General features: G+C 72.9%; 48 protein-coding genes and 1 pseudogene. 35 read left to right on the plus strand and 14 right to left on the minus strand.

The features are described 5' to 3' along the window. The first annotated feature begins 195 nt into the window (after positions 1 to 195). The 14 genes and pseudogenes from ACFWZ5_RS09220 to ACFWZ5_RS09285 all read left to right on the plus strand — a co-directional run bounded on the left by ACFWZ5_RS09220 (position 196) and on the right by ACFWZ5_RS09285 (position 16,971). The gene (locus ACFWZ5_RS09220) at positions 196 to 1,527 is read left to right on the plus strand and encodes an ABC transporter substrate-binding protein (protein ID WP_384787528.1); all 1,332 of its coding nucleotides are present in this window, start codon (positions 196 to 198) and stop codon (positions 1,525 to 1,527) included. Next, complete coding sequence (locus ACFWZ5_RS09225; protein ID WP_384787531.1) at positions 1,527 to 2,492, plus strand: carbohydrate ABC transporter permease; 966 nt, start codon at positions 1,527 to 1,529, stop codon at positions 2,490 to 2,492. Before ACFWZ5_RS09220 ends, ACFWZ5_RS09225 begins: the two co-directional genes overlap by 1 nt. Beyond that, positions 2,489 to 3,376, plus strand: a complete 888-nt coding sequence (locus ACFWZ5_RS09230) for a carbohydrate ABC transporter permease (protein ID WP_384787534.1) — start codon at positions 2,489 to 2,491, stop codon at positions 3,374 to 3,376. The genes ACFWZ5_RS09225 and ACFWZ5_RS09230 overlap by 4 nt, the downstream gene beginning before the upstream one ends. Before the next feature lie 107 nt (positions 3,377 to 3,483). Next, positions 3,484 to 4,212, plus strand: coding sequence for an alpha/beta fold hydrolase (locus ACFWZ5_RS09235; RefSeq protein WP_384787537.1), 729 nt, complete (start codon positions 3,484 to 3,486; stop codon positions 4,210 to 4,212). 71 nt (positions 4,213 to 4,283) lie between these two features. Beyond that, positions 4,284 to 7,007, plus strand: coding sequence for an AAA family ATPase (locus ACFWZ5_RS09240; RefSeq protein WP_384787540.1), 2,724 nt, complete (start codon positions 4,284 to 4,286; stop codon positions 7,005 to 7,007). Positions 7,008 to 7,155: 148 nt separating this feature from the next. After that, positions 7,156 to 7,992, plus strand: coding sequence for an alpha/beta fold hydrolase (locus tag ACFWZ5_RS09245; protein ID WP_384787543.1), 837 nt, complete (start codon positions 7,156 to 7,158; stop codon positions 7,990 to 7,992). Positions 7,993 to 8,084: 92 nt separating this feature from the next. After that, the gene (locus ACFWZ5_RS09250; protein WP_384787546.1) at positions 8,085 to 9,176 is read left to right on the plus strand and encodes an LLM class flavin-dependent oxidoreductase; all 1,092 of its coding nucleotides are present in this window, start codon (positions 8,085 to 8,087) and stop codon (positions 9,174 to 9,176) included. Beyond that, positions 9,173 to 9,787 (plus strand): FMN reductase, encoded by a 615-nt coding sequence (locus ACFWZ5_RS09255; protein WP_384787549.1) that lies wholly within the window; start codon positions 9,173 to 9,175, stop codon positions 9,785 to 9,787. The genes ACFWZ5_RS09250 and ACFWZ5_RS09255 overlap by 4 nt, the downstream gene beginning before the upstream one ends. A gap of 93 nt (positions 9,788 to 9,880) precedes the next feature. Further along, positions 9,881 to 12,847, plus strand: coding sequence for an AAA family ATPase (locus ACFWZ5_RS09260; RefSeq protein WP_384787552.1), 2,967 nt, complete (start codon positions 9,881 to 9,883; stop codon positions 12,845 to 12,847). Between the two features lie 140 nt (positions 12,848 to 12,987). Then, positions 12,988 to 14,235 carry a PucR family transcriptional regulator gene (locus ACFWZ5_RS09265; RefSeq protein ID WP_384787555.1) on the plus strand — a complete coding sequence of 416 codons (1,248 nt, stop codon included), beginning with the start codon at positions 12,988 to 12,990 and terminating at the stop codon, positions 14,233 to 14,235. Positions 14,236 to 14,427: 192 nt separating this feature from the next. Then, a complete protein-coding gene (locus ACFWZ5_RS09270) occupies positions 14,428 to 15,279 on the plus strand; it encodes an alpha/beta fold hydrolase (protein ID WP_384787558.1) in 852 nt (283 codons plus the stop codon). Positions 15,280 to 15,358: 79 nt separating this feature from the next. Beyond that, a complete protein-coding gene (locus tag ACFWZ5_RS09275; protein WP_384787561.1) occupies positions 15,359 to 16,261 on the plus strand; it encodes a helix-turn-helix domain-containing protein in 903 nt (300 codons plus the stop codon). Continuing rightward, positions 16,258 to 16,446: pseudogene (locus ACFWZ5_RS09280) on the plus strand (alpha/beta hydrolase); the annotation flags it as partial. The gene ACFWZ5_RS09275 and the pseudogene ACFWZ5_RS09280, both read left to right, overlap by 4 nt. A 96-nt stretch (positions 16,447 to 16,542) precedes the next feature. Then, complete coding sequence (locus ACFWZ5_RS09285; protein WP_384787564.1) at positions 16,543 to 16,971, plus strand: SsgA family sporulation/cell division regulator; 429 nt, start codon at positions 16,543 to 16,545, stop codon at positions 16,969 to 16,971. Here the strand turns inward: ACFWZ5_RS09285 and ACFWZ5_RS09290 are convergent. From ACFWZ5_RS09290 to ACFWZ5_RS09325, 8 genes are all read right to left on the minus strand, one after another. Next, complete coding sequence (locus ACFWZ5_RS09290; protein ID WP_384787566.1) at positions 16,952 to 17,368, minus strand: hypothetical protein; 417 nt, start codon at positions 17,366 to 17,368, stop codon at positions 16,952 to 16,954. The two genes, ACFWZ5_RS09285 and ACFWZ5_RS09290, sit on opposite strands and share 20 nt — an antisense overlap. A gap of 52 nt (positions 17,369 to 17,420) precedes the next feature. Continuing rightward, entirely contained in the window at positions 17,421 to 18,221 is an 801-nt protein-coding gene (locus ACFWZ5_RS09295) for a helix-turn-helix domain-containing protein (protein ID WP_384787638.1), read from the minus strand. Positions 18,222 to 18,328: 107 nt separating this feature from the next. After that, complete coding sequence (locus tag ACFWZ5_RS09300) at positions 18,329 to 19,156, minus strand: alpha/beta fold hydrolase (protein ID WP_384787569.1); 828 nt, start codon at positions 19,154 to 19,156, stop codon at positions 18,329 to 18,331. 22 nt (positions 19,157 to 19,178) lie between these two features. Next, entirely contained in the window at positions 19,179 to 20,414 is a 1,236-nt protein-coding gene (locus ACFWZ5_RS09305) for an NUDIX domain-containing protein (protein ID WP_384787572.1), read from the minus strand. 31 nt (positions 20,415 to 20,445) lie between these two features. Continuing rightward, positions 20,446 to 20,715: a hypothetical protein gene (locus ACFWZ5_RS09310; protein WP_384787575.1), complete on the minus strand. Its 270-nt coding sequence runs from the start codon at positions 20,713 to 20,715 to the stop codon at positions 20,446 to 20,448. Next, positions 20,712 to 22,892 (minus strand): methyltransferase, FxLD system, encoded by a 2,181-nt coding sequence (gene fxlM, locus ACFWZ5_RS09315; protein WP_384787578.1) that lies wholly within the window; start codon positions 22,890 to 22,892, stop codon positions 20,712 to 20,714. The genes ACFWZ5_RS09310 and fxlM overlap by 4 nt, the downstream gene beginning before the upstream one ends. 30 nt (positions 22,893 to 22,922) lie before the next feature. After that, a complete protein-coding gene (locus ACFWZ5_RS09320; protein ID WP_384787581.1) occupies positions 22,923 to 24,911 on the minus strand; it encodes an ATP-binding cassette domain-containing protein in 1,989 nt (662 codons plus the stop codon). Between the two features lie 23 nt (positions 24,912 to 24,934). Further along, positions 24,935 to 25,096 carry a hypothetical protein gene (locus ACFWZ5_RS09325; RefSeq protein WP_384787584.1) on the minus strand — a complete coding sequence of 54 codons (162 nt, stop codon included), beginning with the start codon at positions 25,094 to 25,096 and terminating at the stop codon, positions 24,935 to 24,937. 281 nt (positions 25,097 to 25,377) lie between these two features. Between ACFWZ5_RS09325 and ACFWZ5_RS09330 the strand changes: the two genes are divergently transcribed. The 7 genes from ACFWZ5_RS09330 (at position 25,378) to ACFWZ5_RS09360 (ending at position 31,033) form a co-directional block, all read left to right on the plus strand. Further along, the gene (locus ACFWZ5_RS09330) at positions 25,378 to 25,929 is read left to right on the plus strand and encodes a sigma-70 family RNA polymerase sigma factor (RefSeq protein WP_384787587.1); all 552 of its coding nucleotides are present in this window, start codon (positions 25,378 to 25,380) and stop codon (positions 25,927 to 25,929) included. After that, positions 25,914 to 26,561 carry a hypothetical protein gene (locus ACFWZ5_RS09335; RefSeq protein ID WP_384787590.1) on the plus strand — a complete coding sequence of 216 codons (648 nt, stop codon included), beginning with the start codon at positions 25,914 to 25,916 and terminating at the stop codon, positions 26,559 to 26,561. The genes ACFWZ5_RS09330 and ACFWZ5_RS09335 overlap by 16 nt, the downstream gene beginning before the upstream one ends. 108 nt (positions 26,562 to 26,669) lie before the next feature. Further along, positions 26,670 to 28,253 (plus strand): beta-propeller fold lactonase family protein, encoded by a 1,584-nt coding sequence (locus ACFWZ5_RS09340; protein WP_384787593.1) that lies wholly within the window; start codon positions 26,670 to 26,672, stop codon positions 28,251 to 28,253. A 16-nt stretch (positions 28,254 to 28,269) separates the two neighbouring features. Then, a complete protein-coding gene (locus ACFWZ5_RS09345; RefSeq protein ID WP_384787595.1) occupies positions 28,270 to 29,013 on the plus strand; it encodes a DUF1775 domain-containing protein in 744 nt (247 codons plus the stop codon). Positions 29,014 to 29,131: 118 nt separating this feature from the next. Continuing rightward, positions 29,132 to 29,686, plus strand: a complete 555-nt coding sequence (locus tag ACFWZ5_RS09350) for a hypothetical protein (RefSeq protein WP_384787598.1) — start codon at positions 29,132 to 29,134, stop codon at positions 29,684 to 29,686. Positions 29,687 to 29,965: 279 nt separating this feature from the next. Then, positions 29,966 to 30,481: a hypothetical protein gene (locus tag ACFWZ5_RS09355; protein WP_384787601.1), complete on the plus strand. Its 516-nt coding sequence runs from the start codon at positions 29,966 to 29,968 to the stop codon at positions 30,479 to 30,481. Positions 30,482 to 30,523: 42 nt separating this feature from the next. Then, positions 30,524 to 31,033, plus strand: coding sequence for an EF-hand domain-containing protein (locus tag ACFWZ5_RS09360; RefSeq protein WP_384787604.1), 510 nt, complete (start codon positions 30,524 to 30,526; stop codon positions 31,031 to 31,033). Positions 31,034 to 31,142: 109 nt separating this feature from the next. Here ACFWZ5_RS09360 and fes read toward each other — a convergent pair whose 3' ends face one another. Together fes and fhuB are read right to left on the minus strand one after the other, a co-directional pair. After that, entirely contained in the window at positions 31,143 to 32,357 is a 1,215-nt protein-coding gene (gene fes / locus ACFWZ5_RS09365; RefSeq protein WP_384787607.1) for an enterochelin esterase, read from the minus strand. 43 nt (positions 32,358 to 32,400) lie between these two features. Then, entirely contained in the window at positions 32,401 to 34,722 is a 2,322-nt protein-coding gene (gene fhuB, locus ACFWZ5_RS09370) for a Fe(3+)-hydroxamate ABC transporter permease FhuB (RefSeq protein ID WP_384787610.1), read from the minus strand. Between the two features lie 109 nt (positions 34,723 to 34,831). Between fhuB and ACFWZ5_RS09375 the strand changes: the two genes are divergently transcribed. The 7 genes from ACFWZ5_RS09375 to ACFWZ5_RS09405 all read left to right on the plus strand — a co-directional run bounded on the left by ACFWZ5_RS09375 (position 34,832) and on the right by ACFWZ5_RS09405 (position 42,141). Continuing rightward, a complete protein-coding gene (locus ACFWZ5_RS09375) occupies positions 34,832 to 35,656 on the plus strand; it encodes a 2,3-dihydro-2,3-dihydroxybenzoate dehydrogenase (RefSeq protein WP_384787614.1) in 825 nt (274 codons plus the stop codon). Between the two features lie 186 nt (positions 35,657 to 35,842). Then, positions 35,843 to 37,051 (plus strand): isochorismate synthase DhbC, encoded by a 1,209-nt coding sequence (gene dhbC, locus ACFWZ5_RS09380; RefSeq protein WP_384787617.1) that lies wholly within the window; start codon positions 35,843 to 35,845, stop codon positions 37,049 to 37,051. Then, positions 37,048 to 38,682: a (2,3-dihydroxybenzoyl)adenylate synthase gene (locus tag ACFWZ5_RS09385; protein ID WP_384890575.1), complete on the plus strand. Its 1,635-nt coding sequence runs from the start codon at positions 37,048 to 37,050 to the stop codon at positions 38,680 to 38,682. Before dhbC ends, ACFWZ5_RS09385 begins: the two co-directional genes overlap by 4 nt. Before the next feature lie 27 nt (positions 38,683 to 38,709). Then, a complete protein-coding gene (locus tag ACFWZ5_RS09390) occupies positions 38,710 to 39,342 on the plus strand; it encodes an isochorismatase family protein (RefSeq protein WP_384793132.1) in 633 nt (210 codons plus the stop codon). A 6-nt stretch (positions 39,343 to 39,348) separates the two neighbouring features. Next, positions 39,349 to 39,591, plus strand: coding sequence for a phosphopantetheine-binding protein (locus ACFWZ5_RS09395; RefSeq protein WP_384793129.1), 243 nt, complete (start codon positions 39,349 to 39,351; stop codon positions 39,589 to 39,591). A gap of 246 nt (positions 39,592 to 39,837) precedes the next feature. Beyond that, positions 39,838 to 40,752: a glycoside hydrolase family 19 protein gene (locus tag ACFWZ5_RS09400; RefSeq protein ID WP_384793137.1), complete on the plus strand. Its 915-nt coding sequence runs from the start codon at positions 39,838 to 39,840 to the stop codon at positions 40,750 to 40,752. Between the two features lie 183 nt (positions 40,753 to 40,935). Next, on the plus strand, positions 40,936 to 42,141 hold the full coding sequence (locus ACFWZ5_RS09405) for an FAD-dependent monooxygenase (RefSeq protein ID WP_384793126.1): 1,206 nt from the start codon (positions 40,936 to 40,938) through the stop codon (positions 42,139 to 42,141). Here the strand turns inward: ACFWZ5_RS09405 and ACFWZ5_RS09410 are convergent. Further along, complete coding sequence (locus ACFWZ5_RS09410; protein ID WP_384793123.1) at positions 42,083 to 42,718, minus strand: TetR/AcrR family transcriptional regulator; 636 nt, start codon at positions 42,716 to 42,718, stop codon at positions 42,083 to 42,085. The genes ACFWZ5_RS09405 and ACFWZ5_RS09410 overlap by 59 nt on opposite strands. 73 nt (positions 42,719 to 42,791) lie before the next feature. On the opposite strand from ACFWZ5_RS09410, the gene ACFWZ5_RS09415 reads away from it, so the two are divergent. Both ACFWZ5_RS09415 and ACFWZ5_RS09420 read left to right on the plus strand, forming a co-directional pair. Then, entirely contained in the window at positions 42,792 to 43,616 is an 825-nt protein-coding gene (locus ACFWZ5_RS09415; RefSeq protein ID WP_384793120.1) for a class I SAM-dependent methyltransferase, read from the plus strand. A 39-nt stretch (positions 43,617 to 43,655) separates the two neighbouring features. Further along, a complete protein-coding gene (locus ACFWZ5_RS09420; protein WP_384793117.1) occupies positions 43,656 to 44,252 on the plus strand; it encodes a 2'-5' RNA ligase family protein in 597 nt (198 codons plus the stop codon). Here the strand turns inward: ACFWZ5_RS09420 and ACFWZ5_RS09425 are convergent. Then, positions 44,249 to 47,074, minus strand: coding sequence for a BTAD domain-containing putative transcriptional regulator (locus tag ACFWZ5_RS09425; protein WP_384793114.1), 2,826 nt, complete (start codon positions 47,072 to 47,074; stop codon positions 44,249 to 44,251). The two genes, ACFWZ5_RS09420 and ACFWZ5_RS09425, sit on opposite strands and share 4 nt — an antisense overlap. Positions 47,075 to 47,281: 207 nt before the next feature. Between ACFWZ5_RS09425 and lanKC the strand changes: the two genes are divergently transcribed. The 5 genes from lanKC (at position 47,282) to ACFWZ5_RS09450 (ending at position 53,568) form a co-directional block, all read left to right on the plus strand. Continuing rightward, positions 47,282 to 49,960 (plus strand): class III lanthionine synthetase LanKC, encoded by a 2,679-nt coding sequence (gene lanKC / locus ACFWZ5_RS09430; RefSeq protein ID WP_384793111.1) that lies wholly within the window; start codon positions 47,282 to 47,284, stop codon positions 49,958 to 49,960. A gap of 6 nt (positions 49,961 to 49,966) precedes the next feature. Then, the gene (locus tag ACFWZ5_RS09435) at positions 49,967 to 50,110 is read left to right on the plus strand and encodes a SapB/AmfS family lanthipeptide (RefSeq protein ID WP_384793108.1); all 144 of its coding nucleotides are present in this window, start codon (positions 49,967 to 49,969) and stop codon (positions 50,108 to 50,110) included. A gap of 102 nt (positions 50,111 to 50,212) precedes the next feature. Further along, positions 50,213 to 52,108 (plus strand): ABC transporter ATP-binding protein, encoded by a 1,896-nt coding sequence (locus tag ACFWZ5_RS09440; protein ID WP_384793105.1) that lies wholly within the window; start codon positions 50,213 to 50,215, stop codon positions 52,106 to 52,108. A 117-nt stretch (positions 52,109 to 52,225) separates the two neighbouring features. Further along, entirely contained in the window at positions 52,226 to 52,798 is a 573-nt protein-coding gene (locus ACFWZ5_RS09445) for an RNA polymerase sigma factor (protein ID WP_384793102.1), read from the plus strand. Further along, a complete protein-coding gene (locus ACFWZ5_RS09450; RefSeq protein WP_384793099.1) occupies positions 52,795 to 53,568 on the plus strand; it encodes a hypothetical protein in 774 nt (257 codons plus the stop codon). The genes ACFWZ5_RS09445 and ACFWZ5_RS09450 overlap by 4 nt, the downstream gene beginning before the upstream one ends. An 8-nt stretch (positions 53,569 to 53,576) precedes the next feature. Here the strand turns inward: ACFWZ5_RS09450 and ACFWZ5_RS09455 are convergent, their stop codons facing one another. Both ACFWZ5_RS09455 and ACFWZ5_RS09460 read right to left on the minus strand, forming a co-directional pair. Then, on the minus strand, positions 53,577 to 53,969 hold the full coding sequence (locus ACFWZ5_RS09455; RefSeq protein ID WP_384793096.1) for a VOC family protein: 393 nt from the start codon (positions 53,967 to 53,969) through the stop codon (positions 53,577 to 53,579). 131 nt (positions 53,970 to 54,100) lie between these two features. Then, the gene (locus tag ACFWZ5_RS09460; RefSeq protein WP_384793093.1) at positions 54,101 to 54,928 is read right to left on the minus strand and encodes a pentapeptide repeat-containing protein; all 828 of its coding nucleotides are present in this window, start codon (positions 54,926 to 54,928) and stop codon (positions 54,101 to 54,103) included. Between the last annotated feature and the right edge of the window lie 4 nt (positions 54,929 to 54,932).

Below are 54,932 nucleotides of genomic sequence, written 5' to 3' on the forward strand. Positions count from 1 at the left end.
CCGGGCGGGGGCCCCCCCCCGCGCCGGGCCCCGGCCGGCGGGGGGGGCGGGCCGCCCCCCCCCCCCGGGGGGGGGGGGGCCCCCCACCGCCGCGCGAGCCCCACGCATCGAACGATTGGTCGATGATGTTCGAGCGCTGATAGCTTCGGCTCGCCCCCGGGAACGCTCTGGGGTGCGATCGGAGGAAGCACACCCATGAGGTTCGGCGCGAGGCTCGCGCTCGCCGTCATCACCCTCGTCGCCACGGCCACCGCCTGCGGTGCCCCGCACGGCCCCGGCTCCCGGCCCCGTGAGGCCAAGGACTGCGCACCGTACACGCGCTACGGCAAGCACCCCGGCACCGAGGTCGCCGTCTACGCGTCGCAACAGGACCGCGAAGCAGATCTGTTCGAAGAGACCTGGGCCGACTTCGCCGCCTGCACGGGCATCGACGTCCAGTACGAGGGCGACGGCGAGTTCGAGGCGCGGATCCAGGTCCGTGTCGACGGCGGGAACGCCCCCGACGTGGCGTTCTTCCCGCAGCCTGGCCTCCTGGAACGCTTCGCGCGCGCGGGCGACCTCAAGCCCGCGAGCAAGAAGATCGCATCCCTCGCGGAGCGGGGCTGGTCGAAGGACTGGAACAGCTACGCGACGGTGAACGGCACCCTCTACGGCACCCCGCTCGTCGCGAACGTGAAGTCGTTCGTCTGGTACTCCCCGAAGTTCTTCCGCGACAAGGGACTGAGCGTTCCGCGCACCTGGACCGAGCTCATGGACGTGACGAAGAAGGTCGCGGCATCGGGCGTCAAGCCGTGGTGCGCGGGCATCGAATCCGGCGAGTCGACCGGCTGGCCCCTGACGGGCTGGATCGAGGACGTCCTGCTGCGCCAGGCCGGTCCTGAGGTCTTCGACCGGTGGGTCGCGCACAGGATCCCGTTCAACGATCCACGAGTGATCAAGGCGATGGACACCGTGGGCTCCCTCCTCAAGAACGACCGGTACGCTAACGGCGGCTACGGTCCGGCCCGCTCCATGGCCTCGATCGCCTACCAGGACGGCGGCACGCCGATCGTCTCCGGCGACTGCGCCCTGCACCGCCAGGCCTCGTTCTACGCCGAACACTGGCCGGAGGGCACCGACATCGGACCGGACAAGGACGTGTACGCCTTCCTCCTGCCGGGGAAGGACCGGGCAAGACGGCCCGTCCTCGGCGGCGGGGTGTTCGCCGCGGCGTTCTCCGACCGGCCCGAGGTCCGGGCCTTCCAGGAGTACCTGGCGACCGCGGACTTCGCCACCGCGCGCATGAAGAACGGGCCGTTCGTCTCGGCGAACAAGGGCGTGAACCCGGACGACGCGTCCAATCCGATCGACAAGCTCTCGATCCAGCTGCTCCAGGACCCCACGACCCAGTTCCGGTTCGACGGTTCGGACCTGATGCCGGCGGCGGTCGGCGCGGGAACGTTCTGGCGGGGAGCCGTCGACTGGATCGGCGGAAAGGGCACGAAGGCGGTGGCCGACTCCATCGAACGGTCCTGGCCGAGCCACTGATGTCGTTCGATGTCGTCGCCCAGCAGCCCAAGCTCCTCCACCTCCTCCAGGGCGTCGCCGCGTTCGCGGCGGTGGTCTGCCTGATCCTGCTTGGGCTGCACCGGGGACCCTTCCGCAGGCGGGGCGCGGCCGTGCTGCTGCTGGCCCCCGCCCTGCTGCTGCTCACCGTCGGCCTGCTCCTGCCCGGCCTGCGCACCCTGCTCCTGTCGTTCAAGGACGGCGAGGGGGAGGCATGGGTCGGGTTCGACAACTACGTGTGGCTGGTCACCGACCCCGAGGCGCTGACCGCGCTGCGCAACACCCTGGTGTGGGTGGTCCTCGTGCCCCTGCTCGTGACCGCGGTCGGCCTGCTCTACGCGGCGGCCGTCGTGCGGTCGCGGCTGCGCGCGCTCGCCCTGTCCCTGCTCCTGCTGCCGATGGCCGTCTCCTTCGTCGGCGCCGGCCTCATCTGGAAGTTCGTCTACGCCTACCGGCCCGCGGACGCGGACCAGATCGGCCTGCTCAACCAGCTCGTCGTGGCGTTCGGCGGCGAGCCGAGACAGTGGCTCGTGGACTCTCCTTGGAACGTCCTGTTCCTGGTCGTGGCGATGGTGTGGACGCAGGCGGGCTTCGCCGCGGTCCTCCTCGCGGGCGCGATCACGGCGGTTCCCGGCGAGGTGGTCGAGGCGGCCCGGCTCGACGGCGCGGCGCCCCGGCAGATCTTCTGGCGCGTCACCGTGCCCCTGATCCGGCCCACGCTGCTCGTCGTCGTCCTCGCCGAGGTCATCGGCACCTTCAAGGCGTTCGACATCGTCAAGACCATGACCGGCGGCCAGTTCGACACGGGCGTCATCGCCCACGAGATGTACGACCAGTCCTTCCGCTACGGCCAGACGGGCCGCGGCGCCGCGCTCGCCGTCCTCCTCTTCGCCCTGGTCACCCCGGTCGTCGCCCACCAGGTCCGGGCACGGCGGAGCGCACGGTGAACCGCGTACGCGAGCGCCTGTCCTCGCGCGCCTTCTCGGTGGCCGCCGTGGTGATCGCGGTCCTGTGGACGACGCCGACCCTCGGCCTCTTCCTCTCCTCCCTGCGCCCCGAGGACGAGATCAAGACGACGGGCTGGTGGACCATGTTCGGCTCGCCGCACCTCACGCTCGACAACTACGGCGAGGTGCTGCTCGGCGGCGGCAACTCGTCGGGGCGGCTCGCCGAGCACCTCGTCAACTCGGTCGTCATCACCCTGCCCTCGGTGCTGTTCCCCCTGGTCCTGGCGTTCTTCGCGGCGTACGCCCTGGCGTGGATCGACTTCAAGGGCCGTGACACGCTCGTCGTCGGCATCTTCGCGCTCCAGATGGTGCCCCTCCAGATGGCGCTGGTCCCCCTCCTGCAGCTCTTCTCCGAGGGGTGGCTGTTCCTGCCCGCCTGGGACCTCACGGGACCGGCCCGGTTCAGCCACGTCTGGTTCGCGCACACGGCCTTCGCCCTGCCGTTCGCGGTGTTCCTCCTACACAACTTCCTGGCCGGACTGCCGCGCGACCTCATCGAGGCAGCCCGGGTCGACGGGGCGTCGCACGGGACGCTGCTGCTCCGGATCGTCCTGCCGCTCGCCGCACCGGCCCTGGCCGTGCTGGCCGTCATCCAGTTCATCTGGGTGTGGAACGACCTCTTGGTGGCCCTCGCCCTGTCGGGCGGCACGGCCGAGACCGCGCCGGTGACCGTCAGACTGGCGGGACTTGCCGGGACGCGGGGCAACGAGTGGCAGCGGCTCACGGCCGGAGCGTTCGTCTCGGCGTTCGTCCCGGTGCTCGTGTTCTTCTCCCTCCAGCGGTACGTCGCCCGCGGCCTGCTCGCGGGATCCGTCAAGGGGTGACCGCGAAGGCGGCGGGACCGCACACATGCTTCAGAGGTAGTACGTTCACGCGATGCCGAGCGCCGACGCGTGCGATGGACTGGGCGCCCACCGTCCAGGGAGCACCGTTGCACGCATCAGACCGGCCCACCATCGTCCTCGTCCACGGGGCGTTCACCGACGCGTCCTGCTGGGGCGCCGTCATCGGCCACCTCCACAGAGCGGGGCTGACCGTCCGCGCCCCCGCGAACGCCCTGCGGGGACCCGCCGCCGACGCCGAGCGACTCCTGCGCGACCTGGCCCGGATCGACGGGCCCGTGATGCTGGTGGGCCACGGATACGGCGGCGCGGTCGTGACCCGGGCCGGCGGCCGTGCCGCCAACGTCGTGGGCCTGGGCTACGTGGCGGCGTTCGCCCCCGATCAGGCGGAGAGCATCGCCGACATCGTGACCCGCTTCCGGCCCGCCCCCGGTGCGGACGCCCTCACCCGCGCCCCCGGGTCCCCCGACAGCGGCGGCTCCGCCCTCACCGTCACGGCCGACCGGTTCGCGGACGTCCTCGCCGCGGACCTGGCGGCAGAGCACGCCGCGGTGCGCGCGGTCTCCCAACGCCCCCTCACCGCGGGCGCACTGAGGGAACGCAGCTCCGACAGACCCGCGTGGGCCCTGCTGCGCAGCTGGTACGCCCTCGCCGTCGCGGACCGCATCATCCCGCCGCCGGCCCAGCGGTTCATGGCCCAGCGGATGGCGGCCACGGAGTACCCGATGGACGCATCCCACCTGCTCCCGCTCTCCCGGGCCGAGGCCCTTGCCCAGGTCATCGGGGCCGAGGCGGAACGGGCCGCCCTCATGACCTGACGTCGGCCCGGTCCGCGGCCGACCTATCCTCAGGGGGACCGCCGGGGCGGCGGTCCGCCGAGGAGGGGACCATGAGCGCACGGCTGAGCAGGCCCGGACTGCGCGGCCGAGAAGCCGAGCTGGCGCAGCTGCGTACCCTTGTCGAGGCGGTGGGGGACGGTGACGGCGGGGCGATGGCCCTGCTCCTGGGCGAGCCGGGCATCGGGAAGACCGTCCTCCTTCAGGAGACCGTCGCGATCGCGCGGGCCCACGGGTTCGTCGTCAGCCAAGGACGCGCCGAGGAGCTGCACGACCTCGCACCGCTTTCCTCGCTGGCCTCGGGCCTGCTCCACGGCGACCCGCCGCTGCTGTCCGCCAAGGACTTCGCGCACCTCGCGGGCCACCACGACCAGCGCGTCTGGCTCGTCGAACGGCTGGCCCAGCTGATCGAGGAGCGCTCGACGGGCACGCCCACACTGATCGCGATCGACGACGTCCAGTGGACCGACCCGCTGAGCCGGTTCGCGCTGAACGTCATGCCGGCCCGCCTGCTCACCTCCCCGGTCCTGTGGCTGCTCGCGGGCAGGGAGGACCCGCACCTGCGCGGCAACGGGCCGCGGCTGACGACGGTCCCCCTGCGGCCGCTGTCCGACGCGGCGCTCGCCGAGCTGGCCCGCGACGCACTCGGCGACCACGTACCACAGAAGGTCACCGAGCTGCTCGACGGGTCGGGAGGCAACCCGTTCCTCGCGGCCGAGATGCTGACGGGCATCGCGGCATCGGGCGTGGACGGTCCGGCGCCGCCGGAGGGGCTCGTCCTCGGCGTACGCGGCAGGCTGGCCGCGCTCCGGTCCGGCACCCTGGACTTTCTGCGGATCGGCTCGGTCCTCGGCCGCGCGTTCCACCTCGCCGACGCCGCGGCCCTGTGCGGCAGGACCGCGGCCGGGCTCATCGGCGAGCTGAACGAGGCGCTCGCCGCGGGGCTCCTCGACGACGACGGCGACCGCCTGGTGTTCCGCCACGACCTGCTCCGCCAGGCGGTGTACGCCGACCTCGCCCCCTCCGTCCGCCGGGCCCTGCACCGGGCGGCGGCGAGCCAGCTCGTCGCGGCGGGCCGGACCTCGGTCGACGCGGTCCCGCACCTGCTGAAGAGCGCCGAACCCGGTGACCACGAAGCGGTCCGGCTCCTTGGCAGGGCCGCCACGGACGTCCTCACCGTCATGCCCGACCTCGCCGCCGACCTGGCCCTGCGCGCCCTGGAACTGGTGCCGCCCCACGAACCGTCGGCGTTCGTCGCGGGGGAACAGGCCGTCACCGCGCTGACCCGCGCGGGCCGTTACACCCAGGCACGCGAGACCGGCGACGCGCTCCTCGCCCGACAGCCGCCCCTGGACGTCTTCGCCCGCCTGCAGTCCGTACTCGGCGACACGCTGTGGCACCTCGACGACATCCACGAGCTGACCCGCCGGTGCACGGCAGGACGTGCCGCCGTCACCGACCCGGCGATCTCCGCCCGCCTCACCGCGCGGCAGGCGCTGGCCCAGTCGCGCGGACGCGACCTCGACACCGCGCGCAGGACCGGAGAGCGGGCGCTCGCCGAGGCGGAGCGGTCCGGCGACCGGGAGGCCCGCGTCGTCGCGCTGTGGGGCCTCGGCGAGATCGCCCTCAACGCGGACACGTGCGCCGCCGCCGTCGACCACCACACGGCACTGAGCGCGTTCGACGCGGCCTTCCTGCCCGAGGAGGTCGTCGCACGGGTGCACAGGGACGACTTCGAGGTGGCCCGGCACCTGCTGGAGACGGCGGGCGACCAGCCACTGCGCCCCGCGATGCTGATGTGGGCCCAGGGAAGCCTGAACCTGGGGCTCGGGCGGCTCGACGACGCCGACGCCGACTTCGTCACCGCCGAACGGCTCGAAGCGGACATCGGCGTGCCCGGCAACCTGGTCAACATACGGGTCAACCGGGGCCGCCTCGCGCTGCTGCGCGGCGACCGCGAAGCCGCGCGGGCCCACCTCGACGTGATCAGAGCGGCCGTGGCCGGCCGGCCGAACACGGGGAACCACGCCGCCCACCAATATCTGGAGGCCGTCCTCGCCGACGCCGACGGCCACCACGCGGCAGCGGCCGAACGGCTCCGGTCCGCCCAGCGGGACCACCCCTTCGTCCGCTGGCGGATCCTGCGCACACGCTTCGTCGAAGCCGTGCAGATCGCCCTGCGCGCCGACGACCGGAGCCTGGCCGAGGACCTCGCGGCCCAGGCGGCCGGGCACGCGGCGCGCAACCCGTCCGTGCCCACCGCACAAGGGACGGCCGCCCACACGGCCGCCCTGGTGAACGCGGACACGCCACTCCTGGAGCGGTCCGTCCAGATCCTCCTGACGGGCCCGCGCCCCCTGCACCTCGCGGCGGCCTCCGCCGACCTCGGGCGGGCCCTGCTCAGCACGGGGGCCGCCGCCGCGATCCCCGCACTGACCAGGGCGTACGAGACGTACGCGCGAGCCGGAGCCGGCTTCGAGGCCGAGCGGGTCCGGACGGACCTGGACCGGGCCGTGACCCGCTCGAAGCGGCGCACCGCGGCCCGGCCGCGCCCCGCTCAGGGCTGGGAGGCGCTGACGGCGTCGGAGCGCAAGGTCGCCCGGCTGATCGCGGACGGGCACACCAACCGGTCGGCGGCGGCCGCCCTGGTCGTGTCCCCGCACACGATCAACACCCATCTGGCGTCGGTCTTCCGCAAGCTGTCGGTCACCTCACGGGTCCAGCTCACCCGGCTCGTGCTGGCGACGGACGACGCCCGGGCGAGCGCCGACGGCTGAGTTCCGGCCGCGTTGCGTGAACTCTGCGCCCACGGGCAAGGCGTGGTGCGCCCCGCGACAACAGGCGGCACCGCGGCGGCCCTAGCGTGAGGGCATTCAGCGCCGCGCCGACGCGCGGACCAACCGACCCGGAACGAGGAAGCGAACCATGCCGTACATCACCGTGGGCCAGGAGAACTCCACCGCCATCGACCTGTACTACGAGGACCACGGAACCGGGCAGCCGGTCGTCCTCATCCACGGCTTCCCGCTCGACGGCCACTCCTGGGAACGCCAGAGCGCCGCGCTGCTCGACGCCGGCTACCGCGTCATCACCTACGACCGCCGCGGCTTCGGCCAGTCGTCGCAGCCGACGACCGGGTACGACTACGACACCTTCGCCGCCGACCTGAACACCGTGATGGAGACCCTCGACCTGCACGACGCCGTCCTGGTCGGCTTCTCCATGGGCACCGGCGAAGTCGCCCGCTACGTCGCCACGTACGGCTCGGCCCGCATCGCCAAGGTCGCCTTCCTGGCCTCGCTGGAGCCCTGCCTGCTCCAGAGCGACGACAACCCGGACGGGGTCGCGCCGAAGGAGTTCTTCGACGGCGTGGTCGCCGCCGTCAAGGCCGACCGCTACGCCTACTACACCGGCTTCTTCAACGACTTCTACAACCTGGATGAGAACCTGGGCACCCGCATCAGCGAGGAAGCGGTCCGCAACAGCTGGAACACCGCGGCACGCGGCGGCTTCTTCGCCGCGTCCGCCGCACCGGCGACCTGGTACACCGACTTCCGCGCCGACATCCCGGCCGTGGACGTGCCCGCCCTGATCCTGCACGGCACGGCCGACCGCATCCTGCCCGCCGAGGGCACCGCGCGCCCCTTCCACCGGGCACTGCCCGCCGCCGAGTACGCCGAGATCGAGGGCGCACCGCACGGCCTGCTGTGGACCCACGCGCAGGAGGTCAACACCGCGCTCCTCGCCTTCCTGGCGAAGTGACCACGCCCGCCGGAGGATCCGGACAGGTTCTGTCCGGTCAGGTTCAGCCCGGACAGGTTCAGCCCGGACAGGTTCAAGAGAGCAGAGACCCCATGCAGTTCGGCATCTTCACCGTCGGGGACGTGACCCCCGATCCCACCACCGGCCGCACTCCCTCGGAGCACGAGCGCATCAAGGCGATGGTCGCCATCGCGCTCAAGGCCGAGGAGGTCGGCCTGGACGTCTTCGCGACCGGCGAGCACCACAACCCGCCGTTCGTCCCGTCGTCCCCGACCACCATGCTCGGCCACATAGCCGCCCGCACCGAGAAGCTGATCCTGTCCACCGCCACGACGCTGATCACCACCAACGACCCGGTGAAGATCGCGGAGGACTACGCGATGCTCCAGCACCTGGCCGACGGCCGTGTCGACCTGATGCTGGGGCGCGGCAACACCGGCCCGGTCTACCCGTGGTTCGGACAGGACATCCGCCAGGGCATCAACCTGGCCAAGGAGAACTACGCGCTGCTTCGCCGGCTGTGGCGCGAGGACGTGGTGGACTGGGAGGGAACGTTCCGCACGCCCCTGCAGGCCTTCACCTCCACGCCCCGGCCGCTGGACGGCGTACCGCCGTTCGTCTGGCACGGCTCCATCAGGTCACCGGAGATCGCCGAGCAGGCCGCGTTCTACGGCGACGGCTTCTTCCACAACAACATCTTCTGGCCCGCCGACCACACCAGACGCATGGTGCAGCTGTACCGGCGCCGCTACGCCCACCACGGCCACGGCCGCCCGGAGGACGCCGTCGTGGGCCTCGGGGGACAGGTCTTCATGCGGAAGAACTCCCAGGACGCCGTGCGGGAGTTCCGCCCCTACTTCGACAACGCGCCCGTGTACGGCCACGGCCCGTCGCTGGAGGACTTCACGGAGCAGACGCCGCTGACGGTGGGCTCTCCCCAGCAGGTCATCGACCGGACCCTGTCCTTCCGGGAGATGGTCGGCGACTACCAGCGCCAGCTCTTCCTGATGGACCACGCGGGCCTGCCCCTGAAGACCGTCCTGGAACAGCTCGACATCCTCGGCGAGGAGGTCGTGCCCGTACTGCGCAAGGAGTTCGCGAACGGACGCCCGGCCGACGTCCCGGACGCGCCGACGCACCCGGCGCGGGCCGCCGCCGCGACGCCTCAGGGAGCGACCGCGTGAAGCTGACCGTCGTCTCCGCGGGCCTGAGCACCCCCTCCTCCACCCGCCTGCTCGCGGACCGCCTCGCCGATTCGGTCCGCGGCGAACTCGCCGACCGGGACCACGCCGTGGCGGTCGAGGTCGTGGAGCTGAGGGAGCTGGCCGGCGCTGTCGCCGACCACCTCGTGACCGGCTTCCCGCCGGCGCGCCTCGCCGCCGCGATCGACGCGGTGGCGGGAGCCGACGGGCTGATCGCCGTGACGCCGGTGTTCACGGCTTCCTACAGCGGTCTCTTCAAGTCCTTCTTCGACGTGATCGACCCGGACGCCCTCACCGGGAAGCCGGTCCTGGTCGCGGCGACAGGCGGCACCGCGCGCCACTCCCTGGTCCTGGACCACGCCATGCGCCCGCTGTTCGCCTACCTGCGCGCCGCCGTGATCCCCACCGCCGTGTACGCGGCGTCCGAGGACTGGGGATCCGGGGGAGACGAGTACACCGAAGGGCTGCCCGCCCGGATCCGGCGGGCGGGCGGCGAACTGGCCGCGGTCATGGCCGCCCGCCCGGCGGGGACCGGGGCCGACGACGACGTCACCGCCCTCGAACGGCAGGTCGCCGACCTGCGCTTCGACTGACGCCGGACGGTCCTTCATACTGATCCGCCGTACCGCACGCGGATCCGAGCCTCATCCCGTGCGGCCCCGGCCGGCGGAGTGAGCGTGAACCGAGTGACCACATGGCCCCTTCCCGAGGACGGCGCCTCCGGGAGGGCGCCACTGCGCGGCAGGGAGGCGGAACTGGCGTTCATGGAGGAGCGGCTCGACGCGCTCGCCCAGGGGGAGGGCGGCGTCGCCCTCGTCGAAGGCCCCGCCGGCAGCGGCAAGTCCAGGTTCCTCGCGGAGGCGTCGGCGTCCGCGAGGCGGCGCGGGACGCGGGTGTTCCAGGGAGGAGCGGACCCCGAGGAACAGTTCGTGCCGCTCGCACCGCTCCTCGATGGGCTGCTCTCGGGGGAGGAGCCGCTGCCGGACGCGGCCCGGCTCCGGGACCTCGCCACGGTGCCCGGTCAGCGGTTCTGGCTGCTGCAGGAACTGGGGGACCGCTTGCAGGAGGCGGCCCGTGGACGGCCCCTGCTCATCGTTCTCGACGACCTCCAGTGGTGCGACGAGCTGACGCTCCTCACCTTCCACACCGTCGCGGCCCGGCTCGCCGCGCACCCGATCCTGTGGCTGGTGGCCGTGCGCGGCGGCAGCGTGCCGCCGAGCGTGCGCACGACACGGGACCGGATCCATCAGGGCGGCGCGCACGAGCTGACCCTGGGGCCGCTGGGGGACGAGGCGATCGCGCAGATCGCGGAGGACGTCCTGGGCGCGGTGCCCGACCGGGACGTCCTGCGCGTCGCCCGCCGCGCCCAGGGGGTGCCGCTGCTGCTGGTGGAACTGCTCGACGCGCTCCGGGACGAGGAGGTGGTGGCGATCGACAACGGCACGGCCCGGCTGACGGCCGAGCCCGTCCCCCTCCAGCCTCTGCCCTCCGTGGGGCGTCGTCTCGCCCTGCTGTCCGACGCGGCCCGCGAGCTCGTGGAGACCGCGGCCGCCGCGGGCCACCCGCTCACCGTGGGCCTGCTGGCCGAACTGCTCGGCAGATCGCCCGCGGCACTGATCACCGCGGTGCGGGAGTCCCTCGACGCCGATGTGCTGGTCGAAAGGGGTGACCGCCTGGAATTCCGCCACGCGTTGGTCCGCGAGGCGGTCGAAGCGGGGCTGCCCCTTTCCGTACGCCGCACCTTGCGCGGCCATGCCGCCGAGCTGCTGTCACAGCATGCCTCCCGGCTGCTGGCGGAGCACGCGGGTGCTCCGCCGGTGCCCGAGCATGCGCCTTCTCCGCCGGTGCCCGAGCATGCGGCCTCTCCGCCGCCTTCGCCGTACGCGGCGTCTCCGCTGCCGTCCGAGTACGCGGCCTCTCCGCCTGACACCCCCGCCCCACCGGCCGTCGGCGCGGGGCCCGGAGACCGGGCGGCCGTCGACCGGCTGCGCACCGCCGCGGCGGAACTCGCCGCCACCGCTCCCGGATCAGCCGCGGACCTCAGCCTCAGCGCACTGGAACGCACCGCGGCGGACGCCCCGGAACGGCCCCGGGTCATCGCCGAGACGATCCCGCTGCTCGGGCAGACGGGACAGGCGGCCCGCGCCAAGGACCTGGGGGCCGCGGCCTTGTCGACCGGTGGCCTCCGACCCGAGGACGAGGCCCGGATACGCCTCGGCCTGGCACGCCTGGCCGCCCAGTTCGACTTCTGTGAGGCGGTCCGGCAGGCCCGTGCCGGAGCGGCACTCCCCGGGATCCCGACGGCCCTGCGGGCTCAACTGCGCGCACTGCTGTGCCTCGGCCTGTCACTGTCGGGCGCCGACGAGGCGGCCGAGCAGGCCCTAGCCGAGGCGCTGGAGGCCGCCGAAGCGGCCGATGACCGCGCCTCCCGGGCCACCTTGGCGGTGGTCGAATCGGTCCTCCGCTTCCGCCGGATGGACTGGAGCGAGGCGCTCCGCCAGGCGGACCGGGCCATCGCCTTGGCCACCGGCCCCGGCACGACCCCTTCCCTGTGGATTCCCGAAGCTCTGTGGCAGGGCCTTCTGTTGAACGCGGCCGGCCGCTCCGCAGCGGCGCTCGCCGTCGCCGAGGCCGGTGTGCGGAGCGTACGGAGCCAGGGCCACACGGTCGCCACGCGCATGTGGCTGATGCTCCGCACCCGCGTGCTCCTGGACGCCGGACGCCTGACGGACGCGCGGGCCGACGCGGAAGCCGCGTACGCCATGACGGACGAGCTCGGCCCGGGCCACGTCGCCGACGTCGTGCTCCTGCCCGCGCTGTTGCGCACCGCACTCCACACCAACGACCAGCAGGCCGCACACCGGTACGCGGCGCAGGCCGGGCGGATGCGCACCGACAGCGCACCACTCGTCCGCGACACCGGCGCCTGGATGCTGGCCCTGCTGGCCGACTTCGAGGGTCGGCCCGACCGGGCCATGGCCGCCCTCGACGACGTGGTCGCGGCGCTCGACGCGCGGCGGCCGTTCCACGGCACTCCGGCCGACCCCGCCGACGCCCCCGTCCTCGTGCGCTGGGCGGTGCGGGCTGGCGCGCACGAGCCCGCCGCGCTCGCGGTCGCCGTGGCCGAGCGGCGCGCGGCGGCCAACCCGGACTTCACGCTCCTCGCCGCCACTGCCGCGCACGCCCGGGGCCTGCACGAGAACGACCTCGAGCACCTCCTGCGCGCGGTCCGGCTGTACGAGGACGGCCCTCGGCCGATGGCCCGGGCGTCGGCACTGGAGGACGCCGGACGCAAGCTGGCGGTCACCCGCAGGGCCGAAGCGGTGCCGTACCTGGACAAGGCCCTCGACCTCTACACGCGCGCGGGCGCCGAGCGGGACGTCGCCCGCGTCCGCCGACGCCTGCGCGCCGCGGGCGTCCGCCGGCGGCCCTCGACGGCCGGATACGCCAAGGAGTGGCCCGAGCTGACCGCGTCCGAGCTCGGCGTCGCCCGGCTCGTGGCGCAGGGCCTGACGAACCCGCAGGTGGCCGAGCGCCTCTCCGTCTCGCCGCACACGGTGAGCGCGCATCTGCGCCGTGCCTTCACCAAGCTCGACATCACCTCGCGCACGGAGCTGGCCCGACTGGTCGAGAGGCGCGACAACGGAGAGTAGTCCCTTCGTATCCCCTGCGCGTGCCGTGCCCATGGACGATTCGTGCGATGTGCCGGCGCTCTCGCGTCCTCAAAATGATCAAGAGCTGCGGAACGGCGAAGCCCTCCGCGGGGAACAGGTGGTCGAGAGAGGAACAGCGCATGACCGTAGGGCCCCAGCGAGCCCGCCCTGGCAGCGCGGAGCTCCAGGCGCTCGTCGACGAACTCGCGGAGAAGCTGGGCCGGTCCGTCGCGGTCGACGATCCCCTGGTCCGCATGGTGTGCACGAGCCGCCACTTCGGTGACGAGGACCCGGTGCGCATCGGCACGCTGCTGCAAGGCCGCGCCGACAACGCGGCCGTCCGGTACGTCCTCGCGCAGGGCGTCGCCCAGTGGTGGAAGCCGGGATTCATCGACGGCCGCGACGACCTCGGAATGCTGCCCCGCTACGTCGTGCCCCTGCGGGAGCGCGGGCACCTCCTCGGGCTCCTGATGGTCGTCGCGCCGGAGAAGACGCTCGGGGAGCAGGAGACCGAGGCCATCGCCTGGTCCGCCGACCTCATGGCCGCCCAGATGTACGCGGAACACCGCGCCGCCGACACCAGGAAGGCCGACGAGCGGACCCTGGCCCTCGACCTGGTCGACCCCGACGTCGCCACGCGGACCGCCGCACGCCGACGGGCCACGGAGCGCGGGCTTCTCGGCGAGGCGGACCACGTCCTGGTCACCGTCGTCCAGCTGTGCCGGAGCATGGATCCCCTGCGGCAGTCCGAGGCGGCCCTGTGGGCGGCCCTGGAGGGCTTTCGGCAAACGCGTTCGGCCCAGGGGATCATCGGGATCGACCAGGAGCGGACGATCCTCCTCCAACTGCGTGACCGGCCTCCCACCGCGGCCGAGGTCGCCGCCCAGTCCGCCCACATCCTCGAGGAACTCACCACGTTCCTGGACCCGTCGGCGGCCCCCGTCGTCGGCGTCGGCGGGCGCCACCTGGGCCTGCACGACGCCCGGACGTCGTACGAACAGTCACTCGTGGCGGCCCGCGCCGCACGTCGGCTGCCCTCCCTGAAGGGCATGGGCGACTGGGACCTGCTCGGAGAGTTCGCCGTGCTCCTCCAGCTCCCCGAGCACGCCCTGAACGCGTCCCTCGTCCCCAAGCCGCTGCGCACCCTGAACGAGGCCCACGGCGGCGACCGGCTGCGGGACACCCTGCGGTGCTTCCTCGAACACGCCGGGTCGATCCCCAGGACCGCGGACGCGCTGCAACTCCACCGCACGTCGCTCTACTACCGCCTGCGCCAGATCCAGGAGATCACCGGACTCGACCTGGACGACGGCGCCCACCGGCTCACGCTGCACCTGGGACTGCGGATCGAGGAACTCCTCGCCACCGGCGATGCCGCGGGTGCGTGATCCCGGCCCGTCGCATGGCCGAATCTCGACGCTGTCCCGCCGCCATCTCACCGCTGTCCCGCCGCTTCGACAAAACGAGAATGATCTCCCGCTCGATTCCTACAGCACGCGGTGGTGGCCGCGACGCACCGCATTCGAAGATGTGGAGGACGGGGCGGGCACGAAAGCCAGCCTGTGACCAGGGGAGATGTCATGCGGGGCCCGAGGGAACTGATCACGGCGGACGGGGTGCGGCTCGCGTACCAGGACAGCGGCGGCGAGGGCGTTCCGCTGGTCCTGCTGCACGGCTGGGGCCAGACACAGGCGATGTTCCGCCACCAGGTCGAGGGTCTGGCCCCCGGCCGTCGCGTCGTCACCGTCGACCTCCGCGGCCACGGCCTCTCCGGCAAGCCCCGGCACGGCTACCGCATCGCTCGCCTGGCCCGCGACGTGCTCGAACTCGTCGACCACCTCCGCCTCGGCCGGTTCGACGCGCTGGGCTGGTCCATGGGCGTCTCGGTGTGGTGGAGCTTCATCGACCAGTACGGGACCGGGCGGATACGGCGCTTCGTCGCCGTCGACCAGCCGGCGGCCGTCGCCGCCGTCCCCTGGATGACCATGCGGGAACAGCAGGACTCCGGCGCCATCTTCGACGTGACGGAGCTGCTCGCCCTGGGCGCCGCGCTCGCCGGGCCGGAAGGCGACACGGTGCGCGCCGACTTCGTACGGGGCATGTTCTCCGGCGAGCCCGACCCGGAGACGCTCGCCTTCGTCGCCGAACAGATCACGTCGACGCCCGCCCACGCCGGCGTACCGCTCCTGTTCGACCACTGTGCTCAGGACTGGCGGGACGTACTGCCCCGGATCGATGTGCCGACCCTGGTGATCGGCTGCGAGGGGAGTCATGTGCACCCCGATGCGCAGCGCTTCATCGCCGAGCAGATTCCTGACGCCCGGCTGCACGTGTTCCCCTCCGACGTGGCGAGCTCGCACTTCCCCTTCCTCGAAAACCCGGCGGCCTTCAACGCGGTGGTGGAGAAGTTCCTGGCCGAGGAACCCGCCTAGCCCGGCTTCCAGACCTACGCCGATGCCCGCGCGAGCGGCCGCGCCTGAACAACGAAGAACCGTACGGGGTGGAGTTCCCATGATCCCAGCAGTGATGTCGCGTGTGCCGGAAACGAAGACGCCACCGGCGCTCGCCCCCCCATCGCCTCCCGCCTCCGAGTGGCTCGTCCAGCTCCTCCCCACCATGCCGGGCGAGGGGGACGTCAACTTCCTCTACCTCGGCATGCACGTCCGCGGGCCCGTCACGAGCGTCCGGGAGGGAGCCAAGAGCCTCCTGGAACAGGGCGACCTGGTCTTCTGCGACCCGGCCCGGCGCGACCTGCTGCAGTTCGGCGACGACTGCCGGATGACCTTCTTCCGGATACCTCGCTGCTATCTGGGAGTCACCGAGTCGGAGCTGAACCAGGTGGTGGGCGTCCCGGTGCGGGGCGGTGAAGGCCTTGGGGCGCTGGTGTCGGACTTCCTGTCCGCGCTCGCCGCCAAGGCGGAGTTCCGCCGGTCCACGATCGGGGACCGGCGCGCCCGGACGGCGGTGCACCTGCTCTCCGTCCTGGTCATGGAGCTCCTCGACACGGACACGGCGGACGAGGCGGCCGACGCTTCGCGGGGCGGCCACGAGATGCTGTCCCGGATCCGGGCCTTCATCGAAGCGCATCTGATGGACCCGGACCTCTCACCGGAGTCGATCGCGCGCGCCCACCACATTTCCGTCCGGTACCTGCACAAGCTCTTCCAGAACGACGGCACCACGGTGAGCCAGTGGGTGCGACGACGCCGACTGGAGTCCTGCCGGATCGAGTTGGGCCGGTCCGGCCGGAGATTCACCATGGCCGCGGTGGCACACCGCTGGGGCTTCAGCAGCCCCTCGCACTTCAGCCGTGCGTTCAGGGGCGCGTACGGGATGTCCCCCAGCGCCTGGCAGTCCCTCGCCACGTCGGCCCTCGCGCCGACACCCACCGACGCCCGTGTGAGCTGCCCATGACCACGCCCACTGTCGGCCTCGTGCACGGTGCCTGCGCCGACGCGGCAGCCTGGATCGGTGTCGTCTCGGAGTTGCGGAGCCGCGGCATCCCGGTGCTCGCGCCGCCGAACCCCCTGCGCGGCCTCGCCTCCGACGCCGCGTACGTCGCCAGGGTCCTGGCCGCGACCCAACGCCCCCTCGCCGTCGCGCTGTCCGAGCCCCAGCAGGTGGCCGACCTGATCAGGGACGCGGTGCGGGCGACGAGCCGCTGGTGACGTCCGGCAATGGCGAAAGGAAAGGGCATGCGACGTCCTCTTGAGGAGACCGTCAACGCGACCGTGACGACGATGAAGTCGGAACGCTACGAACTGGCCGTGCGCCTGAGGCATTCACCGGACGACCCGCTGGCCGTTCGGCTGGACCTGTATGTGACCGACGCGGATCCGCCCGTAGCCACCTGGGTGTTCGGCCGGGATCTGCTGGCCACCGGGCTCATTCTGCCGTCCGGGGACGGCGATGTGCGCGTTCGGCCGCGCGGCGGCGACAGGACGGACGTGGAACTCGTCTCGGGCCGGACCTGGTGTGTCGTCAGGATGGCATCGTCCGATGTGCGCGACTTCGTCACCAGGACGCGGTCCGCCGAGGAGTGTGCCGACGCGGAGATCGACGCTGCGCTCGATCGGATGCTGTCGGAGATCCTTCCGGGCGGCGTCAAGAACGCGGACCCCTAGGCGACTCGTCGCGCAGACGTTGCCACGTCTCTTGCGGGTCGGCTTGCTGGAGACAGCCGAAATGGAACCTGACGGCCCCGTCCGTACCCGCCAAGGAGGACAGCGCCAGGCCCCGATCGGCCACCATCCGCACCTCCTCGATGATCGAGTCCGTGACGACAGCCAGCGCGACCCTGCGCGCCGGGCCCCCGTACAGCACCCAGGTCGCCCCTCCTGCGATGGAGGCCAGGGTGTAGCGGTCGGGTCCGCGACCAGTGATGACATCGAGGGCATCACCGACGGTGGCGCCCCCGCGCAGGGCGTAGGTCGCACCGATCATGCGGTACGGGGGGAAGTCGTCATCCCCTGCATGGACCCTGTCACGGTCGACGTGCAGGGTGATCCCGCTCGCTGTCATCAGATGGCTCCATTCGACGTCCCGCCCGGACAACGAAGATAGTCGCTGCAGGTCAGAGGGCCACCGTCGACCGATTTCCCGGTCCAAGGACAAAGGGACCCGACGGCGGCCACGCGACGTCGTCGATCGCCAGCCACGGCGCGGCGGCCACGGCGGTGGGCGTCGCCCTGGTGAACGCCTTGACCTCGCGGTGGAGGTGGGACTGGTCGACGTAACCGCTCGCGGCCGCCACCTGAGCGGCGGCGTGACCCGCTGCGAGCAGGTGGGCGGCGTGGTCGAAGCGCACCAGCCGGGCCGCGCGCTTGGGGGTGAGGCCGACCTGGGAACGGAAGCGTGACCACAGGCGCTTGCGGCTCCAGCCCACCTCGTCCGCAAGGCCGTCGACCCGCACCCGCCCCCGGCTGGTGAGCATGCGCCGCCAGACAGCGGCGACCTCCGGATCGAGCGGGGCACGGGCGGCAAGGCGCCGGCCGAGGAGATCCGCCGCGATGGCGAACCGCTCGTCCCACGACCGGGCGGCACGCAGTCTGTCCTCGACCCGCCCGGCCTCGCTTCCCCAGACGTCTCCCCAGGAGACCACCGCCCCGCTGAGCTCGGCCGACGCGCCGAACACCGCGGCCGCCACCACCGGCGACAGCCGAATCTGGAGGCACCCGATCCGCCCGGTCGCCCGACCGCGGACCCGAAGCTCGCCCGGGGCCAGGCCGACGACCACGCTGCCCCGCTCGCGCCGCCCGGGGGCGTCGTAGACGAGGGCGTCCCCCTCGCTGAGGTCCACGAACAGGGTGACCGACGGATGCGCGACCATGGCGATGTCCGTGAACGCCGGGGCACGTTGACGGAATCCGGCCATGCTGATCCCCGGCAGGCGCTCCGGCTGCCGCGGGACGGCGACCTCCACCGACGCCCAGTCGGGTGGTGGCTCGGGGTATCGCACGGCACCAGGCTAGGGGATCGGTGTCAGCGGCCCGTTGCCGCTGCCGTTGCCGCCGCAGCGAAGCCCAGCAGCAACTCGCCGGTCGTCTCCGGCGCTTCGAACATGGGGAGGTGCCCGACTCCGGGCAGCTGCTCCACGCGCGCCTTCGTCACCGTGTCGTAGTGGTGCGCCGAAGAGGGGGCCCAACGGGGGTCGGCGGCGCCGAAGACCACCAGGGCCGGGATGCCGAGGGCCGAGAGGCGCGCGGGCACGCTCTTCTCGGCGATGTACGCGGTGTACTGGCGCAGCACCGTCCTGAACGTGCGGTAGCCGATGCTCCGTACCTCGGCGACCACGTCGTCCGGGATGTCCACCGGGCGGTGGCACACCGCGGTCATGCCTCTGCGGAGCATCGCGGTCGAACGGATCCGCCACAGGAGCGGGCCCAGCGGCGGGCCCATCAGCGCCCTGAGGAGGGCGGGCTGGGGGAGGAGAGCGTCGAGGCTGGGCCCGCTGCTGATCAGCGCGAGCGAACCGGCCAGGTCGGGGCGCTGCTCGGCGAGCGCGGTGGCGACGTACCCACCGCTGGAGTGCCCGACGACGGTGACCGGACGAAGGCCCAGCTCATCGAGCACCACGGCCAGCCGGCCCGCCTGCTCGGGCACGCTGTACGACGGCGCGGTCAGGGACCGGCCGTGCCCCGGCAGGTCGACCCGGATGACGTGGTGCCGACCGGCGAGCGCCGGCACCACCGGGCTCCAGGAACCGCTCGAAGCCCCGGACCCATGAATGAGCACCAACGGCGCCGCCTGCCGCGGCCCGTCGTGGACGACATGCATCCCGTGCACGCGCTCGATGTCGTGATTTCCCATGCACGGCACGATGTCCGGGGCATCAATCATCCGTCTTGTACAAATGTCGCCGCGAGGCCGCTCGTTCGCCCTCGATGACCGGCCGACCGCAGGGTCCGTACGGGGTGAACGCGGCCGGTGGATGGTCGATCGGGAGGTCCGGGCGCCACGCCGTGAGGATCTGGGCGCTGCACACGAACAGGTCCGTGGGCAGGTGGTCCGGTGTGAACCACTGCCAGGAGGTCACCGCTTCGTCGGGCTGGTCGGTCGGGACGCCGTGCCAGGTCGTGATGACGGCCGGGACCGTGAGGCGTACGACGCCCTGGACACTGTCGAGCAGGGTGCCGAGCAGGACGGCGTCCTGGGGGCGGGCGCGGAGTCCGGTCTCCTCGTGGAGTTCGCGCGCCGCGGTCTCCGCGAAGGTCTCGTCGGGCTCCACGGAGCCGCCGGGGAGTTCCCAGGTGCCTCGACGGTGCCGGCCGAGCAGGATGCCCCGGTCGCCGAGGAGGATGACTCCGACGCCTACGGCGGCGTGCGGCACCGGCGGTTCGTGGGTGCGGGGTCGGCTGGAGACGCGGGCGGGTTGTGGTGCCGGTCGGCGGCGGGCGCGGATGAGCTGGGTGATGACGGGGCTGTCGTCCCGCGGCGCCCGCAGGAGGTCCACGGCCTCGACGGTGAAGCCGTGATCGGTCAGCAGGTCCTCCCACAACTGCGGTGTGAGCACCCACATCCGGGTGGGGATGGGCTCCTCGTCGCGGAGCCGGACGAGCTGCTCGCGCGGTGCCACGGTGCGGGCGGGCCCGCGCCCTTCGGCGTCGGTGTGCAGGGCGGAGAAGACGAGGGGAGCGCCGGGGGTGAGTCCGTCCCGCAGGGCGGGGAGCAGACGGTGCGGGTCGACGCAGCCGAAGGTGTGGATGCCGTACGCGACGTCGTAGGGCCGCGCCCCGCGCAGATGCTCGGCCACGTCGGCACAGACGAACCGCACACCGGGTTCGGCGCCGTGGCCGTTCACAGCGCGCTGGTGCTGGGTCGGCGACAGCTCGACACCGTCCACCAGGGCCCCGTGCGCACGCGCCAGGTGTACGGCGTGATGACCGGGCCCCGACCCGATGTCGAGCACGCGCTTGCCGCGCACGTCGCCGAGGACCTCGGCGCCGGGGCCGACACCGGGCCAGGGGGACCAGTTGATGCGGTCGGGGACGCGCGGCACGTAGCCGTGGTCCAGCTGGCGCTGTCCGTAGGGGGCCCAGCTCTCCTCGTTGGTCGACTGCGCTGACATGAGTGGATTACCTCCGCAAGGTTGGGCGAGGTCAGGGCTGCAGGGCGTAGCAGTGGAAGGCGGGGTCGAGCTCGGTCAGGTGGAGACGTGACCATGACGCGGTGAGCAGGGCGGCCTGCCGCGTCCTGAGGTCCCCTTCCTCGGGTTGCCTCTGGCCGGGGTCGTGGACGGAGGTGACCCCCCAGAACGTGCCGCCGGGCGCGAGCAGGCCACGCACCCGGGAGAGGAAGGCGCCCTTGTCGGTGACCCACCGGTGGACGAGTCGGCAGGCGGCGCCGGTCACTCGTGGGTGTGGGTTCACGAGGGCCAGCCCATGTGCGTGTACGGCTTGCCTTGGGCGATGGCGGTCAGGGCGGTGCGGGTGTAGTCGACGAGCCGTTCGGGCAGGGCGTTCAGGGGCCACCATCGCCACTGCGTGCACCGGTGGGGTTCGAGGACGCGTGGCTCTCCGTGCCATCGCGATGCGGTGAAGAAGAGCTGTACGCGGGGGATCGGGCTGCCGGGGTCGAGGAGATCCAGGGTGTGTACGAGGGTGAGATCGGCTTCCGCGACGGTCAGGCCGGTCTCCTCCGCCGCCTCACGGACCGTACAAGCCAGGGCGGACTCGCCCGCCTCGCGATGACCGGCCGGCAGATGCCAGGTCAAGGGCGCGAACGCGCTGTCGGGATGGCGTTCGCCGAGCAGCACGGCACCGTCCCGGACGAGGACGAGGTGGGCGCCGACGATGCTGCGGCAGCGGTGATCGCTCGGCTCGCGGACCTCGACGGTGCGCGGCGCGCCGTCGTCATCGAGGTGCGGGTGCGGGTCGCGTCGGTGTTCGCGCAGGACGGCCGCGGTGCCGGGGTCCATGGTCATCTCCGCCGTCTCGTCGAGGCGGGTCCACCGCAGCTGGACGCCCTCCGTCAGTTCGATCTCGTGCACGGGCCGGTTGAGGGTGCCGTGGTAGACGCGGTCGCGGTCCAGGAAGGTGCCGTTCGCGTCGAGGGTGTCCAGGGTGACGAAGGGCCTCAGATCCGGGATGGTGAGGCCGATCTCCTCGCGCAGCTCCCGGGCGATCGCCTCGTCGCAGGTCTCGCCGGGTTCGGTGTTGCCGCCGAGCAGGGCCCACTGGCCAGGGCGCCAGATGGGCTTGTTCGCCGAGCGCAGGTGCAGCAGGTAGCGGCCTTGGTCGTCGGTGAGGAGGGCGGCCGTGCCGGGGACGATCGGCCAGTCGAGCGCGAGCCGGGTGTGCTTCTTCTGGATGAGGTGCGCGGTGCCAGTCACGTTCGGGATGAGGTGCGCGGTGCCAGCCATGCTGCCGGGCGTCGCTGAGGCTCGGGGGCGGACGGTGATGTGCGGGCCCGCGGCGGCGCGGTGGTTGCGCTGCCAGTGCCGCACGTGCTCGGCCATCTCCGTGGCCGCGCGCAGGCCCGCGGGACCGTAGCCGTGGACGACGAACTCGTGGACGGCCTGGCCGTGTTCGCCGTCACCGATCCGCTTGTGCGCGAGCCGGGCGAGGGAGGCGCCGCGCACGATCGCGGCGGCGGGCCAGGTACGGCGCGGCGGCGGGTCGATGACGCCGGTGTCGTGGTCGGGGGCGAGGGACAGACGGCAGAATCCCAGTAGCGCGCCCGCCAGATACAGGGTGAGGGCGTCGCAGGACTCCTCGCCGCGGGCGGTGACGTGCGTACGTACCTCGGTGCGCGGCCGGTCGAACGCCGCGGCGAGCTGCTCGACGGGTTGGGGCGTTCCGTCCTCGAAGGCGAGGCGGATGCCGTGCCGGGGCACGGTGCGGAGGTGCGCGTTCCAGGTGCCGACGTGGTGCAGGGGCACGGATCCGCACGCGGTGGGCGGCTCGTCGCTGACCAGCGTTCCGTCGCGCTGGGTGAAGCCGATGGACCACACGTACTGGTGGATGCGCAGCGGCGCGACGAGGCGGCCGCCGTCCGCGACGAGGCCGCACCAGGGCAGATCCCAGGTGTCGGCCGTGACGATGAGGGCGTCGAACCCACCCACCGGGACGATGTGCGGAGGCAGGTGCTCGGCGTCCGCGGTGACGACGCGGACGCGGTCGTACCCGGTGGCCGCCAGGAGGCGGGTGGCGCGGTCGGTGCGGGCGGGGTCGAGGTCGACGGTCGTCACGCTGCCCGTGGCGCCGACGAGTTCGGCGGCCAGGGCGGCGTGGTAGCCGCAGGACCCGATCTCCAGCACCTGCTGGCCCGGTTGGAGGCGCGCCGCTTCCAGCTGGGCGGCCTGGAGCCATGGCGGCGGGACGGAGCTCGTCACCCGGCCGTCGGGGGAGCGGCGGGTGGCGATGAGGGCGTCGGCGTACGCCGCGTCCAAGGCGGCCTCGGGGGCGAAGAGATGCCGTGGAACGCGGCGGAAGGCGGCCTCGACGGCGGGGCTGCGGAGTCGGCCTGCGGTGACGAGCTGGTCGGCGAGTGCGTGGCGCAGGTCTTGAGCTGTCCGGCGTGGGGAGGCGGTGGGGCTGGTTGACACGGCGGTCCCTTCCATCGAATCGGGCAGGGGCTAGGCGCGGTCAGCGACCGGCGGCGTGCTGGGGCCGGGCACCTTGGCGCGGGCGGCTGGTGCGTGCTCGGGCGCGTCGGGTGCGTACTGAGCGGCCTGGGTACGGAACATGGCGGCGTAGCGCCCACCCGCTGCCATCAGCTCGTCGTGGCTGCCCGATTCGACCAGGCGGCCCTCGTTGAGTACGTGGATGGTGTCGGCGTAGCGCACGCCGGACATGCGGTGGGTGACGAGGACCACCGCGCGCCGCGGCCCGGCCAGTTCCCGGATGCGGTCGAAGGCTTCGATCTCCGCCTCGGGGTCGAGCGCGGAGGTCGGCTCGTCGACGATCAACAGGCCGTCGGCGGGGGAGGTCTCGGTACGCCAGTGGGCGCGGGCCAGGCCGACCTTCTGCCACTCGCCGCCGCTGATCTCCGACGCGCCGCGGAACATGCGGGCCAGCAGCGTCCCGGTGCCGTGCGGGAGCTTCGCGACGACCGGCGCCGCCCCGGCGTAGTCGAGCGACGCGCCCAACTGCTCGGCGGAGGGCGCCCGGTGGGGGCGGCCGAGCCGGACGTTCATCGCGGCGGTGACCGGCCACCGCTGGAAGTCCTGCGTGAGCAGCGTGACGCGCTCGAACACCTCGAAGCGGTCGAGGTCGCCCAACTGCCGGTCGCCCCACCGCACGGAGCCGGACTGCGGCAGCAGCAGACCGGAGAGGACCTTCATCAGCGTGGACTTGCCGGACCCGTTCTCGCCGACCACCGCGACCACCGAACCCATGGGCACGTGCAGGGACACGCCGTCGAGGGCCGGTTCGTCCCGGTCGGGGTAGCGGTAGCCGACCTTCTCCAGCGTCACCCCGCCGACGGTGTCCGGCACGGGATGGCCGCCCCGGGGGATGGCGCACCGGGCGGCTTCGGTCAGGAAGCGCTCGTGGTCGCGGACGTAGAGGCTCTCCTCGTGCAGCTGGTTCACGTTCATCACCAGCGTCCCCAGGCTCGCCGAGCCCGACCGCACCGCGATCACCGCGGTGCCGGCCACGGCCAGCTCCATGTGCCCGGCCACGATCAGCCAGAGCATCACCCCGTACGTACTGGCCATGGCCAGACCCGACAGGGCGGCGGCCACCAGCTCGGTGAGCGCCTTGCCGTCCGCGAGCCGGCGCTGCTCGGCCTCGGCGCTCTCGGCCATGCCGCGGTAGCGGTCGAGCAGGAAGGGGCCGACGCGATGCAGCCGGACCTCCTGGGCCGCGGTGCGTTCGGTGAGCAGGTTGCCGATCAGCCTGCTGGCGCGCAGGTGTTCCACCCACGTCATCACCGACGCGTACCGTTCCTGCGCCACCCGCATCGCGCCCCACCCCCGCGGGGCGGCGATCAGCAGCAACAGGGGCAGGAGCGCGGGGTGGAGCACGGCCAGCACACCGGCCGTGGCGATCAGGCTGATGGTGCCGTTCAGCGCGGCCACGCAGGCGCCGATCATGCGGCGGGCCGACGAGGCCCCCTGCTGGGCCACGTCGATCAGCCGACGGAACTCCGGGTCCTCGATCGCTTCCAGCTCCACCGCGGTGGCCGCCGCCAGGTACTCGGTGGTCGCCACCCGCTCCACCAGCGGCTCCAGTCGCCCGGCCCGCGAGGTCGACCAGCCCGCGAACCCCGCCCGCGCGATCGCGACCACCGCGACCACGGCCAGGGCGGGCACCGCGGAGCGCAGGCGGTCCACCGGTTCGCCCGCCCCGAGCAGGGCCCGCATGACCTCGTTCACCGCGAGCAGGCTCGCCGCGGCCGCGATGCCCTGGCCGACCTCGCTGATGCCCACGCCGAGGAGCGACGACCTGTCCGCCCGCCACGCCCGGCGCAGCGTGGCGAGCACCAGGCGCGGCATCGCCCGGATCGCCGTGACCATCGTCAGATCGAACCGCGCCCGCTCGTGTTCCGACCAGCCCATGTCGTACCGCAGTGGCCCCCCGAACAACTCCTCCTCCGCCGGGGACACCACTGGCTCGGCCATGTCCACACGTCCGAAGAACCGCTTCACACCGCACCACCCCGCCACGCGGCCACAGCGCTGAACTCCTGGTACGGCACCCTCGTCCTGCTCACGCCCAGCGCCGCGGTGACGGTCGTGACGCGGCCGCACTGCTGGGGACGGTCGAACACGCAGGGAGCGGTGGCAGGGGCGGGACGTGTGTTCACGGCGTCTCCTCGACTGAGCTAGGGAGGGAAGTGCTCGGAGAACGTGCCTGATCAGGCGCGCGTAACGGGGACGAGTGGCCGAATTGTGGGCGTCCGTCGCCGGTCGCGCGACGGCTCCGGTCAGGACAGCCATGCCATGTGACGCAGGTCATGTTCGATCTCGTCAACACTGCCGCTTGTGCCGCCGTATCCCCTCGCGCAATCACGCATGGTGAGATCGGAGAGTGCCGGATGGATGTGGGGCATGCCGGGAACGGCAGGCGTTCATAGTGGGCGTCCGCATGTGGCGCGCACGGCGGAAGCCGGAGGAAGCGGCGTTCGGCAGCGAGAAGGGCGTGCGGGACGCCTACGCCGATTACGGCGGCGAGCTGCTGGGCTTCGCGCACAACGCGCTCGGTGACCACCAACTGGCCGAGGAGGTGGTCCAGGAGGTGTTCCTGCGGGCCTGGCGCGCCTCGGACTCCTTCGACAGCAGCCGCGGATCCGTGCGGACCTGGCTGTACGCCATCGCCCGCAACGCGATCGTGGACGCCCGGCGGCGCCGCGATGCCCGGCCGCCCGCGGCCCGGGAGGACACGGCGGGGCGGGGGAGCGCGGACGCGGACGTCGACCCGTACGACCGGTTGCTGGCACGGATAGAGCTGCGCGAGGCCCTGGACCGGCTGCGCCCCGAGCACCGGGAGGTGGTCATCGAGGTGTACTTCCTGGGCAGGAGCTGCGCGGACCTGGCCGACGAGCTCGGCATCCCGGCCTCCAGCGCCCGCAGTCGCCTGTACCACGGCATTCGCGCGCTGCGCGGCATCCTCGACGAGAACGGATGGCTGGCACCATGAACGACTTCTGCACCGCGATCCGCGAGGAGGTCACGGAACTCCTGCTCCTGGGCAGGCCGTTGCCCGCTCCGCTCGCCCGCCACATCGCATCGTGCGAGGGCTGCGCCGAGGAAGCGGAAGGAGTGCGCCGGGTGGTGCGCACCTTCGAGCGGACCGACTCCCTCCGTGTCCCGCCTGCTCTTCCCGAGCTCAGCGGGACAACCGCCGTTGACACGGCATGGGGGCGCAGGCGGGTACGCCGCCGGGTGGCGGCCGGCATCGCCTCCCTGGTCCTTGCGGCCTGCGCGGCCTTCGTCGCCGTCGTGGCGGCCACCGGCAACGACACCCGCACATCCGCCGCCTCCGTTCAGGTCGCACAGGACGGCAAGATGATCGCGCATCCCTGGGGCACCGAGATCCCGGTGTCGCTGTCCGGGCTGCGGGCCGGCAGCACCTACCGGCTGATGACGGGCAACGCCAGCGGCGAGCGGGTGCAGGCCGGCAGCGTACGGGCGAGCGGGCAGGGCGAAGCCCCACTGCGCGTGCGCCTGACCACGGCCATGAGCAAGGACGCCATCGCCACGCTGTACGTCCAGGACGCGGACGGACGCTTCGTCGCCCAGGCCCCCGCGGGACCGCGCAGCAGGACCTGACACGGGGCGGCATCCCGCCCCGTCCCCAACCACCCCTTCATTGGGGCCGGTTGCATACCGGCCCCCCTTCAACGCGCCCATCGGTGCGCCTTATCTGGAGGTTTATCAGTGTTTTCCATCAGAAGGATCGCCGGTGTCACCGCGATGCTGACCGGCATCGGCGCGACGGCACTCGGGGCAGTGAGCCTCGCCGAGGCCCAACCATCGCACCCGGCCTCCGGTCGTCACGGCGGAGCGAAGACCACCGCTGGTGACGTTACGTCGGCCAACGCGCCCATATCGGGCCGCGACCGCGTGTACACCGCCGACCAGACCTCCAACACGGTCACGGTCATCGACCCGTCCGCCAACAGGACGCTCGGCACGATCCCCCTCGGAGCCCAGCGTCTGGGGGCCACGCTCAGCCCGCAGTACACCGGAAAGGTGGGCGTGCACGGCCTGGCCTTCTCCCGTGACCACCGACGTCTCGGCGTGGTGAGCGTCACGAGCAACACCGTCAACATCATCGACACGGCCACCAACAAGGTCGTCAACGAGACCGACGTCGGCCGTGCCGCCCACGAGGGCACCTTCACCGCGGACGGCAAACAGTTCTGGGTGGCCAACCGCGGACGCGACAGCGTCACGGTCGTCGACGCCGTGCGCGGAGGCGTCGTCACCGACATCAAGGTCGGCCCCGGCCCGTCCAAAGTGCTGCTCAGCCCCGACGGCAGGACGGCCTACGTCAACCACATCAGCGCGCCCGAGATCACCGTCGTCGACGTGCGCACCCACAAGGTCCGCTCCACCATCAAGGGCCTCGGGGACGCCTTCTCCTCCGACGCGGCGATCTCACCCGACGGCACGCAGCTGTGGGCATCGCACAAACGCGCGGGCCTGACCAGCGTCATCGATCTCAACAACCGCAGGGTCACGGCCGTACTGAAGACCGGCCCTGACTCCAACCACCCCAACTTCGCCCGCACGAAGAACGGCTCGTTCGCCTATCTGACCGTGGGCGGTCTCGATCAGACCCTCGTCTACCGCCGCACCCCGGGCCGCACACCGAAGCTGGTGACCCGCATCCACCACACCAAGCACGCACCGCACGGCATGTCGCCCAGCGGAGACGGCACCCGCATGTACGTGGGCATGGAGAAGTCCGACGCCGTCGACGTCATCGACACCGCGACCAACAAGGTGACCGACACGATCGACGTCGGCCAGGAGCCCCAGGCCCTGGTGTACGTGCCCGACGCGGCGCCCGCCGGATCCGCCGCCAACCTCGGCCGCCAGGGCCTCGGTGACGCACCCCGCAACGTGCCCACCACCCTGCCCGACGGAACGGCGGGCGAGCCCATGCGCCCGGACAACAAGGGACGCCGCCTCGAAGCCACGGTCCGGCGCGTCAGCGGACTCGGCATGATCCAGCTCCAGGCCCGCGACCTGCAGCCGACCTCCACCTACCGGGCATACGCGGTCCAGAAGGACGGCAGCAGGACACCCCTGCTGTCCTTCACCACGGACTCCTCGGGCAACGCCGCCCAGGTCCTGGCCTTCGCCGACTTCACCGGCGAGAGCGTCGCCCTCATGTCCCAGGGCAAGGCCACCGAGCAGACTCTGGCCCGGATGTCGGACATGGCCGCCTCCCTGCACCACGGCTCGGACAGCACCGTCGAGGCTGCCGACCTCCTGTACTGCGACTGCTGCTGAAAGGCCGCACGCCACCATGACACGCACACCTCACACGCGCCCCAGCCGGCGCGCACTCCGGACGACCGCGGTCCTGGCGACGGCCGCGGGAGCGCTCCTCCTGCTCACGGGAACCGCCTCGGCGCACGTGCGGGTGTTTTCCGAGGGCGCCAAGGAGGGAAGCCCGGCCACGCTGCGGTTCCGAGTCCCCTCCGAGAAGGCGGACACCACCACCGTACGCGTCGACGTCACCCTCCCGACCGGAGTCACGTCCACCGGAGCACCACCGCCCTCCGGATGGACACGCAAGGAGATCCCCGCCACCGAGGGCCGGGCGGCCCACGTCGTGTGGACCGCCACGGCAGGCCACGAGCTCAAGCCCGACCAACACCGCTACTTCGACGTACGGGTGGGACCGCTGCCGAAGAAGCCGAGCATCGCCTTCGACGTGGCCCAGACCTACGCGGACGGCACCGTGGCGAACTGGAACCAACCGCCGAGGGGCAGCAAGGAACCGGACTTCCCGGCAGCCGTACTGGTCCTCGACGCCGCTGCCGCCAAGGCCGGGCAGGCCCCGGGGCACGTGACGGTACAGCCGACGCCGACGCCCACTCGGGCGACCGCGCCGACTCCGACTCCGGCGGCTGCCGGGGACGAAGGGACGGGCGGGGTGCCGTGGCTTCCCTGGGCCGTAGCAGGCGCCGCCGTCGTGGGCGCAGGTGCGGTGGTGGTGGCACGCCGCAGAACGGCTCACGACACAACGGGACCGGTGCAGCCGTGAAGAGGTGACCGAGTCGCATCAAAGTTGACCATCTGGGCACACGTTCAGCATGCCGACAGGTCAATCGGATGATGGGCGGCACGCCTCAAGCGAGGCTGTTGCCGACGCCCGTGAGCGGATGGCTGACGCCCGTGAGCGCATGGCCGACGAGCGTGAACGCGCGGCCGACCACCGGGAGGGCATGGCCGACGAGCGGGAGGGGCGGCTCGCCGAGTGGGAGGGGCGGCTGGACGCGCGGGCTCGCAAGCTCGGGCGTACGACCGCCGGAGCGCGGCAGCGTTCGTACGAGGCGGTTGAGCGGTCCCGGAAGCTGATGCGGAGCAGTCAGGACCGACTGGACCGCAGTGAAGCGGCACTGCACCGCGCGGACGCGCGCGACACCAGGGAGCAGCAGGCCATCGAGGGCGAGGTGGCGGACTCCCGCGCGCGTCAGGCCAGCGAAGGGCCTGCACCGCGGGAGGTGCTGGAAGCCAGGGTGCTCCGCCTGCAGCAGCAGTTGGCGCACGTCCAGTTCGCGCTGGGCACTACCCAGGCCGCGCTGGCCGATGAGTACGAGCGGCTTGCCCGGGAGGAGCCCCAACAGGCGGCTGAGTACCAGCGTCACGCCGAGCGGGCTCGCCTGGCGGCGGCCGGCCTTCTCGCCCCCGAGTCGGCCGACGAGGGCCGCGGCTGAGGAACCGCAATGTGAAGCAGACCGCCCAAGGAGCAAGAGGCGGCAGGTCAGCCGACCGTACGGCGCGGCTGCCCGGTCCAGCCGTACTCCGGTTGGCGCCCTGACGTGAAGCGAGTGCAACTGGCCGAGCCGGAGAGGGAGTTGGCCGTATCGCCTCCCGGTGCGCTCCGCCCACCGTCCGAGTGATTCTCCGACCGAGCCGATCCGGTTTCCACCTCGCCGGTGCCATCATCAGCAGACGTGTCGCTTCGTTCCTTTCGAGTAGAAAGAACCCTCCCAGTGCGCCTTCCCCTCCTCGTCCGCGTCATGACCGCCGGCTGCGCTGCCGCTGCCCTGCTGTCGTCCGGACCTGCTGCCGTCGCGACGTCGGCCCCCGTGCTGCCGGTGGAATGCACCGGTACCTCCAAGATCGAGTCCGACGGGCTCAAGCCGCAGCCGACGCCACAGACGTACCAGGGAACACGGAGCTATGTCTGCTCGGGAGGCGACCTCCTTGCCCCGACCGCGGTCCAGTCGGTGGTCGAAGGAACGGCCAACAGCAGCTGCACCAAGCTGAGCGCCACCACCCGCGAGACCTTGACCTGGCCTGACGGGACGACGAGCGAGATCGAGATCCCCATCGAGGTGGCCATCGAGCCGGACGCGGTCGACGTCCGTGCGACCGGCACCGTCATGAGGGGCAAGTACGCCGGTGCCGGTGTCACCAGCACCTTCCCGATGCCCCCTTGTGGCCTGCCCGGCAAGGTCGAGGGCCCAGCCGCCCTGACCATCACGCCGACCGCGTCAGTCGCTTGAGTTCGACGCCGCATCCCACCACGCACAGGAAGACTGCACCCCATGACTGACCTGCAGGTCTCAGAAGCCCCGAAGGCGCGCGTCTTCGCCATGCTCGACATGGACGGAGACGGATTCGCCTCCCGGCACGACTACTTCGTCCGGATCGAACGGGCGGTGAAGGCGACCGGACGCGCCGCCGACGACCCGCTCGTCCTTACCGCCTACGCCACGGGCGAGCGGGCCTGGGCGGCCATGGACGCCAACGGCGACGGCATCATGACGTTCGAGGAGTACGCGGCCTGGGTGGACGCCGAGAAGTTCGACACCCTCTGCAAGTACGCACTCAGCGCACTGTTCGACCTCGTCGACGCAGACCAGGACAACCATCTGAACCGGTCCGAGTTCACGACGCTGCGCGAAGCACTGGGCAATCCGGTCGGCAAGTCCGATGCCGCCTTTGCCGCACTGGACGCCGACAAGGACGGTCGTGTCAGCCGCGACGAGTACCTGGCAGCGATCCGTGCCTACATCACGGGCGAAGGGTCGCCGATGGGCGAAGCCCTGTACTAGAGAGCGTATGTGACGGTGATCGAGGGTCGCCCGTGTGAGGTCCTTGATCCAGATCGCGAGGGCGGCTCACACGGCTCGATCACGGCTCGATCACGGCTCGACACAGGCGCTAGGACAGGAGCCGTGCCAGGCCCGTGGCGAGTCCGCCCCGCCAGCACGCGTAGTCGTGGCCGCCGTTGAACTCCTCGTACGACACCTCATAGCCCCGCTCCCGCAGGACGTCGCGGAAGCGGCGGTTCTCGGCGAGGAGCATCCACTCCTGGAGGCCCACCTCGAGGTGGAGGCGGACGGGGCGGTGCGGAGTGGTGGCGTACTGGCGGGTGAGCCACTCCGCGCCGTGCTCCTCGTCGTCGGGCCACCAGAACGATCCGGACTGCGAGAGGGCGCGGCCGAAGCGGTCCGGGCGGTGGTGGACGGCGTACGCGGCGGTGAGGCCGCCCGCGCTCTGGCCCGCCACGACGGTGCGCTCGGGCCGGGTGTCGGTGCCGAACCGCGAGGCGGCCCACGGCAGCAGCGTGTCCGCCAGCCAGTCGACGAACGGGCCGCTGCACGCGAGGTCCTGGGCGCGGCGGCCCGTGGTGTCGACGAGCAGGGCGACCGTCGGCGGCAGCGCGGCGTCCGCGTGCAGGTTGTCGAGGAGGTCGCCGGCGCCGAGGACCGGGCCCCACATCTCGCCGTCGAGCAGGACGGCGACGGCGTACGGACCGGCCTCGCGGGTGTGGCCGGGCGGCAGGTGGACGGTGACGCGGCGGCCGTCGACCTCGGTCGCCGACGTGCGGCCGCGCGGTGTGTCGGGGCGGCGCGCGGTGTGCGGCTGCGCGGGGGCGTCCGGCAGGGACAGGACGGAGGCGGGGGAGCGGCCGTCGCGGGACGGCAGGGCGGGGGAGGGGTTCAGCGGGTCGGGCACGGCGTCGTCGAGGACGGCGATCCAGGAGGCGCGGTCGGTGCGCAGGATGTCCTCGCGGGAGCCGTGACCGGGGAAGAACTGGTACGAGGCACGGTGGTCGGCCCGCAGGCGGTGGCTGAGCGCCCACACCGACGTGCCGTCCACGCGCCGCATCAGATGGTCCGTCAGGTCCCCGGCGTGCCGGTCCTTGTCGGTGACGGTGTGCAGCAGCGCCAGGACGTCGGTCGCGGGCCGGTCGGGGTCGTCGCGCCACACGAAGGTGACGAGCCGGTGGCCGGGGTCGCCTTCGGGGTCCGGCTCGACCAGCGGGGCGCCCTCGGCCGCGACGCGGAGCCAGAACTCCTGCTCCGCTCCCGGGACCTGGGCGTGGACGGCTCGGCTCAGGGTGCGCAGCAGCGGGCTACGGACGTCGGTCATGGGTCGGATACCTCTCAGGGCGGCGCGCGTGGGGGGCGGGCGGTCAGACGCGGGTGGCGGCCGAGCGGCCGAGCAGCACCCAGAGCAGGAAGGGGCCGCCGAGGACGGTCGTCACGACGCCCACGGGCAGTTCGGAGCCGGAGAACGCGATCCGCCCCAGGGTGTCGGCGGCGACCACGAGCAGCGCACCGGTGAGCATCGACCCGATCAGCGGCACCCGCAGCGGTCCGGCGAGGCGCGACGCGATCACCGGGGACGCCAGGGCGACGAATCCGACGGGCCCGCAGACGCCGACGGCAAGCCCGGCGAGCGCCACCGAGAGCAGCAGACAGATCAGGCGGGTACGGGCCGGGCCTGCGCCCAGCGACGCCGCAGTGTCGTCGTCGAAGCGCAGCACCCCCAGGTGCCGGGCGACGGCAAGCGCCGCGGGGACGAGGACGGCCAGGCCGATGAGGACCGGTACGGCGACGTCGTAGCCGCGTCCGTTGAGGCTGCCCGACGTCCAGACGTACAGGGAGCTGGCGGAGTTGAGGGAGCGCCGGGACAGCACGACCTGGGTGACGGCGGAGGCGAGGGCGGACATCGCGAGGCCCACGACCAGGACCCGGTAGCCGCGCCGGCCCACGCCGCCGGACACGGTGGTGACCACGACGACGGCGACGAGCGCGCCGAGCGGGCCCGCCCACCAGGCGCCGAACGTGCCGGTCGAGCTGAGCGTGGCGGACAGCAGGACGGCCGCGGTGGCGCCGTCGTTGACGCCGAGGAGCTCGGGCGTGGCGAGGCGGTTGCGGGCCAGGGTCTGGGTGAGGCACCCGGCCAGGCCCAGGGCGGCGCCCGCGGCCAGGCCGGCGACGATGCGGCCGAGCCGGAACTTCTGGACGAGCAGCACGTCGAAGCGGTCGCCCTGGCCGAGCACGGCGTGGAAGGTGCGGGCGATGCCCATGTCGCTCTGTCCGGCGTACGCGGACAGGACGACGGCGCAGCCGAGCAGGGCCGCGAGGACCAGGGCGGCGAACGCGGGCCGCCGCGCCACGAGCAGGGACAGCGGGCCGCGGCGCAGGACGAGCAGGCCGTCGCGGTGCGCGCCCCCGCCCTTCACGAGGGCAGGCCCGTCCTGGCGCCCGGGGAGGGCACGGAACGTCGGGAGGACACGGAGAGAGCGGACCGGCAGGGGCAGTCGGCGCTTGGGCCGGGTCGCACTGGCCTCGCCGGTCGCGGGGTCCGTCATGCCCATCGTCGCCATGTGCCGGGAGCGGACGATGGCGATCAGGACCGGTGCGCCGATGAGCGCGACGATGACGGACACCGGTGCCTCGTAAGGCCGGGACACCACGCGGGCGGCGACGTCGGCGGTGGTGAGCACGCCTGCGCCGACGAGCCCGGCGATGACCAGGCGGGCCGGGAGCCGCGGTCCCGCGAGGGTCCGGGCGACGAATCCGGCGAGCAGGCCGAGGAAGGAGACGGGACCGGCGAGGGCCACGGCACCGGCGGTGAGCAGGGTCACGGCCACCGCGACGACGGTACGCGTGAGCGAGGGCCGGTGCCCGAGCCCGCGCGCCAGGTCGTCGCCGAGGGCGAGCGCCGAAAGGGGGCGGACGACCAGCGCGGTGATGATCAGTCCGAGGGCCAGGACCGGGGCGAGCCGGGCCACGTCCCCGTACCCCTCGACGCCCGCGAGCGAGCCGAGCACCCAGAACCGGAAGCGGTCGTAGGTCTCGGCGGAGTTGACCACGATGACGCTGGTGAGCCCGCCGAAGGTGGCGCCGAGCGCCGAGCCCGCGAGGACCAGGCGCATCGGCGATCCGCCGCCGCGCCCCGCGATGAGCAGGACCAGGCCGCTGGCGACGACGGCGCCGGTGAACGCGCAGACCAGGTAGGCGTAGCCGCTGTCGAGGCCGAGGAGGGCGATGCCGGCCACGACGCCGAGCGAGGCGCCCGCGTTCACGCCGAGCAGTCCGGTCTCGGCGAGAGGGTTGCGGGTGACGGCCTGGAGGAGGCAGCCGGCGACGCCGAGTGCGGTGCCGACGAGGACGGCGGTGAGGGTGCGGGGCAGCCGCAGGTCGCCGATCACCAGGGCGAGCCGGGAGTCGTCGCGGGCCCCGCCGCGGTTCAGGAGGTAGTCGAGGGCGCCGCCGGGGCCGACCTCGCCCGCTCCGACGGACAGTGACACGGCACAGAGCAGCAGGACCAGGGCGGTGAGGGCCGTCACGGAGACGAGGACCGTGCGCCGGGGGCGGCGGGACGCCGGGGCTGTGGCCGTGGCGGTGGCGGGAACTCGACCCTGCGGGGGAGTGTCCGTCAACTTCCCTGGTGGCGAGCCCTCTTCGGCGGGGCGTTCCGCGGTGCCCCCGTGCTGCTTGTGCATATGGTGAGGTTAGCCTAACCAAACATGCCGCCCGAAGGGTGGGTGCCGTCGGCCATGCGATCGTCTGTATTAGGTTAGGCTTACCTAACAATCACGGGGGGAGTTGCCCATGCCTGAACACATACCCGGCGCCAGCGCCGCGCTCGCCGACCGAACGGCCCTGGTCACGGGGGCCGGTCAGGGCATCGGCGCGGCGGTCGCCGAGGCGCTCGCCGCCGCGGGGGCCACGGTGGTCGCCACCGACCGCGCCGCCGACGGCGTGGAGAAGCTGGCCGCCGCGTGGTCCGACCGCCTGGCCCGGGGCGCCGACCCCGCGGCCGGAACCCTCACCGCGCACCTCATGGACGTCACCGACGCCGCAGCCGTCGAAGCCGTCGTGGACACCGTCGAGCGCGCGCACGGCCCGCTCGACATCCTCGTGAACGTGGCCGGAATCCTCCGCCCGGGCCCCGCCGCCGAACTCACCGACGCGGACTGGGCGGACACCTTCGCCGTGAACACCACCGGCGTCTTCCACACCTCCCGCGCCGTCGCGACCCGCATGGCCGCGCGCGGCCGCGGCAGCATCGTCACCGTCGGCTCCAACGCCGCGGGAGTGCCCCGCACCGGCATGGCCGCCTACGCCGCGTCCAAGGCCGCGGCGGCGATGTACACCAAGTGCCTGGGCCTGGAACTCGCCCGCAGCGGCGTGCGCTGCAACATCGTCGCGCCCGGCTCCACCGACACCGCCATGCAGCGCGCCCTGTGGACCGACGACGACGCCCCGCGCCGCGTGATCGACGGCGACCCCGCCACGTACCGCACCGGCATCCCGCTGGGCCGCATCGCGGAGCCGCACGACATCGCGGAGGCCGTGCTCTTCCTCGCGTCCGACCGCGCGCGCCACATCACCATGCAGGAGCTCTACGTCGACGGCGGCGCCACCCTCCGCTGACCCGCCCTCCGCCGACCTGCCCCCGGCTGACCCACCCCCTTCGCCGACCCGCCCCCGGCGGCACCACGGCACCCACCCGCACCCTCACCACCCCTCCCCGTACACCCCTCACCACCCCCCTCACCCACGGCCGCACTTCCGTACCCGCGTACGCGAGCGCCGGACCGTGAGAGAAACGGAGTCCCCGTGTCGACGGCACCCGATGTCGCCACACACGTCACCGCCCTGGCCGACCCCGCCCACCCGGCCGTCGGCGCAGCCACCGCGCTCCTGGCCGACTACCGCCCCGGCGCCCGCTTCCTCGGCACCCCCACCCGGACCCTGCTGGGCCAGGGAGTCCACAGCGAAGTGCCGCACGACGACAGACCCTTGGCGGCGCGCGTCGCCCGGACCCTCGCGGAGGCCCGCGCCGCGGGAGCGAAGGCGCCGGTCGTCATCGGCGCGGTGCCCTTCGACCAGACCGCGCCGGCCGCGCTCGCCGTGCCCCGGGCACTGCGGGACGCCCCGCCACTGTCCGCCGACCCGCTGATCGCCCTGCCCGCCGAACCGCCCGCCGCCGTCGACTGGCGCATCCGGCAGGTGCCCGCCCCCGACGCGTACGGCTCCGCCGTCGCCGCCGCCGTGGACCGCATGTGGCGCGGCGAGTTCAGCAAGGTCGTGCTCGCCCGCACCCTCGAACTCGACTCCGCCGCACCCGTCGACGTACCCGCCATGCTCCAGCGCCTGGCCCGCCGCGACCCCACCGGCTACACCTTCGCCCTGCCCACCGGGCCCGAGCGCACCCTCATCGGCGCCAGCCCCGAGCTCCTGGTGTCCCGCCGCGGGCAGCGTGTCGTCGCCAATCCGCTCGCCGGGTCCATCCCGCGCAGCGACGACCTCGCCGAGGACGTGCGCCGGGCCGCCGCCCTGCTGCAGTCGGCCAAGGACCTGCACGAGCACGCGGTCGTCGTCGACGCCGTGCACCAGGCGCTCGCGCCGTACTGCGCGGACATGACCGTCCCCGCCAAGCCCACCCTGATCCGCACCGCCGCCATGTGGCACCTGTCCACGACGGTCACCGGCACCCTCGCGAGCCCCGGGACGTCCGCGCTCGAACTCGCCTGCGCCCTGCACCCCACCCCGGCCGTCTGCGGCACGCCGACCGCCACCGCCCGCGAGGTCATCCGCGACAGCGAACCCTTCGACCGCGGCTTCTTCACCGGCATGGTCGGCTGGGGCGACGCGTCCGGCGACGGCGAGTGGATCGTCACCATCCGCTGCGCGGAGGCGGAGGGCAGCTCCTTGCGCCTGTACGCGGGCGCGGGCGTCGTCGCCGCGTCCGAGCCGGAGGCCGAGACGGCGGAGACCGCCGCGAAGTTCCGCACGTTCCTCGCCGCGGTGGGGGCCGAGCTGTGACCAACGCGTCGCCTGAAGCGCCCACCTGGCCCGCGGAGTTCGCCGAGCGCTACCGCGCCGCGGGCTACTGGCGCGGCGAGACCTTCGGCCGGATGCTGCGCGAGCGGGCCACGGTCCATCCGGACCGGATCGCGATCGTCGACCCCGCCACCGACCGCCGCTGGAGCTACGGCGAACTCGACGCGCGCGCCGACCGCCTCGCCGCGGGCATGACCGCCCGCGGCATCACGGCCGGCGACCGCGTCGTCGTCCAGCTTCCCAACATCGCCGAGTTCTTCGAGGTGATCTTCGCCCTCTTCCGGATCGGCGCGCTGCCCGTGTTCGCGCTGCCCGCCCACCGCGAGACGGAGATCGCCTACTTCTGCCGCTTCACCGAGGCCGCCGCCTACGTCATCGCCGCCGAGCACGGCGGCTACGACTACCGCGCCCTGGCAGCCAGGGTCCGCGCCGACGTGCCGACGCTGCGACACGTGTGGGTCGCCCAGGGCGACCCGGGCGACTTCGAGGCCCTGGCCGACGTGCACGCCGAGCCGGTGGACCTGCCGGGCCCGGCCCCGCACGACCTCGCCTTCCTCCAGCTGTCCGGCGGCAGCACCGGCGTGCCCAAGCTCATCCCGCGCACCCACGACGACTACCTGTACTCGCTGTGGGGCTCCAACGAGCTGTGCGGGGTCGACGAGCACAGCGTCTACCTGTGCGTGCTCCCGGCCGCCCACAACTTCCCGCTGTCGTCGCCGGGAACGCTCGGCGCACTGTACGCGGGCGCCCGGATCGTGCTCTGCCCCCAGCCGGGACCCGACACCGCCTTCCCGCTCATCGAGCGCGAGCGCGTCACCCTGACCGGCCTGGTCCCGCCGCTCGCCCTGCTGTGGACCGACGCGGCGGCCACCACTGCGCACGACCTCAGCAGCCTCGACGTGCTGCTCGTCGGCGGCGCCAAGTTCAGCGAGGAGGCCGCACGCCGCGTACGCCCGGCCCTCGGCTGCACGTTGCAGCAGGTCTTCGGCATGGCCGAGGGCCTGGTCAACTACACGCGCCTGGACGACCCCGAGGAGACCATCGTCACCACCCAGGGGCGGCCCATCTCGCCCGACGACGAGATACGCGTCGTCGACGACGAGGACAACGACCTGCCCACCGGCGCCACCGGACACCTCCTGACCCGCGGCCCGTACACCATCCGCGGCTACTGGAACGCCCCCGAGCACAACGCCCGCTCCTTCACCGCCGACGGCTTCTACCGCACCGGCGACATCGTCCGCCGCACGGACACGGGCCACCTCGTCGTCGAAGGCCGGGCCAAGGACCAGATCAACCGCGGCGGCGAGAAGATCGCCGCCGAGGAGATCGAGAACCACCTCCTCGCCCACCCCGCCGTGCACGACGCCAACGTCGTCGGCGAGCCCGACCCGTACCTCGGCGAGCGCACCTGCGCCTACGTGATCCTGCGGCCCGACGCGGAGCCGCTGAAGCCCGTCGCCATGAAGAGGTTCGTCCGGGGGCGGGGCCTCGCCGCCTACAAGGTCCCCGACCGCGTGGAGTTCGTCGACGCCTTCCCCCGGACCGGCGTGGGCAAGATCTCCAAGAAGGACCTGAGGAACACCGCCGCACAGCGGCCCGCCGCCTCCTGACCCGATCCGAACGGAACGCACCACACCATGGCCCTGCCCGCCATCACCCCCTATCCCATGCCCACCGCGGCCGACCTGCCCGCCAACCGCGTCGACTGGACGGTGGACCCCGCGCGCGCCGTGCTCCTCGTGCACGACCTGCAGAACTACTTCCTGTCCGCCTACGACGCCGAGGCCGCCCCGGTCCCCGAACTCCTCGCCAACGTAACGGCGTTGAAGGAGCGCGCCGCCGCCCTCGGCATCCCCGTCGTCTACACCGCGCAGCCCGGCGGCCAGACCCCCGCCGAACGCGGGCTCCAGCAGGACTTCTGGGGTCCCGGCCTGCCCGACGACGCGCACGCGGCGGCCATCGCCGACCGCGTCGCGCCGGGTCCTGACGACCAGGTCCTGACGAAGTGGAAGTACAGCGGATTCGTCCGCACGTCGCTGGCCGACGACCTGCGCGCCCAGGGGCGCGACCAGCTCGTCATCACCGGCGTGTACGCCCACATCGGCGTCCTGATGACGGCCTGCGACGCCTGGATGCGCGACATCCAGGCCTTCGTGGTGGCCGACGCCGTCGCGGACTTCTCCGCCGACGACCACGCGATGGCGCTGCGCTGGGCCGCGGGCCGCTGCGCCGTCGTCACCACCACCGCCACCGTCCTCGAAGGGAACTGAACCCCCGTGCCCCTGACCGTTCCCCTGACTCTGGAACAGCTGCGCGCGGACGTCGCCGACGTCCTGGGCGAGGACGTCGCCGACATCCCCCTGGACGAGGACCTCGCCGACTACGGCCTGGACTCGGTACGCCTGATGACGCTCGTCGGCCGTTGGCGCGACACCCACGGCGTGGACGTGTCCTTCGCCGACCTCGCGGAACGCCCCGCGGTCGAGGAGTGGGCGGCGCTGCTGAAGCTCTCGGCCTGACGGAACGTCAGAAGTAGGCCCGCGGCGGCGAGATGGTCTACACCCTTGACTGGTATAGACCAAGCGGGTTGACTGCGCCCAGTCCCTCTCGGCCCCCACCGTGGCTCGCCGCCGCACCGAGGAGTGAACACCTTGAACGAGCGCAAGCACGCCCGTCCGACGTACTCCCCGCCCCAGGAATCCGGCCGTCACCAGCCTCGCCGCGCAGCCGTCCGCACCCGTGAACGCGCCCGGCGGCTACGGCCGTTGCTCGCCGGGGCGGCGGCCGCAGGAACGACCGCCCTGCTGGCCGTCCTGCTCCCTGTCGCACCCGCGACCGCCGCCCCCACCGGAGCGGCCCCCGCCGCCGCGCCCGCCTGCGCGGCGGCGTGGGACTCCGGCGCCGTCTACACCAATGGCGGCACCGCCTCCCACGGAGGCCACAACTGGCAGGCCAAGTGGTGGACGCGGGGCGAGGCGCCCGGCACCACCGGAGAGTGGGGCGTCTGGGTGGACAAGGGTGAGTGCGGCACCGGCGGCGGTAACCCGGACCCGGACCCCTCGGGCTTCGTCGTGAGCGAGGCCCAGTTCGAGCAGATGTTCCCGAACAGGAAGCCCTTCTACACGTACAAGGGCCTGGTCGACGCGCTGAAGTCCTACCCGGACTTCACCCACACCGGCAGCGAGACGATACGCAAGCGGGAGGCCGCCGCCTTCCTGGCGAACGTCAGCCACGAGACCGGCGGACTCGTCCACGTGGTCGAGCAGAACCAGGCCAACTACCCACACTACTGCGACAAGACCCAGCCCTACGGCTGCCCCGCGGGCAACGACGCCTACTACGGACGCGGCCCCATCCAGCTGAGCTGGAACTTCAACTACAAGGCCGCGGGCGACGCGCTCGGCATCGACCTGCTGAACAACCCCTGGCTGGTGGAGCGCGACCCGGCCGTGGCCTGGCAGACCGGGCTCTGGTACTGGAACACCCAGAAGGGCCCGGGCACGGTGACCGGCCACCAGGCCATCGTCGACGGCCACGGCTTCGGCGAGTCGATCCGCAGCATCAACGGCACGCTGGAGTGCAACGGCGGCAATCCGGCCCAGGTCAAGAGCCGGGTCGACCGCTACAAGCAGTTCGTGCAGATCCTCGGTACGACACCGGGTGACAACCTCACCTGCTGACCCACCGTCACACCGCCGGGCCGTAGCGGCATCCCGCTACGGCCCGGCGGCCGTGGGCGGCGGCGGCACCGCGGGCCGGAAGCTGACGCAGCCGTCGCCGGCTTGACGGTTAGTCACACTTTGCCCATCGGGTGCTACTCTCCGTTGCTGTTCCGTCATCATGAGCAACGTACAGAGGTCCATGTGAAGGTCGTCTGCGTCGGAGGCGGGCCCGCCGGCCTGTATCTCTCCATCCTGCTGAAGCGGCAGGACCCGTCCGCCGAGGTCACCGTGTACGAGCGCAACCCGGAGGGTTCCACCTACGGCTGGGGCGTCACGTACTGGCGCGAACTGCTCGACAAGCTCCACGCGCACGACCCCGATTCGGCGCGCGCCGTGGAGGAGCACTCGGTCCGCTGGAACTCCGGCGTCGCCCATGTGCGGGAGCTGACGACCCGCCACCACGGCGACGAGGGCTTCGGCATCGGCCGCCACCGGCTGCTCGGCATCCTCGCCTCGCGGGCCCGCGCACTCGGCGTACGGCTCGAGTTCGCACAGGAGGTCACCCCCGGTGATCCGCGCTGCGACGCCGACCTGGTCGTGGCGGGCGACGGCCTCCACAGCGCCCTGCGCACCCAGGACGCGGGGCACTTCGGCACCGAGATCAAGGCCGGGCGCAACCAGTACATCTGGCTCGGCACCCCGAAGGTCTTTGACGCCTTCACCTTCGCGTTCGTGGAGAGCGACCACGGCTGGATCTGGTGCTACGCCTATGGGTACGGCCCCGAGGGCAGCACCTGCGTCGTCGAGTGCGCCCCCGAGACCTGGACCGGACTCGGCCTCGACCGGGCCGACGAGGCCGAGGGGCTCGCCCTGTTGGAGAAGCTCTTCGCCGACCTCCTCGACGGCCACCCCCTGATCGGCCGCTCCGCCTCCCACGGCCGGGCCCAGTGGCTGACCTTCCGCACCCTCACCAACCGCACCTGGCACCGCGACAACGTCGTCCTGCTCGGCGACGCCGCCCACACCACGCACTACTCCATCGGCGCGGGCACGACCCTCGCCCTCGAAGACGCCATGGCCCTCGCCGGAGCCCTGCGTACCCAGCCGGACCTCCCGCGCGCCCTCGCCGCCTACGAACAGGAGCGCAAGTCCGCCCTCCTGTCGATCCAGAGCGCCGCCCGCCACAGCGCCCAGTGGTACGAGCACCTGCCGCGCTACATCGACCTGCCGCCGCACCGCATGTTCGCCCTGCTCGGCCAGCGCCACTCCCCGCTGCTGCCCTACGTGCCGCCCCAGCTGTACTACGGACTCGACAAGACCGCCGGACAGCTCAAGGCCCTGCGCCGCCTCAAGCGCTGGCTGGGCCCGAGGCTCGCCCGGACCCTGCAGAAGGGCCGGGCCGGATGACGCCGGCGAGGGTGGCGGTCACGACCCTGCGGACCGTGTCGGCCCCCGGCGGGGCGCCCGTGCGGTCGGCGAAGAGCAGATGGCCGGTGCCGATCAGCATGGGCGCGAGGGTGTCGATGTCGGCCTCCGCGGCGACGCGGCCCAGGTCGCGCTCGGCGGTGAGGTAGGCGGCGATCATGGCCGTGGCCTCCGTGAGGACCGGCAGGCCCGTCGGCGTGGTCCGGCGCAGCCGGGCGCGCAGGCCGTCCCGGGACGTGACGAGGCCGACGATCGCCACGGCGACCGACCCGAACACGTCCGTGAGGGCTCCGGTGAGGTGATCGGCGACGGTGCCGGTCCCGGCCGCGTCGCGCAGGGCGGCGGCCTGGGCGCCGATCCGGCCGACGCGGTCCCGTACGAGCTCGGCGAGGAAGTCGTCGAAGTCGGCGAAGTGCCGGTGCAGGACGCCCTTGGCGCAGCCCGCTTCCGTGGTGACCGCCCTGCTGGTGAGCGCGCTCGGCCCGTCCCGCAGCAGGACGCGCTCGGCGGCGTCGAACAGCTGCTCCCGCGCGTCGCGCAGGGCCACCCCAGTCGGCATGCCACCCGTCCTTCCTCTTCCGGTGTCCTGTCCACCCGTTGACGAGTGGGCGAGTGCCCACCATAGTGGGCGCATGCCCACTATACCGTCGGGGCGCACGCCTCAGAGCGCACAAGAACCGCATCAGGAACGACAGTTGGCGGAGTCGTTCGGCGCCGACGCCGCACGCTACGACCGGACCCGCCCCCACTACCCGGACGCCCTGGTACGGGCGGTCGTCGCCGCGAGCCCGGGGCCCGACGTCCTCGACGTCGGCTGCGGCACCGGCATCGCGGCCCGGCAGTTCCAGGCGGCCGGCTGCACGGTCCTCGGCGTCGACGTCGACGCGCGGATGGCCGCGTACGCGCGCCGCGGCGGCGTCGCGGTGGAGGTGGCCGCGTTCGAAGCCTGGGACCCGGGCGGCCGCGCGTTCGACGCCGTCGTCGCCGGGCAGACCTGGCACTGGATCGACCCGGTCGCGGGAGCGGCCACAGCGGCCCGCGTGCTCAGGCCCGGTGGATGCCTGGCCCTGTTCTGGAACGTCTTCCAGCCGCCGCCCGCCCTGGCGGAGACCTTCTCCGCGGTCCACCGCCGCGTCCTGCCCGACGCACCCCGCAACCCCTGGACGCCCGCCGCCCGTGACGGGTACGCGCCGGTGTTCACCCAGGTCACCGACGGCATCCGCCGGACGGAGGCGTTCGACGCACCGCGCCGGCAGCACTTCGACTGGGAACGGTCCTACACCCGGGACGAGTGGCTCGACCAACTGCCGACCGGCGCGGACGCCGCCCAGATCCCCTCGGCCCGACTGGCGGAACTGCTCACGGAAACGGGGGCCGTCATCGACGCGCTCGGCGGCAGCTTCACGATGCCGTACCGGGCGGTCCTGATCACCGCGGCGCGGACCGACACCCCCTAGCGGGCCACCGGTATCCCACCGGTGCGATCATGGCCGGTCATGAGCACTGGCAGAGGCACCGCCGACGGCGCCGACGTGGCGGACAAGGAGCGGGACGCGGAAGGGTGGCCGGACCTACCCGGCGACACCGCGCTCACCATCAGGCTCCCCGAGGCCGACCCCCTGGTCCGCGCCGGGTTCCCCGCCCATGTGACCGTCCTCTACCCCTTCCTGCACGAGAGCCGCATCGACGCCACGGTCCACCAGGACCTGTGCGACCTGTTCGCCGGGCACGACGCCTTCGCCCTCACGCTCGCCGAGTTCGGCCGCTACCCCGGGGTGCTGTACCTCGACCCGTGGCCGCACGAGCCGGTCGAGGCCCTCACCAAGGACCTCACCCTGCGCTGGCCCGACGCGGTGCCCTACCGGGGGATCTTCGGCGCCGGGCTCGCCCCGCACGTGACCGTCGCGAACAGCGAGGGCCCCGCGACCCAGGACGCCGCGTACGACGCCCTGCAGGCCGAACTCGCCCCCGCGCTCCCGCTGACCTGCCCCGTGCACGAGGTCCGGCTCATCGTCTGGGACGGGGCGCGGTGGCGGGACCGGGCCGCGTACCCGCTCAGGGCCCTTCTGATGGATCTCCCAGAAGGGCCCTAACCGCTGAGCCTGCCGCGCAGATCCTCCGCGGACGGGTGGCCGATCTCGTCGGCGACCGCAAGGGCCTGCGCCCAGGTGCCGCGGGCCGCGTCGAGGTCACCGGCCGCCAGCTGGGTCTCGCCGAGGTGGCAGAGGATCTCCGTCTCGCCGTAGCGCTCGCCGAATGCCCGCTCCAGGGCGAGGGCCCGCTCGTAGCAGCGCACGGCGTCGGCGTACGCGCCGAGGTGGTGGTGCGCGTAGCCGAGGCTGTCCCACGCGCCCGCCTCGGCGCGCCGGTCGCCGATCTCCTGGTTGACGGCCACGGCCTGGCGGCAGTGGTCGAGGGCCTGGCGGTAGTCGCCGAGCATCGCACGCAGCCAGCCGGCGTTGTTGAGCGCCTTGGCCTGCCCGGCGCGGTGGCCCGTGCGCCGGTAGAGGTCCAGGGCCCGTTCGTTGTGGTCGAGCGCGTCGCGGCCGCGCTCCTGGCGGTCGCACACCCAGCCGAGGCCACGGTGGGCGTGGGCCTGTCCGACCAGGTCGCCCACCTGCTCATAGAGGTCGAGGGCGTGGCGGAAGTGCCGGTGCCCCTCGTCGAGGCGGCCCGTCTGGAGGTGGACGCTGCCGAGGCTGCGGTGCGCCCCCGCCTGCCGGGACCGGTCGTCGAGGCGCCGTGCGGCGTCCAGGGCGGTGTGCTGGCTGTCCGCCCAGTCCTGCCAGTGGCCGCGGGAGTCGAAGTACGGTTCGAGGGACCGGGCCAACTGCCAGGCGTGCGCGTCCAAGCGGGCCTCGAAGGCGGCCTGGAGGGTGGCGAGCAGCACGGTGTGCTCGGCGGTGAACCAGGCCAGGGCCGCGTCGTGGTCCGCCGGATCGAGCGCCGCGACGCCGGGTCTGGCCGTGGGCAGCGGGATGCGGTCGCCCTGCGGGTCGAGCCGTCCGGCGGCGGCATGGGCGGTGCGGAGGGAGAAGTCCACCAGTCTGCGCAGCGCCTCCTCGGTGTCCTCGGCCCGGGACGAGCGCGCCCGCTCGGCAGCGTAGAGGCGGACCAGGTCGTGCATGCGGTAGCGGCCGGGGACCTGCTGCTGTATCAGGTGCGCGGACTGCAGGCGGTGCAGGAGCGCGCGGACGCGGGAGCGGGGCAGGGCGGTGAGGCTGGCGGCGCCGCCCAGGCTGATGTCGGGCCCCGGCGCGAGGCCGAGCAGCCGGAACGCACGCGCGGACTCCGGATCGAGCGTGCGGTACGACGCGGCGAACACCGCCCGCAGGTCGGCGGTGATGTCGCCGGTGTCCAGGGCGTCGAGCCGGGACTGCGTCGCGTGCAGTTCGGCCGCGAGGTCGGCCAGGGACACGTCCGGGTGCGCCGTGGCGTGGACGGCCAGGATGCTGATGGCGAGCGGCAGGCCCGCGCAGTGGCGCAACAGGGCGGCTGCCGCGTCGGGTTCGGCGGCCACGCGGTCGGCGCCGAGGTGGCGCAGCAGCAGGGCGTGGGCCTCGGGGTGGGGGAGGACGTCCAGGGCGAGGGGGCGGCCGTTGTGGGCGGTGGTCAGGCCTGCCAGGCGGCTGCGGCTGGTGACCAGGACGGTGCAGGTGGGGCTGCCGGGCAGCAGCGGGACGACCTGGGCGGTGTCGCGGGCGTTGTCCAGGACGACGAGCAGGTGCTTGTCGGCGGTCAGGCTGCGGTAGAGCCCGGTCTGGGCGTCGAGGTCCGTGGGGATGTCCGTGGCGTCCGTACCGAGCGCCTCCAGGAAGCCGCGCAGTGCCGTCTGCGGGGTGACGGGCGTGCCGACCGGGTCGAAGCCGCGCAGGTTGACATACAACTGGCCGTCGGGGAAGCGCTTGTGGTTCTCATAGGCCCACTGGAGGGCGAGCCAGGTCTTGCCGATGCCGCCGGTGCCGCCGATCGCGGAGATCACCACGGTGCGGTCCCGCTCGGCGGCCCGGGGCACGAGCAGGCGGTCCAGGAGGGTCAGTTCACGCGCGCGGCCGGTGAACAGCGGGGGCGGCGGAGGCAGTTGGCGCGGGATGGGTACGGATGCCGGTGCGGACCGGGCGGCGGGCGCGTCCAGGGCGGGGTCGGCGCCGAGGATCTGCTGGTGCAGCAGGCGCAGGGCCGGGCCCGGGTCGGTGCCTAGCTCCTCGGCCAACTGCCGCCGGACACCGTCGTAGTGGCCCAGGGCGTCGGCGGCTCGCCCGCCGCGGTACAGGGCGAGCATCAGCTGTCCCGCCGCACGCTCGTCGAGGCCGTGCCGTTCGGCGCGCGTGGACAGCAGCGGCAGCAGCCGGTCGTGCCGGCCGAGGCCCAGCTCGTGGTCGTACAGGTCCGCTTCGGCGGCGAACTTCTCGCGCCGCAGCGTCTCGCGCACGGCGTTGAACCACGGAGTGTCGATGCCCGCGAAGGCCTCGCCCCGCCACAGGCCGAGCGCCTGCTCGAAGAGGCGCACGCACTGGGCGGCGTCGTCGCCCGAGCGGGCCCGCGCGATCAGCTCGCGGAAGCGGTGCAGATCCACCGCGGTCGCCGCGCTCTCCAGTACGTAGCCGCCGCTGCGCCGCAGCAGGCGCACCCGGTGCCCCTCGCCGTCGACGGAGCCGTCACTGCCGCTGTCGCCGTCACTGCCACTGTCGAGCGTGCGGCGCAGGCGCGACACATAGCTGTAGAGCGTGCCCTGACAGCGCTGCGGAGGGTGCTGGCCCCAGATCCGGTCCACCAGCTGACCCACCGCCACCACCTGGTTCACGTCGACGAGGAGCGCCGCCAGGACGCTCTGCTGCCGTGCGTGGCCCACGCCCAGCCGCCGACCGTCGATCCGAGCCTCGACCGACCCCAGTAAGCCGAACTCCACCGCCATGCCTGCCCCCGCGTGCTCGCCCCGTCCGCGTCCGCCGACCGTATCCGCGAAGCACCGCGCCGACCAGGGGATTCAAGGCTTCCGCAAGGTTTCCGGCAGCCCGGGCCCGCATCGTGAGGACCAGCGCCGGAAGGGCCGCAACGGCCACGGCGGGGGGAAGCGGCCGGGCGTCGGGGGCGCCCGGCCGCACACGGAGGGAGACGGGGCGTGGAGGTTCAGTACGAGGCGTTCTGCGCGGCCGATCCGGACTTCTACGACCGCCACGGCCACGACCTCACGGACGAGGCCCTCTTCCCGCCCTTGCGCGAGGCCGCGGCGCCCGACGGCTGGCGGCGGATCGTGGAGCGCAGCTGGGTGTACTACCAGCCGCCCGGCGCGCGCCTGCCGGTCCAGGGGTGGAAGGTCCACGTGTCGGCCACCGTCGACCGGTCGGCCGACGTCGTCCGGCAGGTGTACGACTACTGCGTCGGCCGCGCGCTGACGTTCAAGGTGGTGCCCGGCGCCCGCGAGTACCAGCGGCGCAACGCCAAGTACGCGGAGCGGGCCGGCAGCGGCAAACTCGCCACGATCTACCCGCGGGACGAGCGGGAGCTGCGCACCACCGTCACCGAGCTCGGGGATCTGCTCGACGGCACCCCCGGCCCGTACATCCTCAGCGATCTGCGCTGGGCGCAGGGACCGGTCTACGTCCGCTACGGCGCCTTCGCCCCGCGCACCGTCACCGGTCCCGACGGGCGGGAGACCGGGGCGATCGAGGACGCCGACGGCACCCTGGTGCCCGACCCGCGCGGCCCGGTGTTCAGCGTCCCCGACTGGGTGGAGCTGCCCGCGTTCCTCCGGCCGGAGCTCGACCGCCGCAACGCCACCCGCGTCGACCACCTGCCCTTCGAGGTCGTCGGCGCCCTGCACTACTCCAACGGCGGTGGCGTGTACGAGGGCCGGATGACGGCCACCGGGGAGAAGGTGGCCGTGAAGGAGGGGCGGCCCCACGCCGGGGTGGACCGCGCCGGCCGGGACGCCGTGGCCAGGCTGCGGCTGGAGCGCGACATCCTGCGGCGCCTCGCCGGTCTCGCGGCCGTGCCCGCGCTGAAGGGCTATCACGACGCGGCCGGGCACGAGTTCCTGGTCGAGGAGTTCGTCGCGGGCGAGCCCCTGTTCACCGCGGTCGCCCGGCGCAACCCCCTGGTGGACGACGTCCCGCCGAGCCCGCGGCGCCGTGCCGCGTTCCGCGACTGGGCGATGTCCGTGTGGGAGCGCGTCGCGGAAGCCGTGCACGCCATGCACCGGCGCGGAGTCGTCTTCGGCGACCTGCACCTCTACAACATCCTGTGCCCGACACAGGACGAGGAGGCGGCCGGGGCGCGGCAGATACGGCTCATCGACTTCGAGGCGGGCTGGTTCCTTGCGGACGGCGGCCGCCAGGTGATGGCCAACCCGGGCTTCGGCGCGCCGCGCGACCGCCGCGGCGTGGACGTCGACCTGTACGCGCTCGCCGCCCTCAAGCTCGCGGTGTTCGCCCCGCTGACCTCGCTCGTCCCACTGAACCGCGCCAAGGCGGCCCAGCTCGCCGGGGTGATCGCCGACCGCTACGACGTGCCGGAGCAGTGGTTCGCCGACGCCCTGGAGACTCTCACCGAGCGCCCGTCGCCCGCGGCTCCCGTACCGTGCCGGGTCGACTTCGGCCCCGCCGCGTGGGCCGAGGTGCGGGCCTCCCTCGCGGCGGCCGTCGGCGCCAGCTGCACGCCCGAGCGCGACGACCGGGTCTTCCCCGGCGACATCGCCCAGTTCCTCCACGCCGACGCGGGGCTCGGCCTCGCGCACGGCGCGGCCGGGGTGCTGTGGGCGCTGCGGACGGCGGGAGCGCCCGGCGTCCCGGCGGCGGAACGGTGGCTGCTGGACCGCGTGCACCGGGACGAGGCGGACGGCCGGGTCGGCTTCTACGGTGGGCGGCACGGTATCGCGTACGCCCTGTGGGACCTGGGCCACCAGGACGCGGCTGCGGACGTCCTGGCCCGGCTCCCGGAGGCCGCGGCCGCAGAGACCGGCACCGACACCGCCACCGGCACCGCCACTGACCTCAGCCTCGCCGAGGGGCTCTCCGGCATCGGCCTGAACTGGCTGCACTTCGCCCGCGCCTGCGGCGACGACCGCTACCTGAAGCGGGCGCTGGACACCGCGGACCGCGTGTGCGGCCGGCTGGGCGACGTGACGGATGTCGCCGAGACCAGCGGCGGCGCCCATCCCCAGGCAGGGCTGATGCGGGGCTCTGCGGGCCCGGCCCTGTTCCTGACGGCGCTCTACGAAGAGACCGGTGAGCCCCGTTACCTGGACGCGGCGGCGGTCGCGCTGCGTCAGGACCTGCGGCGCTGTGCGTACTCGGAGGGCGGCGCGCTCTTCGTCAACGAGGGGTTCCGCCTCATGCCCTATCTGGCCGCGGGCAGCGCGGGCGTCGGTATCGCCATCGACCGCTACCTGACGCACCGCCAGGACCCGGAGTTCACGTCCGCGCTCACGGCGATCCGGCGCGCGGTCGTCCCGTCCTTCTGCCCCTTCCCCGGCCTCTTCGAGGGCGCGGCGGGCCTGCTGCTCTTCAACGCCCACCACGCGGGCGACCCGGGCGCCGCCGCCCGGCAGGCCCCCATCCTCGACTGGCACGTCCTCGACTGGCGGGGCCACATCGCCTTCCCCGGCACGAACCTGCTGCGCATGTCGATGGACCTGGCGACCGGCGGGGCGGGCGTCCTGCTGTCCCTGGCCGCCGTCCACGCGGGGGAGCGGAGAACGGCACGGCGTCCGACCTTGCCGTTCCTGCTGCCCCCTGAGTCTCGGGCGGACCCCGCGGGGCCGAGCCTGAGCCCAGCCACCGCTAGCCGTGAGAGGAGGTGACACGACATGGCCATCTATGACCTTCAGGGTCTGGGCGCCGAAACGACCGCTGATCTGGGGGAACTGAGCAACAGCAACGCCAGCAGCATGTTCTGCTGCGTCCCGTCCCCGAACCACAGCTCCTGGTCGATCACCTGTCGCGACTGCTGAGCCGCGCCCACACCAGGAACGGCCGGCCGCTCCGGAACCCGTCCGGGGCGGTCGGCCCACCCTCCCCATCCCTCACCACTCCTCACTGGAAGGCGGAAGTCCATGCCGCGGCGGCGACTGCTCGGCGTCCTGCGCCCCCACCCGGCCCGCGTCACGCTCCTGGTCGTCCTGATCGTGGCCCTGGCCGCGACCACCGTCGCCCCGGCGGTGGCCGCGCAACGCCTCATCGACGACGGCGTGTTGCGCCGCGACGAAGGCACGGTGTGGACCATGACCGGCGCGCTCGTCGCCCTCGGCGTCGCCCAGGCCGTCCTGACGTACCTGGAGCGCCGGTTCGCCACGCGCCTCGCCGAGGACGTCGTCCTGCGCCTGCGCACCGACGTCTTCACGCATCTGCAGCGGCAGTCGCTCGGCTTCTTCTCCGTCGCCAGGACCGGCGCCCTCGTCTCCCGGCTGCACGGCGACGTGGCGGGCGTACAACAGGTGATCGCGGGCACGCTGCCCGCCGCCGTCTCCGCGCTGTTCCTGCTCCTCACCACCGGCCTGGCCGTCATCGCCATGGAGTGGCGGCTCGCCGCCCTCGTCCTGCTCCTGATCCCGGCCCTCTACCTGCTCACGGCCCACTTCACGGTCGCCCTGCGCAAGGTCAACCAGCGCCAGCTCGCCGCCTTCGCCGACCTCGACTCACTGGTCGCCGAACGCCTCAGCTCCGGCGGCGCCGAAGTGATCCGCCACTACGGCCACCCCGACCGGGACACGCCGGAGTTCCAGCGCCTCGCGGCCGCCATCCGCGACACATCCGTGCGCCGCGCCTCGCTCGCCGCCGCGCTCACCGGCTCGCTCGTCCTCATGGTCAGCCTGGTCACCGCGCTGGTCTACCTCGTCGCCAGCCGCTTCGCGATCGCCGGCTCCCTCTCGCTGGGTACGGTGATCGCCCTGCTGTCCCTGATGGCCCGGCTGTTCGGACCGCTGACCGCCCTGCCCGGGCTCCGCGTGGAACTCGTCGCGGGCCGGGTCGCCTTCGACCGGGTCCAGGAAGTCCTCGAGTTCGAGCCGCAGGTCGTGGACGCCCCGGACGCGCGCCCCCTGCCGATACGTGAGGACCGACCACCCTCCGTGGAGTTCCGGGGAGTCGACTTCGTCTACCCGCCGCCCCACGACCTGGCGGTCCCGTCGCTCGCCGGGGACGACCCCTTCACCGACGAACTGGACCGCCTCCTGGACAAGGAACTGCTCGACAAGGAACTCCTCGACGGCAGCCTGCCCGACGACGCCCTGCCCGAGCACGACACCGGACCGAGGGCCGCCCTGGCCGCCCTCAGCTTCACCGCGGCACCCGGCACCACCGTCGGCATCGTCGGGCTCTCCGGAGCGGGCAAGTCCACCCTGACCCGCCTGCTCACCCGCTCCTTCGACGTGGACTCGGGCCACGTACTGATCGACGGCGTGGACGTGCGGAAGCTGCGCCTGGACGACGTGCGCGCCGCCGTCGGCGTCGTGCCGCAGGAGACGTTCCTGTTCAACGACACCATCCGCGCCAATCTGCTCATCGCCCGCCCACAGGCCACGACCGAGGAGCTGGCCGCGGCCTGCCGCGACGCGCGCGTCTGGCCCGCCGTCGAGCAACTGCCCGACGGCCTCGACACCGTCATCGGCGACCGCGGACTGCGCCTGTCCGGCGGCGAACGCCAACGCCTCGCCCTCGCCCGGCTCCTCCTCAAACGCCCGCCGATCGTCGTCCTCGACGAAGCGACCTCCCACTCCGACACCGTCACCGAGCAGGAACTCCAGGAATCCATGGGCGCGTTCCTGCGCACCCGCACCTGCCTGGTCATAGCCCACCGCCTCAGCACGGTCCGCGACGCCGACCAGATCCTCGTCGTACGGGACGGCCGGGTCGTCGAACGCGGCCGCCACCAGGAGCTCCTCAATACCGACGGCTGGTACGCACGGCTGCACCGGGCACAGAACGGGGTGCCGACCCACCAGTCGGCGTGACGAGAAACCGCCCACGCCGCCGCGCGGGGCCCGCGGGCCTGTAACCCTTCGACCGTCGCCGGACATAGACAGACGACAGACGCGAAGGGCAGTCAGGAACCGGCGGGAGGAGACGGCGTGCGGGGGGACGACGGAGACGAAGAGGCCGCCGAGGCGCGGTTCAGGGCTCTGTACGAGGCACACTACGAACGCGTGCTGCGCTTCGCGGCGCGCAGAGCCGGGCCCGAGGCGGCCGGCGACGTGGCGTCCGAGACGTTCCTCGTCGCCTGGCGGCGTCTCGCGCAGGTGCCCACGGCCGCCGACGAGGCGCTGCCGTGGCTCTACGCCGTCGCACGGCGGACCCTGGCCAACCAGCGGCGCGGGGAGCAGCGGGGCGAGCGGCTCACCGCGAGGCTCGGCACCGCCGCACCGGCACCGGTCGGACCGGACCACGCCGGCGACGTCGTCGGCGTACTCCACCTGCGGCAGGCACTCGGCACGCTCTCCGCGCAGGACCAGGAGACGCTGCTGCTCGTCGCGTGGGAGGGCCTCGACGTGGCGGCCGCCGCCAAGGTCGTGGGCTGCGGCCGCCGCGCTTTCGCGGTACGGCTGCACCGGGCGCGGCGGCGCCTTGAGCGGGCGCTCGGCGCGGCGTCGGCGGACGAGGGGGCGCGAGGCACGGCCCTGGCGCTGAAGGGGAGGCGGGCATGACAGGGCAGCGCACGGACACGACGCAGGAAGCACTGGCGTACGTACGGAGGATGCTCGGGCCGGCCGATCCGGTACGGGACGACGCGTACAACGGCGCGGCGCGGGCACCGGAGGGCCGGGCGGCGCTGGAACGGATCCTGGCGGAACCACCCGAACCGCACCGCCGTGCACGGGGGTCACGGCGGCGCTGGCTGGTGGTGTCGACGGCAATGGTCGTACTGGTAGGAGTGAGCGCGATGGCGGATGCGACAGGAGTGCTGCCCTCGGGCGTGGTCAAGGGACTCACGCGCGGCGACGACGACGAGCTGGGCAAGGTCGACCTGGACAAGGCCCGGATGCTGGTGGAGGGGCGCGCGCCGGACGGCCGGAGCCTGGAGGTGTGGCAGGCGCCGAACTCGAGCGGCGGCGTGTGCATGTTCACCCGGGTGATGGCCGAAGACGGCACCGAGGTGGAGGAAGGGGGCGGTGGCACCAGCTGCTCGAACGGCAGGTACACGGAACGCAAGCGGTTGCCCCTGTGGTCCGGCGGCGGCTCCGTCGACATGGACGGCTACTACACGACGTACGGGTACGCGGCGAAGCCCGCTGTGTCGGTGCGCATCACCTGGCCCGACGGGATGAAGGAGACGGCGCGGCTGAACGCCGACGGCTACTTCATGACCTTCTCCCGCCGCTTCCCCTGGGACACACCGGACGGCAAGACCCAGTACCGCACCCTCGACGCGCTCGACCGGAACGGAAAGGTCGTGGCCAGCGACCCGTACGCGTAGCCGATCCCCTACTGGGGCTGGGTCGCGATCTGGATCAGGTTGCCGCAGGTGTCGTCGAACACGGCGGTGGTGACGGCGCCCATGTCCAGGGGCTCCTGGGTGAAGCGGACACCGAGGGCGTGCAGGCGCTCGTACTCCGCCTGCACGTCCTCGACGGCGAACTGCGCGAGCGGAATGCCGTCCGCGACGAGCCGGTCGCGGTACGGCTTGACGGCCGGGTGCCCGGCGGGCTCCAGGAGGAGCTCGGTGCCGCCGGGCTCGTCGGGCGAGACGACGGTCAGCCACCGGGCCTCAGGGCCCAGCGGCACGTCGTACTTCTTCACGAAGCCGAGGATCTCCGTGTAGAAGCGCAGGGCCTCGGCCTGGTCGTCGACGAAGACGCTGGTCAGATGGATCTTCATGGGAGTGCTCTCCTCACGTCCGGGAGTGCCGCGGTCACGAGCGGATCTTGAACAGTGTCCGCCCTGACCGCTCCCTGAGCCCGTCGAGGACCAGCGCGTGTCGGTGAGCGCGCCGACCCACCGGACTGGCCCTAGGCGGCCCAGTGCGCCGGGCGCTCCAGGAGCTCGGGGATCTTCGTCGTCGCGTCGCCGCGAGCGGCGTTGAGCTGCGGCTGCGTGAGGAACAGGGCGCCCGTCAGGTCGGCCCCGCGCAGGTTCGTGTCCCGCATGTCCGCGCCGATCACGTCGGCGTCGCGCAGGTCCGCGCCGGACAGGTCGGCGGCGATCAGCAGCGCGCCGCGCAGGCTGGCGCCCCGCAGCTTCGCCCCGCGCAGCCGGGCGCCCATGAGGTTGGCGCCCCGGTGGTTCTTCTTGCGCCCCGGCACCGCCGCGCGGGCCAGCTCGCTGGCGCGCAGCAGCAGCGGGTTCACCTCGCCGCGCAGCGTGTCCACGTCCACGGCGAGCAGCACATCGGGCGTGTCCCGGGTCAGCGCGTCGATCCGGTCGTACGCGCGGCGCAGGTCCCCGTGCACGGACCTGGCCGCGGCCAGGTCGAGGGCCTGAGCCGTGTACTTCAGGAGCTCGTGCAGCTGGCGTACGACGGGAAAGACCTCGTACATCGCGCGGGCCGAGTCCGGCTCGTCCCGCCAGCTGCGGCCCTCGAACGTGACCTGGGAGACCTTCTGGCCCGCGCCGAAGCAGTCGAACACCGTGCAGCCGTTGTACCCGCTGCCGCGCAGCCGCTCGTGGATCGAGCACCGGAAGTCTTCCTGGAGGTTGCCGCACGGCGTACCGCCGGACTTGTCCACCGGGAAGTCCGACGAGCGCGCGAACGGCAGCGCCACACAGCACAGGCCGAAGCAGTCCCCGCAGTCGGCCCGCAGGTCGGGGTGGGCTGATCGCGGGGGGTGCGGGGACACGGCG

Origin of the sequence: Streptomyces sp. NPDC059003, assembly GCF_042740445.1 — a bacterium.
Lineage (GTDB): Bacteria > Actinomycetota > Actinomycetes > Streptomycetales > Streptomycetaceae > Streptomyces.

What these genes read in the sequence shown, in the direction of transcription:
- ACFWZ5_RS09220 (WP_384787528.1), top strand. Translation starts at nt 196, where the DNA reads ATGAGGTTCGGCGCGAGGCTCGCGCTCGCCGTCATCACCCTCGTCGCC.
- ACFWZ5_RS09225 (WP_384787531.1), top strand. Translation starts at nt 1,527, where the DNA reads ATGTCGTTCGATGTCGTCGCCCAGCAGCCCAAGCTCCTCCACCTCCTC.
- ACFWZ5_RS09240 (WP_384787540.1), top strand. Translation starts at nt 4,284, where the DNA reads ATGAGCGCACGGCTGAGCAGGCCCGGACTGCGCGGCCGAGAAGCCGAG.
- ACFWZ5_RS09245 (WP_384787543.1), top strand. Translation starts at nt 7,156, where the DNA reads ATGCCGTACATCACCGTGGGCCAGGAGAACTCCACCGCCATCGACCTG.
- ACFWZ5_RS09250 (WP_384787546.1), top strand. Translation starts at nt 8,085, where the DNA reads ATGCAGTTCGGCATCTTCACCGTCGGGGACGTGACCCCCGATCCCACC.
- ACFWZ5_RS09265 (WP_384787555.1), top strand. Translation starts at nt 12,988, where the DNA reads ATGACCGTAGGGCCCCAGCGAGCCCGCCCTGGCAGCGCGGAGCTCCAG.
- ACFWZ5_RS09270 (WP_384787558.1), top strand. Translation starts at nt 14,428, where the DNA reads ATGCGGGGCCCGAGGGAACTGATCACGGCGGACGGGGTGCGGCTCGCG.
- ACFWZ5_RS09275 (WP_384787561.1), top strand. Translation starts at nt 15,359, where the DNA reads ATGATCCCAGCAGTGATGTCGCGTGTGCCGGAAACGAAGACGCCACCG.
- ACFWZ5_RS09285 (WP_384787564.1), top strand. Translation starts at nt 16,543, where the DNA reads ATGCGACGTCCTCTTGAGGAGACCGTCAACGCGACCGTGACGACGATG.
- ACFWZ5_RS09290 (WP_384787566.1), bottom strand. Translation starts at nt 17,368, where the DNA reads ATGACAGCGAGCGGGATCACCCTGCACGTCGACCGTGACAGGGTCCAT.
- ACFWZ5_RS09295 (WP_384787638.1), bottom strand. Translation starts at nt 18,221, where the DNA reads ATGGCCGGATTCCGTCAACGTGCCCCGGCGTTCACGGACATCGCCATG.
- ACFWZ5_RS09300 (WP_384787569.1), bottom strand. Translation starts at nt 19,156, where the DNA reads ATGGGAAATCACGACATCGAGCGCGTGCACGGGATGCATGTCGTCCAC.
- ACFWZ5_RS09305 (WP_384787572.1), bottom strand. Translation starts at nt 20,414, where the DNA reads ATGTCAGCGCAGTCGACCAACGAGGAGAGCTGGGCCCCCTACGGACAG.
- ACFWZ5_RS09320 (WP_384787581.1), bottom strand. Translation starts at nt 24,911, where the DNA reads ATGGCCGAGCCAGTGGTGTCCCCGGCGGAGGAGGAGTTGTTCGGGGGG.
- ACFWZ5_RS09330 (WP_384787587.1), top strand. Translation starts at nt 25,378, where the DNA reads ATGTGGCGCGCACGGCGGAAGCCGGAGGAAGCGGCGTTCGGCAGCGAG.
- ACFWZ5_RS09335 (WP_384787590.1), top strand. Translation starts at nt 25,914, where the DNA reads ATGGCTGGCACCATGAACGACTTCTGCACCGCGATCCGCGAGGAGGTC.
- ACFWZ5_RS09345 (WP_384787595.1), top strand. Translation starts at nt 28,270, where the DNA reads ATGACACGCACACCTCACACGCGCCCCAGCCGGCGCGCACTCCGGACG.
- ACFWZ5_RS09350 (WP_384787598.1), top strand. Translation starts at nt 29,132, where the DNA reads ATGGCTGACGCCCGTGAGCGCATGGCCGACGAGCGTGAACGCGCGGCC.
- ACFWZ5_RS09360 (WP_384787604.1), top strand. Translation starts at nt 30,524, where the DNA reads ATGACTGACCTGCAGGTCTCAGAAGCCCCGAAGGCGCGCGTCTTCGCC.
- fes (WP_384787607.1), bottom strand. Translation starts at nt 32,357, where the DNA reads ATGACCGACGTCCGTAGCCCGCTGCTGCGCACCCTGAGCCGAGCCGTC.
- fhuB (WP_384787610.1), bottom strand. Translation starts at nt 34,722, where the DNA reads ATGCACAAGCAGCACGGGGGCACCGCGGAACGCCCCGCCGAAGAGGGC.
- ACFWZ5_RS09375 (WP_384787614.1), top strand. Translation starts at nt 34,832, where the DNA reads ATGCCTGAACACATACCCGGCGCCAGCGCCGCGCTCGCCGACCGAACG.
- ACFWZ5_RS09390 (WP_384793132.1), top strand. Translation starts at nt 38,710, where the DNA reads ATGGCCCTGCCCGCCATCACCCCCTATCCCATGCCCACCGCGGCCGAC.
- ACFWZ5_RS09410 (WP_384793123.1), bottom strand. Translation starts at nt 42,718, where the DNA reads ATGCCGACTGGGGTGGCCCTGCGCGACGCGCGGGAGCAGCTGTTCGAC.
- ACFWZ5_RS09415 (WP_384793120.1), top strand. Translation starts at nt 42,792, where the DNA reads ATGCCCACTATACCGTCGGGGCGCACGCCTCAGAGCGCACAAGAACCG.
- ACFWZ5_RS09420 (WP_384793117.1), top strand. Translation starts at nt 43,656, where the DNA reads ATGAGCACTGGCAGAGGCACCGCCGACGGCGCCGACGTGGCGGACAAG.
- ACFWZ5_RS09425 (WP_384793114.1), bottom strand. Translation starts at nt 47,074, where the DNA reads ATGGCGGTGGAGTTCGGCTTACTGGGGTCGGTCGAGGCTCGGATCGAC.
- ACFWZ5_RS09435 (WP_384793108.1), top strand. Translation starts at nt 49,967, where the DNA reads ATGGCCATCTATGACCTTCAGGGTCTGGGCGCCGAAACGACCGCTGAT.
- ACFWZ5_RS09440 (WP_384793105.1), top strand. Translation starts at nt 50,213, where the DNA reads ATGCCGCGGCGGCGACTGCTCGGCGTCCTGCGCCCCCACCCGGCCCGC.
- ACFWZ5_RS09450 (WP_384793099.1), top strand. Translation starts at nt 52,795, where the DNA reads ATGACAGGGCAGCGCACGGACACGACGCAGGAAGCACTGGCGTACGTA.
- ACFWZ5_RS09455 (WP_384793096.1), bottom strand. Translation starts at nt 53,969, where the DNA reads ATGAAGATCCATCTGACCAGCGTCTTCGTCGACGACCAGGCCGAGGCC.